Origin of the sequence: Actinoplanes sp. NPDC049681 (genome assembly GCF_044465265.1) — a bacterium.
In the GTDB taxonomy this organism is placed as follows: domain Bacteria; phylum Actinomycetota; class Actinomycetes; order Mycobacteriales; family Micromonosporaceae; genus Actinoplanes.
Genome location: NZ_JBITLP010000006.1, coordinates 520,810 through 578,480 on the forward strand (window position 1 = coordinate 520,810; position 57,671 = coordinate 578,480).

The following is a 57,671-nucleotide window of genomic DNA, read 5'->3' on the forward strand; positions in this document are numbered from 1 at the left end:
CCGTGTACGACGGGCTCGGGGACCCCCAACAAGCCCTCACCTACTACCAACAGGCCCTACCCATCCGACGGGAAGTCGGCGACCGCGCCGGCGAAGCAACCACCCTCAACAACATCGGTTCCGTGTACGACGGGCTCGGGGACCCCCAACAAGCCCTCACCTACTACCAACAGGCCCTACCCATCCGACGGGAAGTCGGCGACCGCGCCGGCGAAGCGACCACCCTCAACAACATCGGCGGGGTTCGGTTCCTCCAGGGCGATTTCGCTGGAGCGAAGGAGGCGTTGGATGAGGTGGTGGGGGTCTTTCGCGTGATAGGCGATCGCGCTTCACAGGCGATGGCGAGCTTCAACATGGCCGTTCTTCTCGTGCAGATGAAGCGGGTGGACGATGCCGCCGACTTTCAGCGCCAAGCCATCGCCCTGGCTGAGCTGACGGACCATCCTGCACTGGGGGAAATGCGAGCGTTCCTCGTCCAGCTCGAGCAAGCGACGAAAGGTGGGGCGATGGGTACTGCCACAGTGGAGGTGTCGGGGGCACAGGCCGAGCAGTGGGCTGTGGACCTGCAGGCCGTTCTAGCCGCGACTGCCCAGCCCGGTGACAGCGTGTCACCTGTGGAGGTGCAGCGTTCCGCTGAATTGGTGATCGCTGCCCTTGGACTGGTGTTCGCCGGGATCGACTCGGCCAAGACGATCTGGGACTGGTGGCACTCTCGCCGACCCGATGGAGCCACGGTCACGATCCTGCTCGGCGACGGCACGCAGATCGACTTGTCCAATGTCAGCCAGGACCAGCTGGAGGCCATTTTCCAGCGGGCCGTGTCGCACCGCTGAGGCGGAAACCCGCACATGAACCAGATGAACACCTTCGAGCTGGAAATCTTCGAGCAGAGTTCCAGCTACTGCGAACTGCGTTTGTCCGCGGGTGATGGAACACCGAAGACCCGTGGTCTGGACAAGGCGACTCTCGATCACCTGATCTCGGCTGTGGAGCATGACTACAGCCAGGACGCGATCGCCCAGAGAGTGTTCGGGTCATCGCAGTTAGGCGAACTCGGCAGGAAACTGTTCAGCTTCCTCGACGGCGATGAACGGTGGTTGGGTCCGATCCTGGACCATGCGGCCGGCACCACGCTGCGCATCACGGCGGCCGAACGGCTGCGGCACCTGCCCTGGGAACTGCTTGCCAGAGACGGCTCATTCCTGACCGTGGCCAGCATGGCTCCGGTGCTGCCGGTTCGAGCCATCGGCACCAACGCGGCCCTCGCAGCCACCGTGACGCCGGGAAACCGGCCGCTGCGGGTGCTGTTCATGGCAACCTCCCCGGAGGGCGTCGAGCCTGTCCTCAGTTACGAGGCTGAGGAGGCGGCCATCCTGTCGGCGACCTCCCGCACCGGTACCGACCTGGTGGTGGAAGAAAGCGGCACCCTCGAAGGACTGCGTTTCCTCAGCCGCGACTACGGTGAGGGGTACTTCGACGTCCTGCATCTGAGCGGCCACGCCACCATCGACAGCGGGCAGCCCACCTTTCTGGTGGAGAACGAATTCGGCGGGCTCGCCTACGCCACCGCCGACCAGATCGCCCAAGCCATGGCCGGGCACTGGCCAAGGCTGGTCTTCGTCTCCGGCTGCCTCACAGGCAACTCCCCCGACGGCGGCACGCTCCCCTCGATGAGCGAAAGCCTGGTCCGCGCCGGGGCACCCGCCGTGCTGGGGTGGGCATTGCCCGTCGGCGACGTCTCCGCGACCCAGTTCGCCGCCGAACTCTACCGGGCACTGGCCGACGGGGAACCCCTCGACCGGGCCATCGTGGAGGCCCGCCAACACCTGTACGCCCAGCAGAGCCGCAACTGGCACCTGCTGCGCGTCTACGCCGACCGCTCCCCTCTCGCCCCGATGGTGACGCCCCTGCACACCAAGGGGCGTAAACGGATCCAGGTCCGGGCCGCCGACCAGGAATTCCTGGACCCGAAAACCCAGCTGTCCCGGGTCGCCGCCCGCGCCGAGTTCGTCGGGCGACGGCGCGTCATCCAGCGCTGCCTGCGGACCCTCAAACAACCCCACGGTAGCGACGGTGCGGCCGAGGCCCTCGTCCTGCACGGCATGGGTGGGCTGGGCAAGAGCAGCCTCGCCTCACGATTACTGGAACGCATGCCCACCCACCAGCGCGCCGTCTGGTACGGCCGCGTCGACCTGATCAAATTCCGGGGACTCACCGACAAGATTCGGTTCCCCGCTCCGGAACACCAGATCGAGGCTGCCGAGTTGCTCGACAACGATCGACTCCCGCTCGCCGGGCGCCTGCGCTACCTGCTCGACGCCGATGGTCCTCTCGGGCAGACGCCGTGCCTGTTCGTGTTCGACGACTTCGAGGACGGTAACCTCGACGCCCGCGACGGCAGCCACGTGCTCTCCGTCGAAATGGCCGCTATCCTCCCGGCCCTGCTCACCGCCATCCGCGACACCGGCAGCCCCAGCCGGGTCATCATCACCAGCCGCTATCGGTTCCCGGCACCGGCCACCACCCGCGTTGTCGTCGAGTCGCTGGAAACCCTGACCGATACCGAGCAGACCAAGAAGATCGCCAACCTGCCGAAGTTACGCCCCGGCTCACCCCTCGATCCGGACATCCGCGGCCGCGCCATCAACGCCGCAGCCGGCAACCCCCGCCTGCTTGACTGGCTCGACCGGATCGTCGCCGACACCACGCTCGACGTCGACGGGCTCATCGCCGCGGTCGAGAACGAAGCCGACCGATTCCGGCGAGAAACCATCCTCGCCACCAACCTGCTCAGCTCCCAGGCCCCCGACCTGCAGAAGATGCTCGCCAAAGTCAACGTCGTCGAACTGCCGGTTCCCGCCGAAACCGTCCATGCCATCCACGACCACCCCGATACCGCCCGCCACGTCACCCGCGCCACGCAGCTCGGCCTGCTCGAAGAAGGCATCGACCCAGAGACCCGCCGACCCCGCTACTACGTCTCCAACGTCCTGCGCCCCCTCATCCGCCCCCTGCTCACCGACGACGAATACACCCAGGCCTGCGCCGCCGCCGCACGATCTCTGCACAAACTCTGGATCACCGACCCGGCGACGCCCGGCTCCGCGTCATGACCTCTCTCGCACCGGCGGTGGAGGTGCACCGGCCGGCGGTAGCCGGTCGCGAACCGGTCATCGCCCGAGAGGTCGGCCACCGGGTCTCCAGCGTTTTAACGCAAAGGTCATGGTTCGCCGACGTCGCGGCCCTGGAGAGTGCGACGCTGACTCTCGGCCCGGACGCCAGCGCGTTCTACGACCTGGGCTGGGCCCAATCCTCCACCGGGCAACCGCGCCAGGCCCTGACCAACCTCGAGCAGGCCCTGCGCCTATATCGCGCGGTCGGTGACCGCGGCGGCGAAGCGGCCACCCTCAACAACATCGGCCGCGTGTACCACGGGCTCGATGACCGCCAGCAAGCCCTGACCTACTTCCAGCAGGCCCTGCCCATCACCCGCGAGGTCGACGGCCGCGCCGGCGAAGCGACCACCCTCCACAACATCGGCCACGCGCACGACCGGCTCGGCGAACGCCAGCAGGCCCCGGCCTACTACCAGCAGGCCCTACCCATCCTTCGGCAGGTCGGCGACCGCGCCGGCGAAGCGGTCACCAGGTACAACATCGCGATGATTCATCGAGCGGAGGGCAACCTGGACGAGGCGATCCGCGAGCTCGAACACGTTGTTGACCTCGATTACCAAGTCGGCCACCCAGACCTAGCATCTGACAACGCCGTGCTCGATCAGGTACGCGAGGAATGCGCAAGGGCTAGAGAAACGACGTGATCGCCTCATGCCGTCGAGCGTCTCAGCGCCGGTAGCAGGAAGGTGGTCACCAGGACTTTCCGGCCGCTGACCTGCCAGACAGACACAGCGGCCTTACTCATGTGTCCGGCCGTCACCGGCGCCCTAGACTCGCCGACCATGGGACTTCTCACCTTCAGCCTCAACGTCACCCTGGACGGTTGCGTCGACCACCAGGAGGGGGTCGCCGACGATGAGACGCACGCCTACTTCACCCGGCTCATGGACGAGAGCGGCGCAATGCTGTGGGGTCGCGTCACCTACGAGATGATGGAGAGCTCTTGGCCGACCATCGCCCGCGGCGACGAAGAGGCGCCGCCGGCACTGCACGAGTGGGCGGTCAAGCTGGAGGCCAAACCTAAGTACGTGGTGTCGTCCACGCGCACGGATTTCCCGTGGAGCAACAGCCATCACATCGCCGGTGACCTGCGCGACGGCGTGCAGAAGCTCAAGGACGCGACCCCGGACGGGGTCCTGCTCGGAAGTGGCAAGCTCGCGACCGAGCTCGACCGGCTGGACCTGATCGACGAGTACAGGCTGCTCGTCCATCCCCGGATCGCCGGCCATGGCCCGACGCTGTACCAGGGCGGGCTGCCCGGCACGCGCCGGCTCGAGCTGCTCTCGGCGGCGCCGCTCCGCAACGGCGCGGTCGCCATGCACTACCGCCGCGCGCACTGAAGCCGTCAGCTCATAAGATGCGCGAGGTAGACCCCGCACGCCGTAGGTGGACGGTCAGGTCGTGACGGGGTGGTCGCCTACGAGCCTTTGGACATCCCTACGGCCTTCTGGGCGGCCAAGTGACTTCGGTCCCCCGAGAGGAAGCTCTACGGAGCTTGTACGGCAGCACTCCGCCCGCCGGAGGTCGTCGCTGGCGCTCGCCGTTCCGGGCTAAGAATCCGGGAACAGGACGATGATGTTCGCAGCCGGCGCGGATATCGTCGTCCCGCCGGTGCGGAATTGAAGGGTCGAGTTGTTTCGGCCGAGGTATTTCAGGTCGGGCCGGAGCAGCTCGCTCGGCGCAGTTCCCGAGCCCGTCCAGCGGATCTGCACGGGGATGGCGTTGATGTCGATGATGTTCAGGCCCAGTACCGACAGGGGCTTGACCGGCTTGCCCTGCACCGCATCGTCGGCCCGGTCGGAGACAGTCACCGTTGCCCACACCGTTCCGAGGACGAGGGTCATCGACGCGATGGTGACGAAGGTTCTCATCATCGCTTTTCGAGTGAAGGGAAACAGCAGGTCGGGTTGCACGGTGAGCACCACCAGGGCGGAGCCGATGGGAGTCCACCCGAGCCACTTAGCGACCTTGCGGAGCAGGGAATGCACTTGTGCATAGGCCTCCAGCGCCGAAGCGTGCTTCGGGTCGTCGCGGGCAAGGCGGCGCATCCGCGCGATAAGTTTCTGGTAGGCCAGGGCCAGCAGCCAGAAGAGTGACCCATACAGGACGCGGAACGCCGAGATGACGGCCGACAGGCCGAGCAGGATGACGATGCCGGCCGCCGCTCGGCCGAGCATGGTCACCCGGTCCAAGCCCACGTCACCGGTGTTCAGCCCCACTTTGCCGAGGTAGCGGTCATAGATGAGCGTAAGCACGAAGTAGAGGGCGGCGCCGGCGTAACTGGCCGCTTGGACGAACGGCGAATCGAGCACCCGGCGAAGGAGAGGCGCGGCGGCGGATGCCGTGGCCGCCGGCTCCTGCTTCTCGAGCAGGACCGCGCGGGGGTACGAGGCCGGGTGCATCCGGTCATGATGTCAGGGAGCCTCGGCCGGCTGCGGTGCACTCGCCGAGGTCGTCGCCGGCCGGAATGCCGGCTCAGCCGAGGCGCTCGGCCAGCGAGACGATGAGCCCCTCCGGCCCGCGGATGTACGCCATGCGCCAAGCGCCCTCGTACTCGCCGATGCCGCCGACCAATCCGTAGCCCTCGCTCGCCGCCCAGTCGACGGCGGCCTGCAGGTCGGTCACTTCGAAGGACACGTTGCGCAGGCCCAGCTCGTTGGCCATGGCGGCCGGCGAGCCCGGCACGGAGTCGGGGCAGACGAAGCGGGCGAGTTCCAGGCGGGCGCCGTTGTCCGGTGACTTCAGCATGACGATCTCGGTGCGGGAGTCGGGGATGCCACAGACGGTTTCCAGGAACTCGCCCTCGACGAACGTTCTGCCCTCGACCTCCAGGCCGAGCGCGACGAAGAAGGCGGTCACCGCATCGAGATCTGCGACCGTGATGCCGACGTGGTCGAAGCGTCGTACGTATGACATGGACCGTGCTCCCGTCGTCGTGCCGGACAAGCAGCTGCCAGGGCAGAGTATCCGGGCCGGCTGCCGAGCCTGCGTGTTCAGGGGTCCCGGCCCAGGTCACGCCGATAGGATCGGCGGGCGAGGGAGGCGGGATGGCAGTCGACGTGCTGACCGAGACGGTGATCGCCAGGCGGCCGGCCGAGGTGGCCGCCTACGCGGCGGATCCCGACAATGCGCCGCGCTGGTACGCCAACATCACCTCGGTGGAGTGGGTGACCGACCCGCCGCTGAGCGTGGGCAGCAAGGTGGCCTTCGAGGCGCAGTTCCTCGGCCGCCCCCTGTGCTACACCTACGAGATCGTGGAGTACGAGCCCGGGGCGCGGCTGGTGATGCGGACGGCGCAGGGGCCTTTCCCGATGGAGACCACCTACACCTGGCAACCGGCCGACGGCGGGGGCACGCGGATGACGCTGCGCAATCGCGGCGAACCGTCCGGGTTCTCCCGGGTGGCCGCGCCGGTCATGGTGGCGGCGATGCGCCGTGCCAACCGCGCCGACCTGGCCCGTATCAAGGCGTTGCTCGAGACCACCTGATCGCCGCACCGGGGACGGAGCCCACGATGGACACCTGGCAGATGATCCGCACCGAGCGGGCGGCGCTGGTCGAGGCGCTGGCCGCGCTCCCGCCACCGGCCTGGGAGCGGCCGTCGTTGTGCTCCGGATGGGCCGTCCGGGACGTCGTCGGCCACCTGATCGCCACGGCGTCCATGACGCCGCCTCGCTTCTTCGCCAAGCTGATCGGCAGCGGCTTCCGGTTCGATGCGATGGTGCGCAAGGAGATCGCCGCCGTCACCGCCGGTCGCACCGACGCTGAGCTTGTGGAGGCGCTGCGGGGGCGGGTCGATGCGCGTACGGGACCGCCCGGGCCGACGATGTCCTGGCTGGGCGAGACGATCGTGCACGGGGAGGACGTGTTCCGCGCCCTGGGCGGCTATCGGGAGCACCCGGTCGAGCATCTGGTCGCGGTTGCCGACTTCTACAAGGGCAGTGATCTCCTCATCGGCGCCAAGAGCCGCATCGCCGGGGTCACCCTCACCGCCACCGACAGCGCCTGGCGGCACGGTACGGGCCCGGAGGCCGCCGGGCCCATGGTCGCCCTGGTGATGGCGATGACCGGACGCCAGGCTGCCCTGGACGACCTCAGCGGTGAGGGCGTCGCCGTGCTGCGCGGCCGGTGAGTGGGGCCGGTCACAAGGCTGGGGGTCGTTGATCTGGTCGGATAGGCTCGCCGCCGTGCCGTTTCCCCGCCACCGGACGACGCGGCGGCGGGCCGTCGCAGGGTTGCTGGTCGCTGCGGTCGCCGCCACTACCCTGGGCTGCTCGCGTAGCGGCGGGGACGGCGACGATCAGCGGGACCTCGACGTCATGATCGCGACCCTGGTGGGGTCGCTCTCGCCCGACGGGGCCTATCGCGATCCGCGCAAGGCCGAGCGTCAGGCCGCCCGCGAGGCCATCGGCCAGCTCATCGACGGGGATACGGATCCGCCCGCCCGGTTGCTGGGCGGCATCGGTTACCGGGCCGTCAAGGGTGTCCAGACCGCCGACGGGCGGAAGTTCACGTTCTACCGGGCCGACGGGGACACCGGCTGGGGTGGGCTGCTCGTCGAGCCGTCCGTACCGATCAGGTCGGTGATCGAGGTGCCGCATCCGGCCTACGACCTGAACACCGAGAAGCTCGGCCTGGATCTGTTCCGCCGGCTTCCGGGCAGCGCGATGCTGATCGCCGGGGCGCACCGTCAGGCTTCGGGGGACGACGCGGACGTGGCGCACAACGACCGGTCGATGTTCCAGGTCTTCAGCGAGGAGCTCGCCGCACGCTCCGTGCCGCAGCTGCAGCTGCACGGGTTCGCCGACAAGAGCCTGCCGGGCGCCGACGCCGTGGTGTCCACCGGCTCGGGCCCGCAGAACGAGCTAGCGGCGCGGATCGCGCGGGAGCTCAAGGGCGAGGAGCTTCGGGTGTGCCGGGCCTGGGTGTCGCACTGCGTCGGTCTCGAGGGCACGACGAACGTCCAGGGTACGGCCGCCGCCGAGCACGGTGCGGAGTTCGTTCACCTGGAGCTCGGCTGGGGGCTGCGCCGCGATCAGAACGGCCGGCAGCTGGTCCAGGACGCCGTCGTCGCCGCCTGGAACGGGTGAGGTTCCAGGCGGCGACACGGCGTCAGAGGCGAACGGGTGAGGCCCGCCGGAGGCGACGCGGCGGCGCGTCAGAGGCGGCGGGCCGTCCGCAGGCGGATCGCCCAGAATCCGGAGCCGTCGAGGATGGATTCGCCGTGCAGGTCGCCCATCGTCGGGCCGTTCGCCTGGCTGCGGCTGGAGATGAAGCGGCGGTGGCCGCGGTCGTCGACGCCCAGGTAGAGGCCGGAGTGCTCGATGTGCTTGTTCTGCACCGGGCCCGCGTTGAACAGCAGCAGGTCACCGGGCAGGAGCCGGTCGATGTTCGCGGCTCGCTTGCCGGTGTTCGGCATCAGCTGGACGCCCGGCCCGAAGTCGGCGATCGCCCACGCCGAGCGCGGGAGGCCCGGCTGCTTGACGGTACGGGCGATCTCCTGCTGGCGCTTCTCCCCCGGCTCGATGCCGACGCCGACGCCGAGCAGCGGATACCCGCTGCGGTAGCCGTACACCATGCGGATGAAGCCGGAGCAGTCCAGGCTCAGCCGGTGCGTCTCCGACGGCTTCTCCTTGACGCCGTCCGGGAACTCCCACGGGACGCCCAGATAGTCGTAGAAGTCGGAGTTCTCGGCACGGCCGTCCGGGTCGATGTCGGAGAGCGGACCGAACGAGGCGTCGCCGCTGTACTGCTTGCCTTCGGCGTCCTTCTTCGGCGGTGCGCCGTACATGTATTGCATGGCGATGCCGAGAATGTCCGGCGACTTGTCGGCGAGCGCCTTGGTGAACCAGGTGGCGAACCACTCCTCGTTCGCGGCGGCTGCGGTCCATGGCTTCGGTGCCAGCCGTACCCATTCGGTCGTGGTGATTTTGGCTGCGGTGAACCGGGGTTCCGCGATGGTGCGCTGCGGGCCCTGCAGGTGCGCGGTGCGCGCGCCGTCGGTCATCACCGCGACGAGCTTGCCCTGCTTGGTGAGGATCTCCGTGCGGTCCGGGTCGGACTTCCTGCGCAGCACGTAGTCGGCGAGCAGGGCGGAGGTCGTCTCCTTCCCCGTCCCGGCGGAGGCCCCGATGCTGATCTCACGCTGGTGCGCGAGGGCGAGCCGGGAGCCGCCGAACACCACGGCGCCGGCGCCGAGCAGCAGGACGACGCCCGCCACGGCGAGCGGGGCGGAGGTGCGGTGCGAGATGCGCATACTCGGTCTGTCTCCAGGGTCAGGTCGCCGGGACGAAGCCCGCGATGATGCCGGTGATGGCGACCGCGTAGGTCAGGCCGGTCACCATCGTGGTCGCGAGGATCGTCGCTTTCGGCGGCTGGCGGACGAGCTGGTAGGCGATCAGGCCCGGGGCGACGAAGCCCAGGGTCTGGTGGGCGAACAGCAGCGGCAGGTCGCGCTGCACCAGGACGAAGAGGGTGAGCTGCAGGAAGACGCTGAGCAGCACGATGGCCGCGAACAGCCGCTTGCCGTAGAGGATCACGAAGCGCTGCATGACCCGGGTCAGGACGTACGTCACGACGGTCATCACGAGCATCACGGCGGCCTGCGGCGGGTCCTCGATGAGGGCCAGGGCGATCCACCCCGGGGTGATCATGCCGCCCGGTGACAGGTTGGTGGTGAGATAGCACAGCAGCGCGAACACGAGCCCGATGCCGAGGCTCGCGGTGGTGAGCTGCGCGCTGAGCTCGCCGCCCAAGATCATCGTAGGATTCCTGTCTGCCGTTGGGCGGGGATACGGGGTTCGTGCGCGTCGTGGGTCTCGCCGGAGGTCCAGCCGGGGAGCGAACCGAGCTCGTGCAGCAGCACCTCGCCCTGGCCGTGGATGTTGCCGACGGCCACGATCGAACCGAGGTCGGGCACCGCGTGCAGCACCTCCTCCAGCAGCCGCTCCGGCGGGAGCTTTCCGCCGAGGTCGACCACCCGGGACTGCAGCGCGTCGGGCACGGCGACCTTGGCGCTGCGCGTCGGCTCCCCGATGAGGATCACGCGGTCGGGGGCGACCTCGCCGGCGAGCGTGCCCATCTGGCCGTTGCGTTCCACCCGGTCGGGACGGCAGTTGATCAGCATGGCCAGCGGGCGCCCGATCAGCCGCTGGCTCTCCAGCTGCCGGATGTTCATCAGGGTGGACTCGGGGTCGTTCGCGGCGAAGACGTTCGCGAAGGCGACCCGCTTGGTGCCCTGACGCACCCGGGAGACCGACAGCACGCCCGGGTCGGGCGGCGCGTCCCACATGCCCTGCAGGGCGCTGGCCCGGTCGACGCCGAGCAGCTCGGCCACGGCCAGGGCGATCGCGACGTTCTCCTTGAAGGTGATCCAGCCGAACTGCCGCATCTCCTCGTCGTGCACCGACTCCGGGTCCACGGCAATCAGCCGGCAGCGCCGCTTGTCCGCCTCCTCCTGCAGGATGTGCAGACGTTCCTTCTCGGCCGTCACACAGATGCCGCCGACCGGCATGGACTTGCTCAGCGAGCGCGCCACGTCGTCGAGGGTCGGGCCCATCTCGGCCAGGTGGTCCTCGCGGACGTTGCAGAGCACGCCGATGTCCGACTTGATCAGTTTGCTCTGGTTGATCTCCTGCAGGGCGGGCATGACCGCCATGCACTCGATGACCAGCGCGTCCGGGTGGTAGACGGCCGCCCGGCGCACGATGCCGATCTGCTCCACCACGTTGGCGATGCCGAACTTGCGGTGCACCGGCTCCTCGGTGGCGTCCGGGAACACGAAGCGCGCCGCGGTGCCCGTGGTCTTGGCGATCACGCGGAGGTGACCGCCGCGCAGCGCGCCGGCGCAGAGGCGGGTGATCGAGCTCTTGCCGCGGATGCCGTTGACCAGCACCCGGTGCGGGATCGTCTTCAGGTTGCGCTCGTGGTTGCGCTGCTCGATCACGCCCGCGACGACCAGGGCGAGGCAGCACAGCGTGAAGACGGTGTAGAGGTACCACATGGCCGGCCCCTTCCTCAGCGCTCGCGCTGGTTCGGAATGCGGGGCCGGGGAAGCACCGCCGTGAAGTTGGCGGCGGAGCCGCGCAACCGGACCGCGCCGCCGAAGCGGGCCGAGCCCGTGTGCCGGACCTGCCGGCAGATCTCCAGGCACATCGCGATGGCCCCGACATCGTCGTGGCGTTGCGGCGTCACGGGCTCGTCGAAGTCGCCCTCGACGATCCGGGCCGAGGCGTTGGCGAGGCGGCGCAGCGGGCGCACGAAGATGAAGTACATCCAGATCAGGGAGACCACCAGGATGGCCACCACGGCGGCGGCCGTCAGCAACGCCCAGCGCCGCTCCAGCATGCTCGGCAGCTGCAGGGTGTTGGCGTTGCGGTCCAGCACCACCACCCACTCCAGGTGGGCCACGTCCGGGTTGGTGACCGCCGCGCCGGCCACCAGGGCGGGCCGGCCGTCCACGTCCTTCGAGCGGGAGATGGTGTCGCCGGAGAGGGCGGCGACCGCGGCCTCCCGCACGGTGGGGTCCCGCAACGGCTGGAAGGCGCGGTATCCCTCCGAGTCCAGGATCGTGCGCAGCTCGGGGTCGGCCACCACGGCGCGCCCGTCGGCGCTGCGCATCAGGCCGAGCAGGTAGTCGATGTCGAACTCGGCCACGAACGCCCGGCCGTCGCCGCGCACCCGGTAGGCGTACAGCACCGGCAGGCGGTTGACCACGGGGTCCAGCACCACCCCGCCCTGGCCGGGCAGCGGCTGGGCCGCGCGCAGCGACGGGCGCCCGGCCGACGACTCCGGCTTGCCGTCCGCGGCGACGAGGTAGATCCCGCGCAGCCGGTGGTTGTCGGCCAGCGCCTCCTTGAGCGCCGCCACGACCGGGTCGCCGGCCGTGGTGGCCTGGGTACGGCTGAGGTGCTCCACCGTCTGCAGCCCGCTGCTGAGCGCGTTGCCCAGGGTGCTGCTGATGGCCTCGACCCGACTCTCCTCGTCCCGGTTGAGCTGGACCGGCACGGTGGCGCGCGGCTGGGTCACGGCCACCGCCACCGCGAAGGCGGGCCCGAGCAGCGCCACGAGCGCGGCGACCAGCAGGCCCTGGAGGACTGTCGGCCGCCACTTGTTGGCACGCAGGCGGTTCCCGGACGAGACGGCCAGCGCCTGCGCCACCTGCGATCCCTCGCGGATCCGCAGCGCGCGACGGTCCTTGGTGATCGCCCCGCAGGCGTCCAGCTTTGCCTGGTGCAGGAGGTGTTGCAGCGGCTTGACCAGGGAGGCGCGCATGAGGACGTACGCCAGAAGCGTCGACAACGCCACGACGAGCGCGAGTACGAGCCCGTGGAACAGCGACGTGCCCGCGGTGACGTCGGCGACGATGACCGAGGCCACCACGAACCCGGTGTCCCCCACCGGCGCGCCCGACACCACGAGTGCCTGTCCGGACCACTCCTTGACCCGCACCACTTCGCTGCGGCTGTTGTTGATGTGCGGCAGGTCCTCGAAGAGCTGCTTCCGGAAGCCGGCCGGCACGGCGTCCACACCCTGCGTCAGGTACGCGTCGCCGGCGCGGGTCAGGACGTACACCCCGTGCTTGCCGTCGGGGTTGAGCCGGAGGCTGCGCAGCAGCAACGGTTGCAGGCCGATGAGCATGCGGTCCTGGCCGACCGTGACGGCGCGGATGACCGCCGGGCCGTCGGTGGTCATCACCGGCGAGTTGCCCTCGGGCAATCCCCCGCCGGGGATCAGGTTGAGCGGCACGGCCTGGGCGCTGGCCGCAACGATCTTGCGGGTGCTGGGCTGGATGACCGCCACGCCGGCCCAGGAGGCCTCGTCGCCGGCCAGCCGGCCGATGGTGGCGGTCGTGGCCGGCGCCCCGCCGCGCAGCGCGTCCGCGGTCTGGTCGAACGCGTCGTCGGCGGCGATCAGGCTGAGCGTCAGGCTGCGCGAGACCTTGACCATGAGGTCCTGCTGGGAGTCGAGCACGGCCGTCGGCACGTCGTCGCGGTCGAACACCGCGAAGCCGAGGACGGCGACCGCCACGACGAGCATGGTCGTCCACAGGTAGACCAGCGTCGGTGCCTGGGAGCCGGCCGGGAAGCCGGCCGTCGGCAGCTGCTGGGTGAGTGCCCGCCAGCGCCAGGTGACGAGCTGATCGGTGGAGAGGACGTGCGTCTCCGGCCCGTTCGGTGACGCCTCACGGATGTCAACCGCGGTCAAAGCAGGTCCCCGCCCCATCTCGGGGAGTGGAGGAATGCGGGGGCGATGGGCCGGCTTCACTCCCCGATTGGTGTTGCCGGCATCCGCGATGCGCACGGGACTATAACAACGCAGACCCTCGGCGTGGCACCTCGAAATGCGCAGCTCGTCGTGGTAAGGGACGGATTCGGAAGATTTTTGTTACCTCGAGGTAGCGCGGACCTTCAGCACGGTCCCCGCAGCTCCACGGTTCAGGACGTGACTTTCGATCCGGTCCACCGCCGCCTCGTAGATCCGCCGCCGACCTGCGGGAACGCCGGGATCGGCGAGGGCCTGCTCGAGATCGACGACGCGGATCCCGGGGTTGAGGTCGATGAAGGTGGGCAGCGCCTCGACGGCGCGAACCTTCCACCCGTCGCCCTGCTCGCCGGCCGAGAAAGTGACACGCATCATGGTCCCCTCCCGGTTTCCGTTGACCGGCTGCGGATGGCGCGAGAGGAAGTCACCGAGTCCGTAAAGAACCCATTTGTCGCCGATGCGCTCGGCCGGCTGGACCACGTGCGCCCCGAAGCCGAAGACGACGTCCACGTCGTCCATCGTGGCGATCGCACGGGCAAGCTCCTGCTGGTCGACGTCCGGCTCGTGCTCCGTCTCGGAGCCCCAGTCGATGCTCACCACGACGATCGAGGCGCCGGCTTGCCGGGCGTCCCGGGCGTCGTTGCGGACCTTCTCCTCCGTGGCGCGGGCGACCGACCAGTCGCGTTCCGCCGGCAGCTTCCCGCCGTTCAGGGTGAGGGTGTAGCTCAGGTGCGCGACCTTGACCCCGTTGGCGGTGTAGAGCCGGGGCTTCTGCGACTGCGCCTTGCTCTTGTACGTGCCGGAATGGCCCACCTTCGCCTGGTCCAGCGCGTCCAGGGTGCGGGCCAGCCCCGCCGGACCCCGGTCGAGCGCGTCCTCGGAGGCGGTCGCACAGCCGTCGAAGCCGGTGTCGGCGATGGCCTTGGCGACCCCCGCCGGCGCGACGTATCGAGGCGGCCCGGAGAACGGTCCCTCGGCGGCGAGCGGCGTGCCGAGGTGGCAGAGGGCCAGATCGGCGGCGGAGACGGTCTTCTTCGCGCCGGCCATCATCGGCGCGAAGTCGAAGATGCCGCCGCCGTCGCGGCGCGCCTGGTCCCAGACTTCCGGACCGGGCAGGATCGCGCCGGCTGCCAGGATCGTGACCGTTTTTCCGGTCGCGGCCACCGGCTCGGCCACCGGCCGTACCTTGGCCGGCGGGTCGGCCGGCCCGCTGGGCCGCCAGAGCCCGATCCGGTAGGTGACGACGCCGGCCGCCGCCGCGACGACGATCAGGCCGAGGGCGGCCCGGGCGACTTTGCCGCCGGGGCCCGGTCCGGAGGAGCGTTCAGTGCTGGACACGGCGGCAAGGATAGGCGACCCGGCAAGTCCCTCGATCGGCTGAGGGTGACGTCACACCGCGCCGAGTGCGGCCAGCTCCTTGATCTCGTCCGGCGTGTAACCGAGCCCGCACAGCACCTCCGCGGTGTGCTCCCCCAGCGCCGGCACGGGACCGGTCGGCAGTTCCACGCCGGCGAACGTGAACGGTGGCAGCAGTCCCCGCACCTCGCCGGACGGCGTCTGCACCGTCCGCCAGCGGTCCCGGGCGGCGAGCTGCGGGTGCGTCAGCAGCTCCGGTACGCCCTTGAGCAGAGCAGACGCGACGTCGACGGCGTCCAGCCGTTTGATGATCTCCTCGGCGCCCAGCGTGGCCGTACGCCCGGCGACGAGCGCGTCGACCACCCGCCGATGGCGCACCCGGGCGACGTTGGTGGCCCACTCGGGGTCGTCCGCCAGCTCGGGCCGTTCCAGGAAGCCGGAGGCGAACCGGGCCCACTCGCGGTCGTTCTGCACCCCGATGAGGACCTCGTGGTAGTCCGCGGTCGGATAGGCGTCGTACGGCGCCACGCTCGGGTGCGACAGGCCCGCCCGCTGCGGCGCCTGCCCGGCGCACTGCGTGTAATACAGCTGGTATCCCATCCACTCGGCGGTGGCCTCGAACATCGAGATCTCGATGGCGCTGCCCTCGCCGCTGCTCGCCCGCCTCACGAGCGCCGCCAGCGTGGCCGACAGCGCGTACATGCCCGCGGCGATGTCGGACGCCGGGATGCCCGCCTTCGCCGCCTGTTCCGGTGGCCCGGTGACCGACGCCAGCCCGGACTCGCACTGGACGAGCATGTCGTACGCGCGCTTGTTGCGGTACGGCCCGGTGGAGCCGTACCCGCTCATGTCCACGGTGACCAGGCGCGGGTGCCGGGCCCGCAGCACGTCGGCCGCGAGTCCGAGGCGGTCGGCGGCGCCGGGCGCGAGGTTCTGCACGAAGACGTCCGCGCCCGCCAGCAGATCGCGCAGGACCCGCCGCCCGTCGGCCTTCTTGAGGTCGAGGGTGAGCGACTCCTTGCCGCGGTTCAGCCAGACGAAGTGGCTCGACAGGCCGCCCACGACGTGGTCGTAGCGGCGGGCGAAGTCGCCGCCGTCGGGCCGCTCCACCTTGACGACCCGGGCGCCCAGGTCGGCCAGGTGCCGGGTGGCGATCGGCGCGGCGACCGCCTGCTCGAGCGCCACGACCGTGACACCCGCCAGCGGCAGCGCGGTCACCTGGCGGCGGGAGTCGGGGCGGTCACCGGACGCATGTCGGTCCAGGACCGCTCGATGAAGGCCAGGCAGGCGGGACGGCTGCCGGGTCCGGACACCACGCGCCAACCGGCGGGCACGTCGGCATATCCGGGCCAGAGGCAGTACTGTCCCTCGTCGTTGCGGAGCACGAGGTGGTCGGACGCATCGGCCATGTCGTTCACCGTAGGTCGGCCGTCCGCCGTGGACATCCCTTGGCCGAGTAGTCCGGCACCGGCCACTAAACTCAGGGGCGTGAACAAGGACGCTGTGGTGATCAACCGGATCGTCGAGGGCCTGCGCTGGCACGCGCTGGACGACGACGAGGTCGTGGGACGTGGCGATGCGCTGCGCCGCCCGGACGGGCGGGTGTTCCTCGGCGTCGACTCCTGGCGGGACGAGGTCTTCGACCAGCTGGTCGCCACGATGCTCGCCGACCTTCCGGGAACGGTCTACACGGTGGTGGACGAGGACGACCGCGACGCTCAGGAACGGTGGCGCGGCGCCGGCTTCGTGGTCTGCCGGCAGGAGCGGGTGTACGCCGTACCGACCGACCCCGCCCGCACGGGCCTCGGCGCCGTCTCGCCCCCGCCCGGCGTGACCATCCTGCCGCTGGGGCGGGCCGAGGAGGAGCCGCTCGCCGAGCTCGATCGCGTGGTGCGCGAAGAGGTGAACGCCACGGTCGGCTGGCAGGCCATGCCGGTGGAGATGCTGGCCCGGCCGGACGGGAAGCTCGGCGTGGTGGACCCGTCGGCGTACGTGGTCGCCGTGCAGGACGGGCAGTACATCGGGCAGACCCGGGTCGCCGCCGTGCCGCGCCGGCACCGGCTGGGGCTGGTCGCGGTCCGGGCCGCGTACCGGCGCCGGGGGGTGGCCCGGGCGATGCTGGCCGAGATGCTCGGCTCCTTGCACCGCTCCGGGGTCGGCTCGGTATCCATCGAGGTGGACGACCGCAACGCCGCGGCGAGGGCGTTGTTCGAGGGAATCGGTGCGCAACGGTTGGGCGGCGCCGTGGAGCTGCTGCACCGCTGAAACGACGAAACGGCCGGGCGATGCCGCCCGGCCGCGTCGTCGTCTTCGTCGTCGAGGGATCAGTCGACCCGTCGCGCCACCCACAGCCCGTCGCGCAGCGGCACGATCACGCTCTGGAAGGCCGGGTCGTTCGCCAGCGCCTCGTTCAGGTTGCGGACCCCGATCACCTGGTTGAGCGTGTGAGCGTCGTCGGTCTCGAAGACCTTGCCGCCGCAGAACGCATTGTCGATGATCATGATGCCGTTGCCGGCCAGGTGCGACGTGCTGAGCTTCAGCAGGTCCAGCGCCAGGAAGGCGTCGCTGCCGAAGTACCGGTGCTTCATCACGTCCTGGAAGATCAGGTCGAACGTGCCGAGCTGCGGGATGAGCTCGAACGCGTCACCGACCATCACCTGGATGCGGTCCGCGTAACCGGCGCGGGCGATGTAGTCCTCGGCGCGGGCGGCACGCTCGGGGTCGATCTCGATGCTCACGATCCGGCCGCCCGCCGGGAGTGCGTCGGCGAGCCACAGGGCCGAGTAGCCGATGGCCGTACCGATGTCGAGGATGCGGGCACCGGGCCGGCAGTGCAGCCCCGCCAGCATGCGCAGGACGGCGCCCTCCAAACGGCCGATGATCGGGATCTCCTCGACCCGCGCGACGCTCTCCATCTCCGTCAGCACCGCGGACAGCTTCGGCGCCAGCGCGGACAGTCGGGCGGTCTCGGTCGCGAAGATCTCGCGGGGATCGGTACTGTCCTGCGGGACGATGGTCAGGGACGTTTGCTCCATCGAGGTTCTCCGATCGGCGGATAAGTGGTGTCGTGCGGTCACGTGCCTCGGGGGCATCAGGATCGGCGGACCTCGACGGGGAGTTTGTTGACGCCGATCATGGCCCAGGGATTGCGCAGTTCGACGGGCGCGTCGTCGGCGATCCGGATGTCGCTGTAGCGCTCCATCAGGATGCGCAGTGCGACCTTCACCTCCAGCCGGGCCAGCGGTGCGCCGAGGCAGAAGTGGATGCCGTGCCCGAAGGTCAGGTGCGGGTTGGGCTTACGGGTGATGTCGAACAGGTTCGGGTCGGCGAAGACCTCCGGATCACGGTTGGCGGTGGTCAGCCACACCAGGACGGCGTCGCCGGCCTTGATCTTCTGGCCGCCGAGTTCGGTGTCGCAGGTCGCCGTCCGGCCCAGACGCGGGAAGGGCGGCCGGAAACGCATCGACTCCTCGATCGCCGACGGTACGAGCGACAGGTCGGACCGCAGCCGAGTCATCGCCTCGGGGTTCTCGTCGAGGGCGAGGACCGTGTTGCCCAGCGTGGACGTCGCCGTGACGTGGCCGGCGAGCAGCAGCAGGCCGATGAAGCCCACGATCTCCTCGTCGTCGAGCCGCTCCCCGTCGACCTCGACCGCCATCAGCTTGCTGGTGAGGTCGTCACCGCGGTTGGCGCGGATCCTGCGGACGTGCTCGAGGATGTGGGCGTTCAGCTCGCCGAGGATCGGAGCGACGGTCTGGACCGCCTTCTCGCCGAGCTTCTGCATCGACTCCTCGGGGTCGGTGTTGTGCCGCTCGAAGAACGTGTCGGACCACCGCCGGACCACCGCCTGGTCGGACGCGGGAAAGCCGAGCAGCTCGGCGATCACGATGAAGGGCAGCGGGTACGCGAGCTCCTCGATGAGGTCGAACCGGTCCCCGGCGGCGTCCGCCTTGTCGAGCATTTCCCGGGTCACCTCCTCGATGCGCGGTTCGAGGCTCGCGATGACCTTCGGGGTGAACGCCTGGCTGACCAGAGTCCGCAGCTTGCGGTGCTCCGGCTCGTCCATCCGGACGAAGTTGCCCTTTTTGAAGAGGTCGAAGTCCTTCTGCTTCGGAGCCAGCGCGGCGACGTCCGAGGAGAAGGTGGCCGGATCCCTCAGGACCTGGTCGACGTCGTGGTACCCGAGCACCTGCCAGGCCTGGATCTTGTCGTCGTAGTGCACCATTCCGCGCTCGCGCAGCCCGTCGAGGTAGGCGAGAAAGTTGGGCAATGACCGCTGGCTCTGGGTCAACGTCAAGAAGATCACTTCCCTCGTACGGCCATCGAATGGCGCTGTCTCGGCCGTCACGGTAGATCGGAGGGAGACGGGACCGGCATCCCTCACTCTGCTAGTGACGCCGATGCGGCCGGCGCACCGTCAACATGCGGGATGGCGCCCCCTCACGCGGGCGGCGACGATGACCCACCATGGACGGCTTCGAGCTATACGACCTGGGGCGCAAGCTGATGAAGATCGGCGAGGACGCCATTCCCGACCCGACGGGCATCAACCGGCTCCCCATCGGAGTGCGTCATGTCCTGACCGACGTCTTCTCCCACCCAGGGACGTCGATCACGGAGATCACCGAGCGCACCGGGTTCCCGGCCGGCCACATCGAGGCGTCCGTCGCCACCCTGCGAGCCGCCGGTGCTCTGGCGACCACCGTGGACCCGGCTGCCCCGGAACGTACGGTGGTGCGCCCTGTGCCTCGCCACGGCGCCGCGGACCGGGCCGCCGCGACGGTCGACGGCAAGCTGGCGGAGGCGGCCGGCATCCAGGAGGCCGATCAGCTCAAGGATCTGGTCACGACCCTGGAGATGCTGGCGCGCCGGCTCAGCCGCAGGCTCACCCCGGAGCACTTCAACGCCCAGTACGCCGGTACGCCGCCCTGGGACACCGGCCGCCCCCAGCCGGCGCTGCTCCGGATCGCCCGATCGGGGGCCCTGCGCGGCCGGGTCCTGGAGGCCGGATGCGGCACCGGTGAGCACGCGCTCATGGCGGCGGCCCTGGGCCTGCCGGCGGTCGGAGTGGACCCGGCGTCGGCGGCCATCGCCATCGCCCGGCGCAAGGCCGAGGAGCGCGGGCTGCCGGCCCGGTTCGTGGTCGGCAGCGCCTTCGAGCTGGGTGAGCTCGGCGAACAGTTCGACACCGCGCTCGACTCCGGGCTGTTCCATGTCTTCAGCGACGAGGAGCGGGCCCGCTATGTCGACAGCCTGTCCACCGTGATGGCGCCGGAGGGCCGCCTGTTCCTGCTCTGCTTCAGCGACCGCCAGCCGCCCGGCAACGGGCCGCGCAGGGTCAGCCAGGACGAGATCCGCACGAGCTTCGCGGACGGATGGCGCATCGACTCCATCGATCCGGCGACGATGGACAACAACAACAATCCCGAGGGCGTCCAGGCCTGGCTCGCGACCATCACCCGAATCTGACGCCGAGAGTTGAGGCCATGAAACAGCTCGACCCCCACGATTTCCTCGCCCTCGACGACGAACTCGACGACGCGGAAAGAAATGTACGGGACACCGTTCGCGCCCACGCCACGACGGAATTCCTGCCGCAGGTGAACGAGTGGTACGCGCGCGGAGAACTGCCCCGTGACATCGCCAAGGAACTCGGCGCGCTCGGCCTTTTCGGAATGCAGCTGACCGGCTACGGCTGCGCCGGTGCCTCCCCCGCCGCTTACGGGGTGGTCTGCCGTGAACTGGAGGCCGTGGACTCCGGCCTGCGCAGCCTCGTGTCGGTGCAGGGATCGCTGGCCATGTTCGCGATCCACCGCTGGGGCAGCGAGGAGCAGCGGCAGGAATGGCTGCCGAGGCTGGCGACCGGCGAGGCGCTCGGGTGTTTCGGGCTGACCGAGCCGGGTTCCGGTTCCGACCCCGCGTCGATGCGTACGGTCGCCCGCCGCGACGGCGCCGACTGGGTGCTGAACGGCGCGAAGACGTGGATCACCAACGGCACCACCGCCGACGTCGCCGTCATCTGGGCGGCGACCGAGGAGGAGGGCATCCGGGGCTTCCTGGTGCCTACGGAGACAGCCGGCTACTCGTCCACTGTCATCACCGACAAGCTTTCGCTGCGCGCCTCGCTCAGCACCGACATCTTCCTCGAGGACGTCCGCGTGCCGTCCTCGGCCGTGCTGGGCCGGGCGCCGGGACTGGGTCCGGCGCTGTCGTGCCTGAACGAGGCCCGCTTCGGCATCCTCTGGGGCGTGATCGGCGCGGCACGAACCTGCTACGCCTCGGCGCTGGACCACACCGGCAGGCGCGAGCAGTTCGGGCGGCCGCTCGCCGGTTTCCAGCTGTCGCAGCGCAAGCTCGCCCACATGGTCGTGGAGATCACCCACGCGAGTCTGACCGCGCTGCGGCTGGCCCGGCTCAAGAGGGCCGGCACCCTGACGCCGGAGCAGATCAGCCTCGGCAAGCTGGCGAACGCCCGCTCGGCGATCGAGGTGGCCCGCAGTGCCCGTACGATGCTCGGCGCCGGCGGATTGACCCTCGCGCACCCGGTGATGCGGCACATGACCAACCTCGAGGCCGTCCTCACGGTGGAGGGCACCGAGGAGGTTCACGAGCTGGTCCTCGGCCGGGCGGTGACCGGCATCCCGGCCTTCCGCTGACCGGCGGACAACCGATACCGCCGCCGACGGCGTGTGCACACGCGGCGGGATCGGTTATGGTTGCGCTTGCACTCGCCGGCATCTGGCGGCGACAGACCCGAGGAGGTGAGACCCATCAACGCTGTAACGGTCGGGACTCACTTCCGGAAGGTCCGTCTTGAGCGAAACCCTCGTGCACGCCGCCTGCGCGGCAACTGAAACCTCTTCCCGCACCTCTCTCGGCGGCGCCCTGTTCGGCTCTGTCGTCGCGACCCTGCACGCCGCCGGCTGCGTGTTCGCCGCCGAAGAGGCCGAGCTGATCCTGGACGCCGCGGAACGTGCGGGCGACCCCGCCCGCTGTGCGGAGCTCGTCCACGACATGGTGGCCCGGCGTTGCGCCGGCGAACCACTGGAGCACATCGTCGGCTGGGCCGCGTTCTGCGGGCTTCGGATCGCCGTCGCCCCGGGCGTGTTCGTGCCGCGGCGCCGCACCGAATTCCTTGCGGAACAGGCCGTCCAGGTCGGCGGGGACGCGGCGGTGATCGTGGAGCTGTGCTGCGGTGCCGCGCCGCTGGCCGCCACCCTCGCCGTGCGACTGCCGCGCGCCGAGATCCACGCCGTCGACATCGATCCCGTGCAGACCGCGTACGCGCGCCGCAACCTCGCCCTGTTCGCGAGCCGTGCGTACGTCCACGAGGGCGACCTCTACGCCGGGCTCCCGCAGGGGCTGCGCGGCCGCGTCGACCTGATCGTCGCCAACGCTCCGTACGTGCCGACGGCGGATATCGGCACCCTGCCGACCGAAGCTCGCGAGTACGAGTCGCACCGCAGTTTCGACGGCGGCTCCGACGGCCTCGCGGTGCAGCGCCGGGTCGCCGCGGGCGCCGCGGAATGGCTGAGCCCCGGCGGCCATGTACTGGTCGAGACCAGCGCCGATCAGGGCCCGCTGAGCCGGGGTGTGTTCGCCGCGGCGGGTCTCGACGCCTGGTCGGCCTCCTGCGCGGACCTCGAGGCCACGGTGGCGGTCGGGCGGCGACTTCACTCGGCGGCGAGCGCCCCGAAGCCCTGCCGCGTGGCTCGCCTCTGCTGCACGTGCCCGGACTAGAGGGTGATGCCGGCGACCAGGGACCGCGCCTGGTGGCTGTTCAGCCGCGGGTCGCACGCGGTCTCGTAGCGCGTGCCGAGATCGGGCTCGGCGACGTCGCCACCGACGCACTCGGTGACGTCGTCGCCCGTCATCTCCAGGTGCACGCCGCCCGGGAAGGTTCCCAGTCCCTTGTGGACGTCCAGGTAGCCGGCCAGCTCATTCATGACCTGCTCGACGTAGCGGGTCTTGTGCCCGGTCGCCGCGGTGATGGTGTTGCCGTGCATGGGATCGCACTGCCACACGACCTCGTGCCCGGAGGCGGATACCTTCTCCACGATGGGCGGCAGCACGTCGCGGACGTGCCGGGCACCCATCCGGCAGATCAACGTCAACCGGCCGGGCACGCGGTGCGGGTCGAGGCGCCGCACGTATTCGACGGCTTCCTCGGGCGTGGTGCGGGGGCCGAGTTTCACGCCGACCGGGTTCGCGACCAGCTCGGCGAAGGCGATGTGCGCCCCGTCCAGGTCGCGGGTCCGCTCACCGATCCACAGGAAATGGGCGGAGCCACTGTACGGGTGCCGCCAGGCGTTCGGTCCCCGGCGCAGCAACGCCCGTTCGTAGTCGAGAACCAGCGCCTCATGGGCGGTGAAGACGGGACCGCCACCCGCCGTGTGGAGGAAGTCGATCGCCGCCGACGACGCACCGTACGCGCGCAGCATCCGCTCCGGATCCGGCGCGCGCACGGCGGGATCGGCGGCGAAGCCGTTGATCATGTCCCCGCGGTAGACCGGCAGGCCGTCCGCGTCGACGATCGCCGAGCGCGGCTTGGCGAACTGGCCCGCCATCCGTGCCAGGCGCACGACCGGCAGCCCCGTCCGCCTACCCAGCTCGGCCGCCATCGCGGTGAGCAGGCCCAGATTGCCGCGCAGGTGCGCCTCGGTATTACCGGCGAACGTCTCGGCACAGTCGCCGCCCTGCAGCACGAACGCCTCGCCCCGGGCCACCGCGGCCAGGCGTGCGGACAGCGCGTCGACCTCGTGCGGGCGTACCAATGGCGGCATGCCGCGCAGCACCGCACGGACCCGCCGCACCTGGGCCGCATCCGACCATCCGGGCAGCTGCGCCGCCGGACGGGAGCCGGCGACGGCGACCCGCAGCGCACAACAGCGTGGGGAGTTGCCGGCCGGGGCGAGCGACCCCGAGGACATCACGTGTCGAGGCTAGGGTGACCCGGTATTCGCGGCCATCCTCAACGTTTGTAGGCCTTGCCGCGAAGGGTCGGCGGGGGCCTCCGGCGCCGTTAAACTCCGCCACCATGAGGACCGCCACTGCCATCGATCCGATCGAATCCGCTGGTGAGGTCGCCGATACCCCCGACACGCGCACCACCGCGGGCAAGCTGGCCGACCTCCTCCAGCGCATCGACAGCGCGCTGCACCAGGGCAGCGCGGCGGCGGTCGCACGCCAGCACGCGAGCGGCCGGCGGACGGCGCGTGAGCGGATCGACGCCCTGCTCGACCCGGGTTCCTTCATGGAGCTCGACGCGCTGGCCCGGCACCGATCCGCCGTTCCGGCGATGGCGGCGCGCCGCCCGTACGGCGACGGGGTGATCGCCGGCACCGGCACGATCGACGGCCGCGCGGTCGCCGTCTACAGCCAGGACGCCACCGTGTTCGGCGGCGCCCTCGGCGAGGTGCACGGGGAGAAGATCGCCAAGATCATGGACCTGGCCCTCAAGATCGGATGCCCACTCATCGGCATCAACGACGGTGGCGGTGCCCGGATCCAGGAGGGCGTCAGCACGATGGGGCAGTACGGCGGGATCTTCTACCGCAACGTGCGCTGCTCCGGGGTCATACCGCAGATCTCGCTGGTCATGGGGCCGTGCGCGGGTGGTGCGGTGTACTCGCCGGCGATGACCGACTTCATCGTGATGGTGGACCGGACCAGCCACATGTTCCTCACCGGGCCGGAGGTCATCAAGACCGTCACCGGCGAGCAGGTCGACCTCGAGGGGCTCGGCGGCGGAAACCTGCACAACTCGCGGTCCGGGGTGGCCCATTACCTGGCGTCCGATGAGGACGATGCGCTCGACTACGTCCGGCATCTGCTGGACTACCTGCCGAGCAACAACCTCTCGGAGCCGAAGGCCTACCCCGGGCCGGACACCGGCACGCTGACGCAGGCGGACCTGGAGCTCGACACGATCGTCCCGGACTCGCCGCACCAGGCGTACGACATGCACGAGGTGATCACCCGCGTCCTCGACGACGGCGAGTTCCTCGAGGTCCAGCAGATGTTCGCGCGCAACATCATCGTCGGGTTCGGCCGGGTGGACGGCCGCAGCGTGGGAGTCGTCGCCAACCAGCCCCTGCACCTCGCCGGCTGTCTGAACATCGACGCCTCCGCGAAGGCGGCGCGGTTCATCCGTACCTGCGACGCCTTCGGTATTCCGGTGCTGACCTTCGTGGACGTGCCCGGATTCCTGCCCGGCACCGACCAGGAGTGGGGCGGCATCATCCGGCACGGCGCCAAACTGATCTACGCGTACGCGGAGGCGGTCGTCCCGATGGTCACGGTGACGACGCGGAAGGCGTACGGCGGCTCGTACGGTGCCATGGGTTCCAAGCACCTCGGCGTCGACATCAACCTCGCCTGGCCCACCGCGCAGATCGCCGTGACCGGCGCCTCGGGGGCGGTCAGCATCCTCAACCGGCGTGAGCTGGCCGCGCTCCGGGGCGAGGAGCTGGCAGCGCGGCGTGCGCAGCTCATCCAGGAGTACGAGGACTCCGCGAGCCCCTACCTCGCGGCCGACCGCGGCTACGTCGACGCCGTCATCCGCCCCGCGCACACCCGCCGCCAGGTGGCGACCGCCCTGCGCCTGCTGGCGAGCAAGCGGGTCGACGGCCCGCCGCGCCGGCACGGAAACATTCCGCTCTGAGCCACCGCCGGTTCCCGCTGTCGCGCTGTCAACTCGAGGGATAGTGGCGCCTCTATCCGCTTCGTATCGTGAGGCGAAGCGCGATCACCTGACCGCCTGACGCCGACGGCGGATTGCTTTCCGTCGGGTCGTGGCGACCATGACGGCAGGTAAGAGGAATCCTCCCCGACGGTGGGTTGCCGAGCTGCTCGGAAATTGCTCATCGCTGTGGGCCGGAGGCAGACAGAAGGAGCAACAGCAGAGATGAGTCCCCGACCCGCACCGGTCTTTCCGGACTGGCCGCAATTCGACGACACGGAACGCCGAGCCCTCGATCGTGCGCTGACCCAGGGCCAGTGGTGGCGCATGGGCGGCAAAGAGGTGGAGACCTTCGAGCGGGAGTTCGCCGACCACCACGGTGCCCGGCACGCGCTGGCCGTGACGAACGGCACGCACGCCCTGGAGCTCGCCCTGCAGGCGATGGGCGCCGGACCGGGCACGGAGGTCATCGTCCCCGGGTTCACGTTCATCTCGTCGTCGCAGGCCGCTCAGCGCATCGGCGCGGTCGCCGTCCCGGTGGACGTCGATCCGGACACGTACAACATCGACGTGGCCGCCGCCGCGGCCGCGATCACCCCGCGGACGCGAGTGATCATGCCGGTCCACATGGCCGGGCTGATGGCCGACATGGACGCGCTGGACAAGGTCGCCGCCGACGCCGGAGTGCAGGTGCTGCAGGACGCGGCCCACGCCCACGGCGCCCGCTGGCAGGGCAAGCGGGTCGGTGAGCTGGGTTCCGTCGCGGCGTTCAGCTTCCAGAACGGCAAGCTGATGACCGCGGGCGAGGGCGGTGCGGTGCTCTTCCCCGACGAGGAGATGTACGAGCAGGCGTTCCTGCGGCACTCCTGCGGCCGTCCCCGCACCGACCGCCGCTACCACCACCAGGTGGCCGGGACCAACATGCGGATGAACGAGTTCTCGGCCGCCGTGCTGCGCGCCCAGCTGACCCGCCTCGACGCTCAGATCGAGATACGCGAGCAGCGCTGGCGGCACCTGTCCGGGCTGCTGGCCCGCATCCCGGGCGTACGGCCGCAGGGCGACGACCCGCGGGCCGACCGCAACCCGCACTACATGGCGATGTTCCGGCTTCCCGGCTGGTCCGAGGAGCGCCGCAACGTCCTGGTCGATCGGCTGGTCGACGTGGGCATCCCGGCGTTCGCCGCGTTCCGCGCGATCTACCGCACCGCCGCGTTCTGGGAGACGGGCGCGCCCGCGGAGCCGGTCGATGCGGTCGCCGAGCGCTGCCCCCACGTCGAGGCGATCAGCCAGGACTGCGTGTGGCTGCATCACCGGACGCTGCTCGCCTCCGAGCAGGCCCTCACCGACACCGCAGCCATCGTGGCCGAAGCGGTGGCCGCCGCATGACGATCCGCACGGTGCTGATCGGGCTGGGCTGGTCGGGCCGGGAGATCTGGCTCCCCCGGTTGCTGGCCCGCGACGACTACGAGGTGGTGGCCGCGGTCGATCCCGACCCCGCCAGGCGGGCGGCGTTCACCGCGGCGACCGGCCGTCCGGCCTTCGCCGGGGTCGACGGACCGTTGCTCGCGGACGCCGGTCTCGCGCTGGTGGCCGTGCCCAACCATCTGCACGCCCCGATCGCGCAGAGCCTCCTCGAGCGGGGCGTCGCCACCTTCGTCGAGAAGCCGGTCTGCCTCTCCACGGCCGAGGCGAACGCCTTGGCCGCCGCCGAGCAGGCGGGTGGCGGGCCGCTGCTGGCCGGCAGCGCCTCGCGCTATCGGGCCGACGTGGCGGAGCTGGTCAGGCTGGTGCCCGAGCTCGGCCGCCTGCGCAACGTCGACCTGGCGTGGGAGCGGGCTCGGGGCGTGCCGCAGGCGCGGGGCTGGTTCACCAACCGGGCGCAGTCCGGCGGCGGTGTGCTCGTCGACCTCGGCTGGCACCTGCTCGACGTCCTGGAGGAGGTCGTCGGCCCGGTCAGCTTCGACCAGGTCACCGCCACCGCCTCCGACGACCACGTCAACGATCCCCGCTGGTCGGCGGCCTGGCGCCACGACCTGCCGGCCACCGACATCCAGGTCGACGTCGAGGACACCGTACGCGGATTCCTGGTCGCCGACACCGGCCTGTCGGTGGGGCTGCGGGCCAGCTGGGCGACCCACTCGGCGACGCACGACGTGACCACGATCCGCGTCGAGGGCAGCGAGGGCACGGCGACGCTGCGCACCACGTTCGGCTTCAGCCCGAACCGCGAGCCCCGGCCCCGGATCGTCACCGTACGAAGGGGACAGGTGGGTGAGGTCCCCGTACCGGTCGAGCCGATCGGTACGGAGTACGACCGCCAGCTCGACGACATCCTGCGCCGCCTCTCCGATCCCTCGTCGCGGGGGCTCGCGATCGCGGGCGTACGCCGGATCGTCACCACCATCGAGGCCATGTACGCCTCCGCGGCCCGCCCACCGGTGCCGGCCGCCTCGATCGCGACCGCGGGGGTGACGTCGTGACGGACCAGCCGGTACGCAACGCGGTGGTCTTCGACCTCGACGGCGTCCTGGTCGACAGCCACGAGACGATGGGCCGCGCCTTCGCCGTGGCGTACGCGGAAGTGGTCGGCGACGGGCCCGCGCCGTTCGCCGAGTACCAGCGCTATCAGGGCCTGTACTTCCCGGAGATCATGCGCCGGATGGGCCTGCCCCTCGAGATGGAGGAGCCGTTCGTCCGGGAGAGCTACCGGCTCGCGGACCAGGTTCCGGTCGTCGACGGCGTGGTGGACCTGCTGGAGGAGCTCCGGATACGGGGCTTCGGGCTGGCCGTGGCCACCGGCAAGGCCGGTCCGCGGGCCCGGTCCCTGCTGACCACCCTGGGCCTGATCGACTTCTTCGACCACGTGGTCGGCTCCGACGAGGTCGCCCGCCCCAAACCCGCCCCGGACATCGTGCTGCGGGCGCTGAGCCTGCTCGGCGGGCAGCCGGCGGCGGCCGTCATGGTCGGCGACGCCCCGGCCGACATCCGCAGCGCCCGGGGCGCCGGCGTGACCGCTGTGGCGGCGACATGGGCGACCGTGGACGAGGAGGAACTGCTCGGGTGCGGCCCCGATCTCGTGATCCATTCACCCAAGGACCTGCTGCAGGTGTGCCCGCCGATTCCGGTACGAGGTCACGGGTGACTGCTCGGGTCGTGCCGCTCGGCCGGGCGCCCCAGCAGGGCGTGACCTGGCTCGGTATGGACCTGGGTGGCACCAAGGTGGCCCTGCGCGCGGAGACGGAGGACGGCCTGGTCCGCGAGCACCTGTTCCGGTGGCGCGGGCGCGGCCTGGAGTCGGATCTGGCGCAGCTGGCGGCCGAGGTCTCGCTCTTCCGGCGGCAGATTCCCGAGGGGTTCGCCGGCATCGGGGTCGCTCTGCCGGCCACCGTGGGCAGCGACGGGCTCATCACGTCCTGGCCGAACCGCCCCGAGTGGCTCGGCCTGGACGTGCCGCAGACCCTGCACGCCCTGTTCGGGGACACCCCCGTGCGGTGGGCCGACGACGGGGACCTCGGCGCGCTGGCCGAGGCCCGGGCCGCCAACTGTGACGACGTGCTCTACGTCGGGGTCGGTACGGGCGTCGGCGGCGGCCTGGTCGCCGGCGGCGCCCTGGTGCCGGGACTGTCTCGCGGTTCCTTCGAGATCGGCCACCTGGTGACCGACGCGGACGGCCCGATGTGCCGGTGCGGGCGCCGCGGGTGCCTGCAGGCCACCGCCTCCGGGCCGGCCACCCTGGCGCGCGCCGCCCGCCTGCGCGGTGCGGACGTCGATTACGACGACCTGCAGAAGGGCCTGATCGCGGACGAGGAGTGGGCCGTGCAGTCCGTGGACCGCTCCTGCCACCGGCTCGCCGTGGCGATCACCGGCGTCCGGGAGTTGCTGCATCCCAGCCTGGTCGTCGTGGGCGGGGGCTTCGCGGAGGGGCTGCCCAGCTTCACGGAGAACGTGGCGCGGCACATGGCCACCCTGGCCCGGTCGGGCGTGCCTGCTCCCCTGGTCAAGTCCTCACTCGTCGGCGGGCTCTCGACCCTGCACGGCGCGGTCGTCCTGGCCCGCCTGATGCACGTCTGACTTCTCGCCGAAAAGGGGGCCGGCGCCTGATGGCGCCGGCCCTTTTCGTGGTGCCCGCTCAGGCCGGGTCGGCCTCGAGCCGCCGGATGAGGTAACCGGTGAGAGCGGCCGGCGTCGGGTTGTTGAAGACCACCGCCGGGGTGAGGGCCGTACCGGTGTGGCTGCCGAGCCGCCGGGACAGTTCGAGCGCCATCAGCGAGTCCAGGCCGACCTCGAAGAGGCCGCGTTGCGGCTCGACCGGCTCGTCCGGGCTCAGGCCCAGGACGTCGGCGAGCTGCACCTGCACCAGATCCAGCATCGTCTTCTCGCGCTCGGCGCCGGTCTGGGTGCTCAGCAGCTCCGCCCACCGGCTGGTGGTCTCCGCGCCGGACGGTGCCGCGGCCGCGGAACGCCTGCGGCTGCGGACCAGACCGCGGAGGAGCGGCGGTACGGCCCGGCCGGGCGCGGGAGTCCCCCACCGTTCGGGACGGCCGGGTACGGCGAACCGCTCGCCGGAGAGCAGCGCCCCTTCCCCGTCGACCACCACGACGGGCGCGTGGCCGTGCTGACGGGAGGCCACCGCCCGCGCGTACCCGTCGGCCGCGCCGGTCGCCGCCTGATCGGCCGGACCGATCAGCCCGGCCGCCGAGGTGACCGCCGCGAAGAAGACTCCCTGTTCCGCGGCCAGCTCCGCGACGTGCCGCAGGGATGCGCCTCGCGCGTCGAGCACCTCACTGAGCCGCGAAGGATCCAGCTCGGCGATCGGCGTCTCGTCCCGCAGACCGGCAGCGTGCACGACACCGGTCAGCGGATGCTCGGGCGAGATCCCGCAGAGCAGGTGCCGCACCGCGTCCCGGTTGTCGCCGTCGCAGGCCACCACGGTCGCCGTCGCACCCAGCGCGTCGAGATCGTCGACCAGCGCGGTGGCGTCCTCCGCGCCACGCCGTGCGGCGAGGATCAGGTGGCGGACGCCGTGCTCGTCGACCAGCTGCCGGGCGACGCGGGCCCCGACCTTGCCGGTCCCGCCGACGATCAGCACGGTCCCGGCGGGATCGAGCGCCACCGGCGGTCGTACGGCGGGAACCAGCTGCGGGACGTGCAGGCGGCCCCCGCGCAGCGCGGCCTGGGTGACTCCCTCGGCGAGCACCACCTCGGCGTCCGTGTCGGCATCCACGAGGATGAACCGGTCCGGGTATTCGGCCTGGAGGGCGGCGATCATCCCCCACACGGCCGCGGTCGCCGGGTCGAGCATCTCGGAATCGTCGACCGGAACCGCATTGCGGGTCCGCACGATCAGCGGCCGGTCCGCCAGGTCGGGCTCGTCCAGCCAGGTCTGGGCGACGGCGAGCACGCGACAGCAGGCGGCCGTGGGCTCCTCGCCGGCGGCCACGTCGAGCAGCGCGGTCGCCGTGTCCAGGACTGACGGGTCCGCACCCAGGTCGAGAACGTCGTCCTCGCCATCGACCCGTACGACCTCCCGGCGATCGGAGGCGGATCCGACCCATTCGATCCGCAGCGCGTCCCCGCCGGATCGTTGCGTTCCCGTCGAGACGGGCCGGGGCGTGATCCGTTCCGCGGTGAGCACCGGCAGGCCGAGGTGGTCGGCCGCCGTGAGAGCGAAGCCCTCGCCGGACGGCCGCAGCCGCACCCGCAGCATCGCGGCACCGGTCGCGTGCAGCCCGACGTTCCGCCACACCGCCGGCGTCTCCGGCACCGCCGCGGCCAGCAGCACCGGGTGGATGCCGAAGCCGGCGGCCTCTTCGCGCAGCTCTTCCGGCAGGGCGAGCTCGAGGAAGGTCTCCTCACCGCGCCGCCATGCCGCGCGCACGCATTGCCCTCCAAGGCCCGCGGTGTCAACGGATGCGGCATCCACCGGGGGCCAGGCATCCAGGTCCGTCTCGGGAACGGCCACGGCAGTGGGCGCCAGCACGCCGGTCGCGTGCACGGTCCATACGGTACGGCCGGCGTCGGCCGAAGCCGGCGCGGACCGCACCACCACCGGCCGCCTCCCGGACGCGTCGGCGCCCCCGACGGAGACCTGCACGCGTACCGGCGTGCCGGCGTCGAGCCGCAGGGGCTCGGCGAGCTCGAACTCCTCCAGCGTGCCGCACTCCCGTTCGTCGCCGGCCCGGATGGCGAGCTCGACCCACACGGAACCGGGCACCTGGGCGATCCAGGGCCGGTCGTGCGCCGAGAGCCGCGCGATCGCCAGGACGCCGTCCGAGTCGGGCAGGTCCACCACGGTGGTGACCAGCGGGTGGTCGGTGGCCGCCAGCCCCAGCGCCGCGTGGTCGACCGCGGTGCTGCCGCGCAGCCAGTACCGCTGGTGGTCGAACGGCTGGGTGGGCAGGTCCCGGCACAGTGCGCGCCAGTGGGACGCGTCGATCGGCGCGGCCGCGGACCAGTCGACCGGCAGGCCGACCGCATACGCCTCGGCCAGCGCCGTCAGCACGCGCCGCCGCCCGCCCTGGTCGCGGCGCAGCGTACCGATGACCGCGGTCTGCCACCCGGCATCCTCGATCACGTCGAGGATGGACGGCACGAGCCCGGGATGCGGCGAGACCTCGACGACCGCGCGCACGTCGGCGGCGATCGCGCGGACGGCCGCGTCCAGCTCGACCGGCCGGCGCAGGTTCCGGAACCAGTAGCCGGCGTCCAGGATCTCGTCCGGGCCGATCCACCGCCTGTCGACCGTGGAGTAGAACCGGCACGGCCCGACCAGGCCGTGCGCCGGACGCTCCCCCACCCCGTCCAGCTGAGCCAGCATCGGCTTCTCGAGCTCGTCCATCAGGAACGAGTGGGACGCGTAGTCCGCCTTGAGCCGGCGGAACCAGATGCCCTGCTCGGTCGCCATGGCCGCGAACTGCTCGATGGCCTTGACCTCGCCGGAGACGCCCACCGTCGCGGGACCGTTGACGGCCGCGATCTCGAGCCGGCCCTCGTAGCCGGTGAGCAGTTCCTGCATCCGGGCCCGGCCGACGCCGACGACCAGCATCCCGCCTGTGGGCGGCAGCCCCGCGGCCAGCCGCGAGCGCACCACGCTGATCCGCAGCGCGTCGCTGACCGACAGCAGGCCGGCCACGCAGGCCGCGGCCACCTCGCCCTGCGATGAACCGACCACGACCTCGGGCGTCACCCCGGCGCGGGCCCAGAGCTGGGCCAGGCCGGTCATGACGACGAAACCGGCGGGCTGGATGACGTCGATGCGGGACAGGTCGTTGCCGCCGCCGAGCGCCTCCTCCAGGGTCCAGTCGCAGTCGTACTCGTCCAGCAGGTCCTGGCAGTGGCGTACCCAGGCCCGGAACTCCGGCGACTCGGCCATGAGCTCGCGGCCCATGCCGACCCAGCCGCCGCCCTGGCCGGGGAAGACGAACGCCGCACCGGTGCCCGGCCCCGAGCGTCCGGTGACCACGTCGTCCTGGATCTCGCCGGCCGCGAGAGCGCGCAGCCGGGCCGCCAGCTCCTCGCGGTCGGTGGCGAGCACGGTGGCGCGCACCTGCTGCGTCGTCCGGCCGTACGCGAGAGCAGCGGCCAGTCGCGGCAGCGGCGCCGTACTGTGCTCGACGGCGTCGGCCAGCCGGGTGGCGACCGCGGCGAGGCGGCCGGCGTCGGCGGCCGACAGGACGAACGGCAACAGGTGGTCGCCGTCGTCGCCGGCCACGATCTCGGCCTGGCGCGGCGGCTCCTCGAGGATCAGGTGCGCGTTCGTGCCGCTCGCGCCGAAGGCGGACACCCCGGCACGGCGTGGCCGGTCGGGGCGGGCCGGCCACGGGCGGGCCTCCGTCAGCAGCTGGATGGTGCCGCTGGACCAGTCGACCTCCGGGGTGGGCGCATCCACGTGCAGGGTGGCCGGCAACGTCCGGTGCCGCAGGGCGAGGACCATCTTGATCACGCTGGTGACGCCCGCCGCCGCCTGGGTGTGGCCGACGTTGGTCTTCACCGAGCCGAGCCACAGCGGCTGCTGCGGATCGCGCTGCCCGTACGTCGCCAGCAGCGCCTGGGCCTCGATCGGGTCGCCCAGCCGGGTACCCGTACCGTGCGCCTCGACGGCGTCCACGTCCGTCGGAGCCAGCCCGGCAACCGTGAGGGCACGCCGGATCACCCGTTGCTGAGCGAGCCCGTTCGGGGCGGTGAGCCCGTTCGAGGCGCCGTCCTGGTTGACCGCGGAGCCGCGTACCACCGCATCCACGTGATGGTCCTGCGCCTCGGCGTCGGCCAGCCGCTCGAGCAGCACCACGCCGACGCCCTCGGCGTTGCCGGTCCCGTCCGCGGACGCCGCGAAGGCCTTGCACCGGCCGTCGGTCGCCAGGCCGCCGTTCTTGGCGAACTCGACGTACGCGCCCGGCGTCGCCATCACCGTCACGCCGCCGACCACCGCGAGCGAGCACTCCCCGTTGCGCAGGGCCTGGATGGCGAGGTGCATGGCGACCAGCGACGAGGAACACGCCGTGTCCACCGAGACCGCCGGGCCGGTGAATCCGTACGCGTAGGACACCCGCCCGGACGCCACGGAGACCGCGCCGCCGGTGCCGCGCAGGCCGTCGGTCTGCGCGTCGCCGCCGAACATGCCGTAGCCCTGGCCCATGACGCCGACGAACACGCCGACGTCCGTACCGCGCAGGGCCGCGGGGTCCAGGCCCGCGTCCTCGAACGCCTCCCACACGACCTCGAGCAGCAGCCGCTGCTGCGGGTCCATGGCCATCGCCTCGCGCGGCGAGATGCCGAAGAAGCCGGCGTCGAACTCGGCCGCGTCGGTCAGGAAACCGCCGGCGCTCACCGGAACCGTGGACAGGTCCCAGCCGCGGTCGGTGGGCAGCGGCGAGAGGCCCTCGCCACCGCGGGCCAGCAGATCCCAGAACTCGTCGGGACCGTGCACGTCGCCCGGCAGCCGGCAGCCGACTCCGACGACGGCGATCGGCGTGGTGGGGTTCGCCGCCGCCGGAGCCGCGGACTCCGGGGCAGCCTCGCCGCCGGTGAGCCGCTCGCGCAGGAAGCGTGCCAGCTCGCGCGGGGTCGGGTAGTCGTACACCAGGGTCGCCGGCATGGCGAAGCCCGCCGCGGCGCTGAGCCGGTTGCGCAGCTCGACCGCGCCGAGGGAGTCCATCCCCGCGGACTGGAACGCCGAGTCCGGCGCGATGTCGTCGCCCGAGGCGTGGCCGAGGATCACGGCCACCCGGGAGCGGATGAGGGCCAGCAGGTTCTTCTCCTGCTCCGCCTCGGACAGGCCGGCGAGCGAGCGGGCCAGATCGCCGGTGGCCTCCCCGCCGGCCCGCCGCCGCACCCGCACCAGGTCACGCAGCAGCGGCTGAACCGATCCGCCGGCGGCCGCGTCGGCCCGCGCCGCGGCGAGGTCCAGCTTCATCGGTACGAGCAGCGCCTCGCCCGCGTCCACCGCGGCGTCGAAGAGCGCCAGACCCTCCTCGGGCAGCAGCGGCGACACGCCGGCACGACTCATCCGGGCCCGGTCGGTGGCACCGAGGTTGCCCGTGATGCCGCCGTCCTGGTCCCACAGGCCCCAGGCGAGCGAGACACCCGGCCGGCCGCTCGCGCGCCGGGCCGCCATGAGCCCGTCCAGATAGGCGTTCGCCGCGGCGTAGTTGCCCTGTCCCGCGGAGCCGAGCAGCCCGGCCGCCGAGGAGAACGCGACGAACGCGGCGAGGTCCCGGTCGCGGGTCAGCTCGTCGAGGTGCCGGGCGGCGTCCGCCTTCGGGCCGAGAACCGCGGCGAACCGCTCCGGTGTCATCGCGGCGAGGAGGCCGTCGTCGAGGACGCCGGCGGTGTGCACGACGGCGGTCAGCGGGTGGTCGTCCGGGATCGCGGCGAGCACTCCGGCCACCGCGTCCCGGTCCGCGACGTCGCACGCGGCCAGGGACACGGCTGCGCCGAGCTCGGTCAGGTCGGCCACGAGCGCGTCGGCGCCCTCGGCCGCCGGTCCGCGCCGGCTGACCAGCAGGAGATGCCGGGCACCGCGGGTACGCACGAGGTGCCGCGCCACGAGGGCGCCGAGTGAGCCCGTACCGCCGGTGATGAGGACCGTGCCCTCGGAGTCCCATGCGACGGGCTCTGACGCCGGGGTGGTCGCGGGCGCGAGGCGCGGCGTCAGGAAGCCCGTGGTCCGCGCGGCGACCTGTGGCTCGTCGAGAGCCAGCGCCGTCGCGACCGCCGGCTCGGTGTCCACATCGGCTGCCACGTCGAGCAGCAGGATCCGGCCCGGCATCTCGGCCTGGACCGCACGGACCAGGCCCCACACGGCGGCCGAGGACACGTCGGTGACGGTGTCCGCCGCGCCCCGGGTCAGGACGACGAGCCGGGTCTCGGCCGGGCCGACGAGCTGCCATGCCTGCAGCACCGCGAGGACGTCGGCCAGCAGCGGTTGCGGAAGGCGGCCGGTCGGCACTTCGTACACGGCGGCGTCGGGTGTGCCGGTGAGGGCGGCCACGGCGGCGGCGTCCTCCACGCCGACCGTCGTCGGTGGCTCCGGGGGCAGGTCGGGCGTGACCGCCGGGTGCCAGGCGAGCTGGTACATGGCGTCCGCGACGGGGTTCGCGCCCAGTTCCTCGGGACGGACCGGCGCCGCGGCGAACGACCGTACGGACAGCACCGGCAGGCCTGCATCGTCGGTCGCTGCGATGCTCCACCGGCCGTCGCCGAGCGGGGTGAGGCGGGCACGCAGCCGGGTGGCTCCCGTGGCGTGCAGGGCTATGTCGTCCCAGTGGGCTGCGACCGTACCCGTGGGCGTCACCGCCCGGGTGATTGCTTCCAGCAGGATCGGGTCGAGCCCGAAAGCCCCGGCGTCGCCGGGAAGTGCCGCCTCGACGTAGGTGTCGTCGCCGCGGCGCCAGAGTTCCCGCAGCCCGGCGATCTCCGGATCCGCTTCGGCCCGCTCGGCGCCGGCGGGCGGCCACGCCTCGTCCGGCCGTGGCTGCGCGGTGGTGCCCGCGGCCCACAACGTGCCCTCGGCGTGCCGGATCCAGGCCTCGCTCCCGTCGCGCACACCGTAGATCGCGAACGGACGGCTGCCATCGGTGGCGGCCGCACCGACCACGACCTCCACGCGCACCGCGGCGTCGGAGGGTACGGCGAGCGGCGTCCCGTATGCGAGCTCTCGGACCGCGCCGCAGCCCACCTCGTCGCCGACCCGGATCGCCAGGTCCACGAGCGCCGCCGCGGGCACCACGACCACATCGTGGATCCGGTGCTCGGCCAGCCACGGATGGGTGGTGAGCGCCAGGCGCGCCGTACCGATGAGACCGCCGGTGTCGGGGGCCGGAACGATGGCGGACAGCAGCGGATGGTCGACGTCCACCTGTCCGAGAGCGGCCGCATCGACCGCGCCGGTGCCGGACTTGAGCCAGTAGTGCTTGCGGTCGAAGGCGTACGTCGGCAGCGCCACGACCGGAGCGCCGGAGGGCACGAGGGCCTGCCAGTCCATCGGCACGCCCCGCACGAAGAGCGAGCCGAGCGCGGTGATCAGGGTCTGGGTCTCGGCCTGCTGGTCGCGCAGCGCGGGTACGCACATCGTCTCGTGCTCGGCGGCCGCCGCCGTCTCCAGCACCGCGGCCGACAAGCCGGCGCCGGGCCCGAGCTCGACGAAGAGCCGCCCGCCCTGCTCGATCGCGGCGCTGACGCCGGCGGCGAAGCGCACCGTGCGCCGCACGTGCTCGACCCAGTAGCCGGGATCGGTCAGGTCGCCGTCCTCGTGGGTGACGATCCGGATCCTGGCCGGATGCCACGTGACGCCGGCGATCGCCGCCCGGAAGTCGTCGAGCATCGGGTCCATCCGGGCCGAGTGGAACGCGTGCGAAACCTTCAGCCGGTGCACCTTGCGGCCCTGTCCCCGCAGCGTCTCGACGGCGGCGAGGACGCCCTCCTCGTCGCCGGAGAGCACGACGGACGAGGGCTGATTGACCGCCGCCAGGCAGACACCCGCGCCGAGGTACGGGCGGACCTCGTCCTCGGTGGCGGCCACCGCGGCCATCGCGCCGCCGGCGGGCAGCGCCTGCATGAGCCGGCCGCGGGCGGCCACCACGGTCGCCGCGTCCTCCAGCGACAGCATGCCGGCGACGTGGGCCGCGGCGAGCTCGCCGATCGAGTGGCCGAGCAGCAGGCGGGGCCGTACGCCCCACGACTCGACGAGCCGGAACAGCGCGACCTCCACCGCGAACAATGCCGCCTGGGTGTAGACCGTCTGGTTCAGCGAGGCGTTGCCGGGCGCGAACACGACGTCCCGGACGGGTGTGTCCACGGCGCCATGGAGACGCTCGTCGAGCAGTGCGCACGCTTCGTCGAACGCGGCGGCGTACACGGGGAATCGTTCGTAGAGGGCGCGTCCCATGCCGGCCCGCTGGGCACCCTGGCCGGGGAAGACGAACACCACGGATGCCGCGGCGCCCGGCGAGAGGGCGCCGATGGCCGTACCCGTCGCGGTTTCGCCTGCGGCGAGCGCGTCCAGCCCGGCGAGCAGGGCGTCCCGGTCCCCCGCGGCGACGACCGCGCGGTGGGCCAGGAGGGCGCGGTTGGCGATGAGCGTGCGCGCCGTACCGATGAGGGAACTGCCGTCCGCCACCGCGGCCCGCAGCCGTTGCAACTGGCCGGTGAGGGCGGCCTCGCTCTGCGCCGAGACCACGAACGGCAGGACGTCGCCGGGCTCCTCCGGCGCCTCGGCCGGGGTCTCCGCCGGGACCTGCTCGAGGATGAGGTGGGCGTTGGTGCCGCTGATGCCGAAGGAGGAGATGCCCACCCGGCGCGGCCGGTCCACCTCGGGCCACGGCCGGCCCTCGGTCAGCAGCGCCACGGCGCCCTCGGACCAGTCGACGTGCGGCGTGGGCTCGTCGACGAAGAGCGTGGGCGGAAGCTCGCCGTGGCGGATCGCCTCCGCCATCTTGATGACCGCGGTGACGCCGGCGGCCGCCTGGGTGTGGCCCAGGTTGGACTTCACCGAGCCGAGCCACAGCGGCCGGTCCTCGGGACGGCCCTGCCCGTACGTGGCGATGATCGCCTGGGCCTCGCTCGGGTCGCCGAGGGTGGTGCCCGTGCCGTGCGCCTCCACGGCGTCGACGTCGCCCGGGGCGATGCCGGACGCGGCGAGGGCGGCGCGGATGACCCGCTGCTGGGCGAGGCTGTTCGGTGCGGTGAGGCCGTTGGAGGCACCGTCCTGGTTGATGGCGGAGCCGCGGATGACCGCCAGCGGCCGGCGCCCGTTGCGGCGCGCGGCGGACAGCCGCTCCAGCACGACGATGCCGACGCCCTCGGACAGCACGGTGCCGTCGGCCGCTGCCGCGAAAGCCTTGCACCGGCCGTCGGCGGCGAGCCCGCGGGCCCGCGAGAAGCCGGTCAGGCCGACCGGGGAGCCCATGACGGCGACGCCGCCGGCGAGAGCCATCTCGCACTCGCCCTGGCGCAGCGCCTGGGCGGCGAGGTGGATCGCCACGAGGGACGAGGAGCACGCGGTGTCCACGGTCATCGCCGGGCCCTCGAGGCCGAAGACGTACGACACCCGGCCGGAGGCGACACTGCCGGCCGTCGCGGTGGTGGTGAAGCCCTCGAACTCGGCCGGCACGTCCGCCAGGTCGCCGAGGTAGTCGTGGATGGACATGCCCGTGTACACGCCGACGGGATTGCCGCGCAGCGAGGTCGGGTCGATGCCCGCCGTCTCGAGCGCCTGCCACGTGGTCTCCAGCAGCAGCCGCTGCTGGGGGTCCATGGCCGTCGCCTCCTTGGGCGAGATGCCGAACAGGCCCGCGTCGAAGTAGCCGGCGTCGTGCAGGAAGCCGCCCTGGCGGGCGTAGGTCGTGCCGGCGTGGTCGGGGTCGTTGTCGAAGAGGCCGTCGACGTCCCAGCCGCGGTCGCCGGGCAGCCCGGACATGCCGTCGCGGCCCGCGGCGACGAGGTCCCAGAGTTCGGCGGCCGTGGTGACCCCGCCGGGCAGGCGGCAGGCCATGCCCACGATCACCACTGGGTCGTCCCCGGCCGGTGCCGGCCCGGCGACCGGGAGGGCGGGGGCGGCGGTGCTGTCGGCCGATCCCCGTACCTTGTCGAGCAGGAATTCGGCGAGCTGCCGCGGCGTCGGATAGTCGAAGATCAGCGTCGCCGGCAGCTTGACCGCGGTCGCCGCGGTCAGCCGGTTGCGCAGCTCCACCGCGGTCAGCGAGTCGAAGCCGATGTCGCCGAAGCGGCTGCCGTCGGCGGAGGGGTCGAGCTCGGCGAGGCCCAGGACGGTTGACACCTCGGCGCGCACGACCTCGAGCACCAGTTCCGTCTGGGCCTCGGGGGCGAGCCCGGCGAGGCGGCGGCCCAGCGCGCCCTTCGCCCCTTCGGCGCCGGCCTGCGCCGCGCGTCGCGGCGGGCGGACCAGCGATCGGAACAGCGGGGGGATCGTGCCGTCGTTGCCGGCCTCGGACCGGACCGCGCCCAGGTCCAGGGCGATCGGTACGAGCAGCGGGTCGGCGGCGGCGATGGCCGCGTCGAAGTCGGCCAGCGCCTCGGTCGTCGGCATCGGCCGTACGCCGCCGCGGCTCATCCGGGTGCGGTCGACCTCGGCCAGCCCGCCGGTCATGCCGGTGGCCGGGCTCCACAGCCCCCACGCCAGCGAGACGGCGGGCAGGCCGGCGGCGGCGCGGGCGGACACGAGCGCGTCGGCGTACGCGTTGGCCGCCGCGTAGTTGCCCTGCCCGGCGGAGCCGAAGACGCTCGCGGCCGAGGAGAACACGGCGAAGACCTCGGGCGCGCGTTCCCGGGTCAGGGCGTCGAGCAGGCGCAGAGCCTCGGCCTTCGGCGCGAAGACGCGGGCCATGCGCTGCGGGTCGAGGCCGGCGATGACGCTGTCGTCGAGCACCCCGGCGGCGTGGATGACGCCGGTCAGCGGATGGTCGGCCGGAATGGCGCCGAGCAGCGCGGCCAGCGCCTCGCGATCGGTGACGTCACACGCGGCGACCTCGACCGACGCGCCCAGCTCGGTCAGCTCGTCGACGAGCGGGCCCACGCCCTCGGCCGCGGCGCCGCGGCGGCCGGCCAGGATCAGCCGGCGTACCCCGTGCTCGCGGACGAGGTGCCGGGCCAGCAGGGCACCCAGCACGCCGGTGCCCCCGGTGATGAGCACGGTGCCCGCCTCGGCGAACCCCCGCGCGGCGGCCGGCTCGGTCAGCCGCGCACGGCCCAGCCGCGGGGCCAGCACGGCGTCCGCCCGGACGGCGACCTGCGGCTCCCCGGCGGCGAGGGCCACCGCGAGCGAACGGTCGCGGTCGGCTCCCGGCTCGACGTCGACGAGGGTGAACCGGCCCGGGTGCTCGGCCTGCGCCGAGCGCAGCAGCCCCCAGACGGCGGCGCCGACCGGGTCGAGCACCTCGCCGGAGGCGGGCACCGCGCCCCGGGTCACCACGACCAACGGCACCGAGGCGAGCACCGGCTCCTCCAGCCAGGCCTGGAGAACGCCGAGGACCCGGTTGAGCACCGGCAGCGGCTCGGCGCCGGTCCCGCCGGCGAGGTCCAGGATCGCGAGGTCCGGCAGCGGATCGCCGAGGTCCTCGGCCAGCGCCAGCCGGACGACGTCGCCCGAGGCCGCGACGACCACCGGGTTGACCGGCGGCGTCGCGACGCCCGAGGGCAGCCGGGTCCAGTCGACCTGCCACAGCGACTCCGGAACCCGCCGGCCCGACCGTGCGGGCAGGTCGGCGATGGGGAGCGAGACCAGGGACTCCATGGTCAGCACCAGGGCGCCGGTCTCGTCGGCGGCGTCGAAGGACAACGCATCGGGCCCGCACGGCGCGACCCGGACCCGGAGCGAGCCGGCACCGGCCGCGTGCAGCCGGACGCCGTTCCAGGCGAACGGGAGGACGTTGCTGTCGTCCGCGCGCCGGTGGAAGGCGTTGGCGTGCAGGGCGGCGTCGAACAGCGCGGGGTGGATCCCGAACTGGTCGACGTCGTCCAGGTAGTCGGCGGGCAGCGCGGCTTCGGCGAAGATCTCCTCGCCGCGCCGCCACACCGCGGTCAGGCCGGCGAAGGCCAGCGTGTACTCGTATCCGCGGTCGGCGAGGTCGGCGTAGAAGTCGTCGATGGTCTCGCGTACGGCGCCCGGCGGCGGCCACTGTCCGAAGTCGAAGCCGCTGCCGGAGGTCTCGGCGTACGAGTCGGAGAGCAGGCCCGCGGCGTGCCGCGTCCAGCCCCCGTCGCCGCGGGAGCTGTGCACCTCGACCGGCCGGCGCCCCGATGCGTCCCTGCCGCCGACCGCGACCTGCAGCCGGATGGCCTCGTCCGGGGCGAGGACCAGCGGCGCCTCGATCACCAGCTCGTCGAGCACCCCGTAGCCGAACTCGTCGCCGACCCGGATCGCCAGGTCGACGTACGCCGTGCCGGGCACGAGCACGCTGTCCTGGATCCGGTGGCCGGCCAGCCAGGGGTGGGTCGCCAGGGAGAGCCGCGACGTGCACACCAGGCCGTCCGTCTGCGGCAGCTCCACCACCGCGCCGAGCAGCGGGTGGTCGCTGGTCGTCTGGCCGAGCGACTCGGCGCCCGCGGCGGTGCCCGGCATGGTGATCCAGTACCGCTGGTGGTCGAACGGGTACGTCGGCAGCTCCACCCGCGCGGACGCCGCCCCGGACGGCACGAGGGCCGGCCAGTCCACCGCCACACCCCGGACGAAGGCCTCGGCCGCCGACGTGGCGAGCCGGGCGGGCCCGTCCTCGTCCCGGCGGATCGAGCCGACGGCGAGGACGTCCGCGTCCAGGTCCACGCCGATCTCGGTGATCGACGGCACCAGGACGGGGTGCGCGCCGAGTTCGATGAAGACCCGGTGGTCCTGGCCGATGAGGTCGCGGACCGCGGGCTCGAAGCGGACCGTCTGGCGCAGGTTGCGGTACCAGTAGCCGGCGTCGAGCGCGTCGTCGTCCAGCCACCTCGCCTCGACCGTCGAGTAGAACGGGATCTGCGGTGCCGGCCGCGCCAGCCCGGCCAGGTCGGCGTGCAGGGCGGTCTTCAGGTTCTCGACGTAGTGGCTGTGCGAGGCGTAGTCGACGGGGATCCTGCGGAAGCGGATCTCGCCGTCCTTGACCTGCGCGGCCAGCTCGTCGAGCGCTGCGCCCTCGCCGGCCACCACCACGGCCGACGGTCCGTTGAGCGCGGCCACCTGCAGCCGCTCACCCCAGGGTTCGATCAACGCGCGTACGGCGTCCTCCGGCAGCCCGATCGACGCCATGCCGCCGCCGGGAGGCAGCAGCTTGGCGATCGCCTGGCTGCGCAAGGTCACCACGCGGGCCGCGTCGGCCAGGGAAAGCGCGCCCGCCACGCAGGCCGCCGCGATCTCGCCCTGCGAGTGGCCGACGACCGCGTCCGGCACCACGCCCAGCGACTCCCAGACCGCCGCGAGGCCCACCATCATCGCGAAACAGGCCGGCTGCACGACGTCGACGCGTTCCAGGTCGGCGCCCTCGCCGCGGAGGACGTCCACCAGCGACCAGTCCACCCACGGTTCGAAGGCCTCCTGGCACTCCGCGATGCGGGCGGCGAAGACGGGTGAGGTGTCGAGCAGCTGGCGGCCCATGCCGGCCCACTGCGTACCCTGCCCGGGGAAGACGAAGACGGTTTTGCCGGGCCCGCCCGCCTCGGTGGCGCCGGCGACCGTGCCGGGCCCCGTGCGGCCGTCGGCCAGCAGCTCGAGCCCCGCCCGCAGCTCGTCCCGCGTCCGGGCGACGACCACGGCGCGGCGGTTCATGACCGCTCGCTCGGTCGCCAGGGCGCGGGCCAGATCACCGAGCGGGGTGTCCTCGTCCACGGTCTCGCCGAGTCGCCGGCCGAGGGCGGCCAGCGCGGTGGCGGTCTTGGCGGACACGACGAACGGCAGCGCCGTCTCCGGGTCGGAGGCGGGCGCCGGGCTCTCGCCCTCGGCCGCCGGTGCCTCCTCCAGGATCATGTGGACGTTGGTGCCGCTGGCACCGAACGAGGAGACGCCGCAACGGCCCGGCTGACCGGTCTCGGGCCAGGCGCGTCCCTCGGTCAGCAGCTCGACCGTTCCGGGTGACCAGTCGACCTGCGGGTTCGGGGCGTCGACGTGCAGCGTGGCGGGCAGATACCGGTGCTGCAGCGCGAGCACCGTCTTGATCACGGCGGCCACGCCCGAGGCGCCCTGGGTGTGGCCGAGGATCGACTTGACGGAGCCGAGCAGCAGCGGGCGCTTCGGGTCGCGGCCACGCCCGTACGTGGCGAACAGCGCCTGCGCCTCGATCGGGTCGCCGAGGGTGGTGCCGGTGCCGTGCGCCTCGACGGCGTCGACCTCGTCCGCGGACAGGCCGGCGGCGTTGAGGGCGCTGCGGATGACCCGCTGCTGCGCGGGCCCGTTGGGGGCGGTGAGTCCGTTGGACGCGCCGTCCTGGTTGACGGCGGAGCCGCGGATCACGGCGAGCACGCGGTGCCCGTTGCGCCGGGCGTCGGAGAGCCGCTCGAGCAGCACCACGCCCACACCCTCGGCCCAGCTGCTGCCGTCCGCGGCGGCCGCGAACGACTTGCACCGGCCGTCGAAGGCGAGGCCGCGCTGGCGCGCGAAGCCGACGAAGCCGCCGGGGGTGGCCATCACGGTGGCTCCGCCGGCGAGCGCCATCGTGCACTCGCCCCGGCGCAGCGCCTGGGTGGCCAGGTGGATCGCGACGAGCGACGACGAGCACATCGTGTCGACCGTGACCGCGGCGCCCTCCAGCCCCAGGCAGTACGCCACCCGCCCGGACGCGATACCGCCGGCGCTGCCGAGCGCCCGTTCCAGGCTGAGGAAGTCCTCCGCCCCCGCGAGGTCGGGTGCGTAGTCCTGGTGCACGATGCCCGCGTACACGCTGGTGTTCGTGCCGCGCAGGCTGTCCGGGTCGATGCCGGCGCGCTCGATGGTCTCCCAGCAGACCTCGAGCAGCTGCCGCTGCTGCGGGTCCATCGCCGTGGCCTCGGTCGGGGAGATGCCGAAGAAGCGCGCGTCGAAGTCGGCGGCGTCGTGCAGGAACGCGCCCTGGTTCACGTACGTCGTCCCGGGCGTGTCCGGGTCCGGGTCGTAGAGCCGCTCGAGGTCCCAGCCACGGTCGTCGGGGAACGGCGTGTACACGTCGGTGCCCTCGGACACGACCTTCCAGAAGTCCTCGGGTCCCGCGATCCCGCCGGCGAAGCGACAACCCACGGAGACGATGGCGATCGGCTCCGAGGCGGCGGCGAGCAGCTGGCTGTTCTTCTTCTTCAGCCGCGCGGTCTCCTTGACCGACTCCCGCAGGGCCCTGATGAGATCCTGTTCCGACGTACTCATGGCGCCGACGTTAGATTTCCGGGATCGCCGGCCGGATCCCTCAGCCTGACGGCGATGGGGAAATCAGTACGCGTAGAGCCGCCCGCGCAGCCCGTCGACGAGCCCGTCGAGGCCACCAATGCCGGCCGTCCCGTATACGTGGAAGTCGGGTCGCACGAGAACCGAGGAGGCGCCCCGGTCGCGCAGATACGCGTGGTACACCCCGTCCACGTCGCGCGCGCCTCCCGGCCCGAAGTGGACGATCTTCGCGTCGATCCCGGCCAGGAAGTCCCGCTGCTTCTCCCCCAGCGCGTCCGGTTCCTCGGTGGTCATCAGCACGAACCCGCGCCCGATCAGATCGTCGAACCGGCCGGTGGCACCGCCGGCCTCGATCCGCCCGGCGACCATCACCTCGCCGCCGCCCCGGCCCTCGCCGGCGGGCTGGACCAGGCCGGCGGTCAGCGGCGTGGCCTCGGGCGGTGCGGTCGTGCGGCCGCCGCCGTTGGCGCGCATCGCGGCGTCGCGGTCGGCGGCGCCGGACGGGTCCGTCACACAGATGACCCTGCCCAGCTTGACCGAGGCGAGGATGGCGGCCTTCGTGTGGGCGCGCCGCTCCACCGTGTACGTGTCCAGCAGCCGCTCGTCGGCACGGCCGGCCAGCACGAGTTCCAGCTTCCACGCGAGGTTGCTGACGTCCCGGATGCCCGAGCACATGCCCTGCCCGGCGAACGGCGGCATGAGGTGCGCCGCGTCGCCGGCGAGGAAGATCCGGCCGACCCGCCACTGATCCGCCCACCGCGCCTGCGACCTGTAGGTGCCACTGCGCAACAGCGTCGCCGTGGCGGGCGTGACGCCGTGCGGCGCGAGCAGCCGCCATGCCGTCTCCTCGCGGCCGAGCTCGGCCGAGGACTCGCCCGGCAGCCGCATGAACTCCCAGCGGCGCCGGCCCGGTCCGCTGCCCACCAGCGTGGTGGGCCGGGCCGGGTCGCACAGCTGCACGTTGGTGGGCACGAAGTCGCGCTGCTGGTGCAGGCGTACGTCGCACAGCAGCCACTCGTACGAGAAACCCAGGTCCGTCTCGGACACGCCGGCCAGCGACCGCACCACGCTGTTGGCGCCGTCGCACCCGACCAGCCACCCGGCCTCGAAGGTGTGGGTGGCGCCGCTCTCGTCCCGCGCGATCGCGGTGACGCCGGTGTCGGTCTGGCTGATGTCCACCACCGACATGCCGCGGCGGACATCCACGGTCGGCTCGGTCACCAACGCGGCGCCGAGCAACTCCTCCAGCGAGGGCTGGTGCATGGTGTTGGCGTCCGGCCACCCGTAGCGGCCGTTGTCGCTGAAGGCGATGTCCAGCAGGACGTGCCCCCCGGCGCCGCGCCACTGATAGCCGGTCGCGGGCTCCGATATCCCCGGCAGGCCCGCGCCGACGCCCGCCGCCGCGAGCAGCCGGGCGGTCTCGCCGTCGAAGCTGGTGGCACGCGGCAGCGCGAACACCTCACGATGCCGTTCGAGCACCGTGACCCGCCGCCCCTTGCGCGCCAGCAGGTTCGCGAGCACGGCACCGCTCGGACCGCAGCCGACCACGATGACGTCCATGGCCGCGACCCTACAAATCCGGCTCCGGGCCTCACTATCCCTCGACCTGACAGTAGGCACGGCGGCCGCCGGCGCCACTACCAACGTGAGGGATCCCGGGCCGGCGCGTACGGAATCTACCGTTGCCGCCAAGGCTCGCGGCCACCCGGCGGTCGCGCCCGACGAGTGCATGGGAGACGACCGTTGCAGGGGCCCGATCACTACGTCCGCCAGATCCTCAGCCGTCTCGACGCCGACCCCGACGCGATTCCCGTCCTGCTGCGCGACGAGCCCTTCTCGGCCGCGCGCGTCGCCGACGCCGTCCGCGCCACGGCCGCGTCGATGCGCAGGGCCGGCGTCGGTCCCGGCGACGCGGTGGCCGTGCTGACGAGTCCCAACACGCCCGCCACCCTGATCTACCGGTACGCGGCGAACCTCGTCGGCGCGACGGCGATCCACATCCGGGGGGTCAACGCCGCCGACCCGAGGGACGAGCTGCGGCTGCGTACCCAGGCGGACATCCTGGCCGACGTCCGGCCCGTGCTGCTGGCCGTGGACCGCGACAACGTCGACCGTGGGCGCACCCTGCGCTCCGCGTCGGGGCGGCCGATGAAGCTTGCCTCGATCGGCCGGCACGGTGGCGACGTCCTGGACGTGCTGGAGTGCGCGTCGTCCGAGTTCGACGACGCCACCGCCGAGCAGGCGGAGATCGCCGTGGTGACGTTCACCAGTGGCTCGTCCGGGCGGCCCAAGGGAGTCTGCTGGACGTTCGCCATGAAGCAGGACATGGTGGCGACCGCGGCCGGCGGCGAGCGGGCGGTCTGCCTCATCACCGCGCCCCTGACCCACTCGAGCGGCTTCTCGGCGGACGACACCATCGTCGCGGGCGGCACCGTCGTGCTGCATCACGGGTTCGACCCCGAGGCGGTGCTGCAGGCCGTCGGCCGCCACCGCGTCACCCGGCTGGTGCTGGGCTCCCCGCAGGTGAACGCCCTCACCGAGCACCCGGCGTTCGACCGCAGCGACGTGTCGAGCCTGCGCGAGGTCTTCTACACCGGCAGCCCGGCGGCGCCCGAACGGCTGGCCGCCGCCGCCAAGGCTCTCGGCCCGGTGCTGTACCAGGTCTACGGCACCAGCGAGACGGGCATGATCAGCCTGCTCACCCCGCAGGACCACCTGGACCCGGACCGGCGGCGTACGGTCGGCCGGGCGCCCGGCAACGTGCGGATCACCATCCGCGATCCGCAGGACCCGGACCGGATCCTGCCGCCGGGGACTCCGGGCGAGGTCTGCGCGATCAGCGCCTGGGCGATGGCCCACTACTGGAACGATCCGGACCAGACCGCGCGGACGGTCCGCGACGGTTGGGTCCACACCGGCGACGTCGGCCGGCTCGACGAGTCGGGATACCTCACCCTCGAGGGCCGGCTGGGTGGCGTCCTCAAGGGCGACGGGGTCAAGATCTACCCGGAGGCCGTGGAGCGCGTGCTGCTCGAGCACGCGGACGTGGCCCAGGCCGCGGTGTTCGGGCTCGAGGACGCGGACCGCATCGAGCGGGTCCACGCGGTGGTGACGCCCGCCGCCGGTTGCACGCCGAGGCCGGCCGACCTTCGCGCCCATGTGGCGGAGACGCTGGGTGACCGCCACGCGCCCGCCGAGATCGAGGTGCGCGCCGAGCTGCCGCTGCTGGGAGCGGCGAAGCCGGATCGCGGTTCGCTGCGCCGGCAGGCCGTGGCGGCCCGCTTCTGGCGGTCCACGCTGGCCGGCGTCGACGACGCCTCGCGTCTGCAGGACATGCTGTCCGCGCCGGTCGGTACAGGCTCGGGCACGGCTGCGGTCCAGGTCCGGCGCCACCTTGCCGAGGAGCACGTGCTGCGCGGGCTCTGGGCGGTTCTGCTGCGGCTGCTGGGTGCGGGCTCCCCGGTCGTCTTCGGTACGCGCTCCGGACAGGACCAGGACGTGCGGCCGCTCGTGGTGACCGCCGAACCCGGCGACACGCTCCTGTCGGTGCTCGAGCGGACCCGCCGGGCCACGGAAGCGTCGGCGGACCATGCCGAGCTCGGACCGCAGGGCCGCGCGCTGATCGACGGCGCCGCCGACACTCTCTACGACACCGCGGTCACGTTCGGGCCCGCCGCTCAGCCGACGCCGCTCGCGGCGGAGCTCAGGATCGACCGGGACGGTCTCACGGTCGCGCTGCACACCGACCCGAACGTGATCGGCGCAGACACGGCGCGACGCCTGCTCGACATGTACGTCCGGCTCCTCGACACGCCCGTCGACCGCCGTCTCGCGCAGATCGATCTCGTCGACCCGCAATCCGAGGAGGCCGCGGCCGCGGTCCACCCGGCCGCCACGCTGGGCGAGCTGTGGCAGCGCGCAGTGGACAGCCGTGGCAGCCACCCGGCCGTGGACGAGGCGGGCGCCACCATCTCGTACGCCGATCTCGACCGGCGTGCCGGACGCCTCGCGGCGATGCTGGCCGCGGCGGGCGCGAGGCCGGGAACGCTGGTGGCCCTCGCGCTGCCCCGATCGCTGGACATGATCACCGCCGTCCTGGCGGCGGCACGGACCGGTGCCGCGTTCGTACCGGTGGACCCGGCCTATCCACAAGACCGGGTCGCGTCCATGCTGGACGACAGCGATCCGCAGGTGGTGTGCAGCCTGGCGGCCCTGGAGCTGCCCACGGCGGGTGACCGGCCGCGCATTCTGCTGGATGACGAGGCGGTTCGCGCACGGCTCGGCGAGCACGTCGACGGGGATCCGCGCGTCCGCCCGGCGCTGGAGGATCTGGCGTACGTCATCTACACCTCCGGCACGACCGGCCGGCCCAAGGGCGTCGCCGTGACCCACGCCGGGCTGGCCAACCTCGCCGCGACGAAGCGGGAGGGTCTGGGCCTCGACGGGGACGCGCGGCTGCTGCAGTTCGCGTCGCCGAGTTTCGATGCGTTCGTGGCCGAGCTGGTGGGGGCGTTCACCGCCGGGGCCACCGTGGTCGTGCCGCCGCCCGGACCGCTCGCCGGCGAGCCGCTGACCGCGGTGCTGCGCGACGGGCGGATCACCCACGCGATTCTTCCGCCCGTGGCGCTGGGCAGCATGGATCCCCGGGACGTGCCCGGCCTTCGCGGCCTGATCACCGCCGGCGAGGAGTGCCCGGCCGAGCTTGCCGCGCGCTGGTCCGCCGGGCGCCGGATGGTCAACGCGTACGGACCCACCGAGGTCACCGTGTGCGCGACGCAGAGCACGCCGCTCGACGGCCGCGACCGTCCCGCCATCGGGGTGCCGATCGTCGGCGCCCGCGCGTACGTGCTCGGTCCCGGGCTGCGACCCCTGCCGCCGGGCGTGCGCGGCGAGCTCTACGTGGCAGGCTCGGGCATCGCTCGCGGCTACCTGAACCGGCCCGCCCTCACCGCCGAACGCTTCCTGGCGGACCCGTACGGCCCGCCCGGCAGCCGGATGTACCGCACCGGCGACATCGCCTCCTGGCGGGCCGACGGCAGCCTGGACTTCCACGGCCGGGCCGACGACCAGGTCAAACTCCGGGGCTTCCGGATCGAGCCGGGCGAGGTGGCGGCCGTGCTGGAGGAGCTGCCGGCGGTCGCCCGGGCCGTGGTGCGGGTCCGCGAGGACGACGGCGGACGCTCGCGGCTGGTCGCCTGGATCGTGCCGGGCGACGCGGCCGTGCCCACTCGCGACGAGCTTCGCGAGCACGCCGCCCGCCGGTTGCCGGAGCACATGGTGCCCACCGGGTTCGTGCTCGTCGAGGCCCTGCCCGTGACGCCGAACGGGAAGCTGGACGCGGCCGCGCTGCCGGACGTGCCGGACCAGGAGGGCCCGGCCGACCGGGCGACGACGACGCGGGCCCCGCAGACCCCGGCCGAACGCGCGCTGTGCGCCATCTACCAGGCCCTGCTCCGCACCCCCGAGATCGGCCTCGACAGCAACTTCTTCGCCCTCGGCGGCGACAGCATGATGGCGATCTCCCTGATCCGCCGCGCCCGCGAGGCCGGCTTCGCCATCACGCCCAAGGAGATCGTCGACAACCCCACGGTCGGCGCCCTGGCCGCGATCGCGACACCGCTCTAGTCCCGTCCGTACCGACACCTCGCGGAAGGCCGCAGCTCATGATCCGTCCGATCGTCAGCCCCGACGACCTCGACTCGCTGGACCTCGCCGACCCGGTGCTGCACTGCGAGAACGACCTCTCGGAAGTATGGCGCCGCCTTCGCGAGGAGCGGCCGTACTACTGGCATCCCCCGCGCGGCGACCAACCCGGCTTCTGGGTCTTCACGCGCTACGCCGACGCGATGTCGGTCTACCGCAACAAGGAGATATTCACGACCGAGGGCGGCAACGCGCTGCCGACGCTGCTCACCGGCGGCGACTCGGCGTCCGGGTCCATGCTGGCGGTCACCGACGGCGCCAAGCACACCCAGCTGCGCAACGTGCTGAACGCGGCGTTCTCCCCCCGGCGGCTCAAGCGCATCCGCGACGCCATCCGGCTCACCATCGACGACCTGATCCTGGCCGCGATCGAGAAGGGCGAGTGCGACTTCGTCCGCGACGTGTCGGCGAACATCCCGCTGGGCGCGATCTGCGGCCTGATGGACGTGCCGGAGGCCGACCGCCGCTACCTGCTCGGGCTCACCTCGCACACGTGGAGCTCCGACTACAAGGACGCCCCGCCCGAGGAGAGCTGGCAGGCCAAGACCGAGATCCTGCTGTACTTCGCCGACCTCGCGCACACCCGGCGCGGCAACAACGACTCCGACGACGTCGTCAGCCTGCTCGCGAACTGCCACATCGGCGGCGAGCCGCTGAGCGACGCCGACCTGATGTCCAACTGCTACGGGCTCATGATCGGCGGGGACGAGACCGGGCGGCACGCGATCTCCGGCGGTCTCCAGGCGCTGATCGAGTGGCCGGATCAGTGGCGGGCACTCAAGGAGGGCACCGTCGGCCTGGACACCGCGGCGAACGAGGTGCTGCGCTGGACCGTGCCCTCGCTGCACGGCGGACGCATGGCCACCGCTGACACCCTGGTGAACGGCCATCCGGTGAAGAAGGGCGACATCGTCAGCGTCTGGATCTCGTCGGCCAACCGCGACCCGGAGGTCTTCGCCGACCCGGACCGCTTCGCCCTCGACCGTACGCCGAACAAGCACCTGACGTTCGCCTTCGGCTCGCACATCTGCCTGGGGCACACGCTGGCCCGCATCGAGGTGGAGGAGGTCCTCGACTCGCTGCGGACGCTCGTGTCCTCGGCGGAGCAGTCCGGGCCGGAGAGCTGGATCTACTCCAGCATCCTGCACGGGATGAGCACGTTGCCGGCCGTGCTGAAGCCCGAGCCGAACGCGCGGGTCAGGCCCGCATGACGCGCGTCGCGATGGTGACCGGGTCGGCGCGGGGCATCGGGGCGGTCGTCGCCGAGCAGCTCGCCCGCGACGGCGTCGGCGTCGCCGTCATCGACATCGACGTGGCCACCGCGGAGGCCACCGCCGCCGGGATCGAGCGGGCCGGCGGCCGGGCCATCGCGGTCGGGGCGGACGTGAGCGACGCCGACGCGGTGCAGGAGGCGGTCGCCGAGGTCGCGGACCGCCTGGGATCGCCCGGCATCCTGGTCAACAACGCCGGCACCACCCGCGACAACCTGCTGTTCAACCTGTCGCCGCAGGACTGGGACGTGGTGGTGGGCGTCAACCTGCGCGGGACGTTCCTGATGACGCAGGCGGTCGTCGACCACATGATCAAGCTGGGTGGCGGCCGCGTCATCAACGTGTCGAGCATCGCGGCGGTCGGCAACGTCGGTCAGGCCAACTACTCGGCCGCCAAGGCCGGCATCGAGGGGCTCACCAAGACGCTGGCCATGGAGCTCGGCCCGCTGAACATCACCGTGAACGCCGTGGCCCCCGGCTACGTCGCCACCGAGATGACGGCGGCCCTCGCGGCGCGCGCCGGCCGCGGAGTCGCCGAGCACCAGGCCGAGGCGGCGGCACGGATTCCGCTGCGCCGGGTCGGTCAGCCGGTCGACGTCGCCAACGTGGTGAGCTTCCTGGCCGGTGACCACGCGTCGTACGTGTCCGGCCAGGTGATCCACGTGGCCGGTGGACCCGTCTGCTGACCGTGGCCGAGCCGTCCCTGTACGCCGTCAGCGATCTCCACGTCAATCACGAGGAGAACCGGGCCTTCGTCGCCGACCGGCTGTATCCGCAGTCCCCGGGTGACTGGCTGCTGGTGGCCGGCGACGTCGGCGACCTCATGGCGGACGTCGAGTGGGCGCTGTCCCTGCTCGCCCGCCGCTTCGCCCGGGTGGTGTGGGCGCCGGGGAACCACGAGTTGTGGACCCCGCCCACGGATCCCGAGCAGTCGCGGGGCCAGCAGCGCTACGAGCGCCTGGTCGCGATGTGCCGGGGGCAGGGCATCCTGACGCCCGAGGACCCGTACGCCACCTGGCACGGTCGCGGGGGTCCGATCGTCATCGCTCCCCTGTTCCTTCTCTACGACTATTCGTTCCGCGCGCCGGGCACGCGTACGAAAGAAGAATCGCTGGCCCGTGCCGACGAGGCCGGCATCATGTGCAGCGACGAATATCTGCTGGATCCCCAGCCGTTCGCGAGCGTCGACGCGTGGTGTGCGTTCCGTCTGCGGCACACGCTCGCGCGGTTGAAAGAGCATCAGGACGGGCCGCGAATGGTGCTGGTCAACCACTTTCCCTTGAACCGCCGGCCCACCGAGATGTTGCGGCACCCGGAGTTCGCCCAGTGGTGCGGCACGGAGGCGACCTCCGACTGGCACCTCCGGTTCCCGGTCGAGGCGGCGGTCTACGGCCACCTCCACATTCCGCGGACCACCTGGTACGACGGCGTCCGGTTCGAGGAGGTCTCCTTCGGATATCCGGTGGAACGCCGCGGCCGGCCCGCGGGACGGCCGGTGCTGCGCCGGATCCTCCCGCACGAATCCTAGAACCGGAAGTAGGCGCGGTAGAGCTCCATCTGGTGGCGCAGCATCGGTTCCCCGGCAAGGACGGGATGACCCAGCTGGGCCGCCCTCCGGAGCAGTTCGGTCTCGCGCGGCTTCATGATGATGTCCGCGACGAGCGTGCCCGGCCGCAGCTCCGCCGGGTCGAACGGCAGCGGATCCTCGGGGTGCATGCCCAGCGGCGTGGCGTTGACCACGACGTCGGCCGCGCCCAGCTCCGTGCCCACAGTGATCCTTCCGGGCCAGTACGCGCCCAGGCGTTCGGCGACCTTCTTGGCGCGCGCTTCTTCGGCGTCGTGCACGGTCAGATGGCGGGCCCCGGCAGTCAGCAGAGCCGGGGCGATCGCGGACCCCGCGCCGCCGGCTCCGACGAGAGCCACGTGCCTGCCCTCCGGGGAGTGACCCGCCTGGACGAGCCCGGCGACGAACCCGGCGCCGTCGAAGTTGTCCGCGTGCCAGGAGCCGTCGTCCAGGCGTCGCAGGGCGTTGGCGGCACGGGCGAGCTGCGCCGCATCGCTGAGGACATCCGCGTAACGCAGCACCTCGGCCTTGTGCGGCACGGTCACGAGCAGTCCGGCCAGGTTCGCCGTCGCCTGCAGGCCGCGTACGACCGCGCCGAGGTCGTCGCGGCGGACGTGCACCGGCACCACCACGACGTCGACGCCGTCCGCGGCGAGCAGCTCGTTCAGCAGGGCGGGCGCGCGTACCTGAACGACCGGATCGCCGAGCACCGCCACCAGCCGGGTCCGTCCCGTGATCCTCATGGACTCAGTAGACGCCACGACCCGCACCGCCGAACACTGTCAGGCCGGGTAGTTGTCCCGGTGCCGGCGTCAGGACGAGCATGGTGGGCCATGACCTCAGTGCTTCTGCTCAACGGGCCGAATCTGGGGATCCTCGGCGAGCGCGAGCCGGAGATCTACGGCCACGACACCCTGGAGGACATCGCGGGGTTCGTCGCCGACGAGGTGGCCGGCGCCGGCTGGAAGGTGGTCTCGGTCCAGGACGACTGCGAGGGCGAACTCGTCCGGGCGATACACGCCCACCGCTCGTCCACCGTCGGCGCGATCGTGAATCCCGGCGCGCTGATGATGGCGGGATGGAGCCTGCGCGATGCTCTCGCGGCCTATCCGGCGCCGTGGATCGAGGTGCACCTCAGCAACGTGTGGGCCCGGGAACAGTTCCGGCACGAGTCGGTCATCGCTCCCCTGGCGAGCGGGGTGGTCGTGGGCCTCGGCGCCTTCGGCTACCGGCTGGCCGCCCGGGCATTGCTGCACCTATCCGGGTGAGGGATGTGGCGCGGATGGGCCGCTCTTAGCCTGCTCTGATGGCGCCTCCACCCTCCACGACCTGGCTCCGCCGCTTCACACCGGCATCGGACGAGGCGATGTCCCTCATCTGCCTGCCGCATGCCGGCGGATCGGCCAGCTTCTACTTCCCCGTGTCCCGAGCGCTCGCCCCGGCGATCGACGTGGTCGCCGTCCAGTATCCCGGCCGGCAGGACCGCCGGCACGAGCCGAACATCGACAGCCTCACCGAGCTGGCCGATCGGATCGTGGACGCGCTGACCCCGTCGGACAGCCGGCCCTTCGCCCTGTTCGGGCACAGCATGGGGGCGGTGCTGGCGTACGAGGTCGCGCTGCGCCTGAGCGACGCCGGGCTGCCCGGGCCGTCACGGCTCTTCCTCTCCGGGCGGCGGGCGCCGTCGCGCCATCGGGACGACCGGGTCCACCTCATGTCGGACCGCGACATCCTGGCCCAGATCCGCCGGCTGAACGGCACGGAGGCGGCCGCGCTCGACGACCCGGACATCCGCGACATGATTCTTCCGGTGATGCGCAGCGACTACCGGGCGGTGGAGACCTACCGGCACGATTCGTCCCGCGTCCTGGCCTGTCCCGTCACGGTCCTCACGGGAGACCGCGATCCGCTGGTGACCATTGAGGAGGCCCGCGCCTGGGAAGAACACACGAGCGGCCCGGCCGAGCTGGTGGTGCTTCCCGGTGGCCATTTCTATCTGATCGAGCAGAGCGAACGGGTATTGGACCTCATCCGCCGGCGGCTCGCCGCCCCGGTTGCACTCTGAGTCGATACCCGTCTAGTCTGCTCGCCGTCAATAGTCCTATCGACTGGTGTCCGGAAATAGAATGAATGGCCGGTCCACTGTCCACTCCGTGACACCCGCGCGGGGCGTCGGCGTGCCCGATCCAGTGGTGAAACACCTGGTCGGGGACGCCGGACGGAGTCGCACACAGAGAACGTTCAGAATGCATTCCAGTGACCGTTCCAGTGGTCGTTCCAGGGGCGTGACACACCCTCGAGCTTCGTTACGGATTGGCATTGACACCGATACATCGCCCTGTCAACGTGAGTGATGCGTGCCCCTTGGTGATCCTTGGTAGCTTGGCTCCTGGACCCGCACGCCCCACGAAGAACTACGTAGTCGGCAGTCTGCGTTCTGGTGTTCCACGATTCAGGAATTACTGTCAAACGGGGGTTTGATCTTGATCGAGCGACGGCGTGACCAGCTCGTCCGCGACAATACCGGTGCCTACTTACCGACCAATTGCATCACCACCGGAATTCTGGCGCAGGCGCGTGCGAGTTGGCGGTCGGGAGATCTCGGGGCCGGGATCTCCTACGCGAAAGCGGCGGCCCTTGCACACTGCGATCGATGCGGCCGGCCCTGCGCCCTCTATGCCCGCCTGCAACAGGCACTGCTCTTCGCCTCCATCCGGCACGTGGACGCGGCGCGGCAGATCGTCGACGACGTGATCGCCGACCCGGCGGTCCGCGACGACCCCAGGTTCGCCGCCATCACCACCCTGGTCCGCGCGAAGATCACGTTCGCGGGCGGGGACCTCGTCGAGGCGGCCGCCCAGGCGGAGGCCGGCCTGCAGCTGGCGAACGAGGTCGGGCTGACCGCCTGGACGCCGCTGGGCAATCTCATCCTGGCCACCACAGCCTTGCGGCGGGGCGAGCTCTCGACGAGCCTGCACTACGCGAACAAGCTCAAGGAAGACGCGATCTTCGGACGCGAGATGCTGCACGCCAGCCAGTCCGCCTGGATCGTCATCCAGGTGGCCGAGGCGGAGAAGGGCCGCGAACAGGCCGCGATGCTCGCCGGCGAGCTGCTCGAGTCGGAAGCGGCCACCCGGTCGCTGCTCACCGACGAGCCCGCGGCGATTCCGTGGCTGGTGCGGCTCATGCTCAGTGAGAACCGGCGCGATCTGGCGGCGTACGGGGTCCAGCTCTGCGACAAGGTCGCCACCGAGAACCCGGACGTGCCGGAGATCGGTGCCACCGCACTGCACGCGGCGGGGCTGCTGCACGGCGACATCGAGCTGCTGCGCCGGGCCACGGAGCTCCACATCGACCCGTGGGCGCGGGCGCTGGCGGTGGAAGACATCGGCCTGCTCCTCATCGAGGGCGGCGAGGCAGGGGCCGAAGCGGTGGACAATCTCGAGCTGGCCATGCGCTCGTACGCGGAGATGGGTTCCCTGCGCGACTCCTCCCGCGTCCGCAGCAAGTTGCGCTGCATCAACGCCAACTCCCAGTCGCAGGCGCGATTCTGGCCGTCCAGCCGCATCCCCGGCCTGACCGACACCGAGTACGCCGTGGCCAAGCTCGTCTCGAACGGCCTCACCAACGGGCAGGCGGCGGATCAGATGTTCCTGTCCCGGCACACCGTGGCGTTCCACCTGCGCAAGATCTTCCAGAAGATCGGCGTCAAGTCCCGTCTCGAGCTGGCCGTGCTCTGGAACGAGCTGGGCGCGGACACGGGCGAGTCCGACGTGCCGGCGACCCGGGACAACGACCTGACGAGACTCCGCCCCCGGCAGCTGCGCGCGGGATAGCCCACCGTCAGCCGGCCACCAGCTCGGCCAGGGGCCGGCGAGGCATCCCCTCCAGAACCGACGTGACGACGTGCTCGGGAACGCCGCGAACCAGCTCGGCGCCCCCGGGCCCGTCCAGTGTGAACGCCAGGCCGTCCACCGCCTTCTTGTCCCGCCGCATGTGTCCGACGAGGTCGGCGGTCGCGATGCCGTCGGGTACGGCGGTGGGCAGCCCGTAATGTGCCACGACCTCGCGATGCTCCTCGACCCGCCGCTCCTCGATCCGCCCCAGTGCGCCGGCGAGCCGGCCGGCGAAGACGGTGCCGATCGCCACCGCCTCGCCGTGCCGTAACGAGAATCCGGTCGCGATCTCCAGCGCGTGCCCCAGCGTGTGCCCGTAGTTGAGCACGTGCCGAAGGCCGGCGTCGCGTTCGTCCGCCGCGACGACCCGCGCCTTCAACGCCACGCTCGCCTCGATCTGCTCGAGCAGCGGACGGTCCCGCAGC

The 57,671-nt window shown here is 71.9% G+C and carries 39 protein-coding genes (1 of these 39 running past the window's edge); 23 read left to right on the forward strand and 16 right to left on the reverse strand.

Annotated features, from left to right (window positions below; translation table 11 throughout):
- The 4 genes from ACIBO8_RS24295 to ACIBO8_RS24310 all read left to right on the forward strand — a co-directional run.
- The coding region (locus tag ACIBO8_RS24295; protein WP_396117552.1) for a tetratricopeptide repeat protein at positions 1–833 on the forward strand (833 nt) is incomplete at its 5' end.
- A gap of 15 nt (positions 834–848) precedes the next feature.
- A complete protein-coding gene (locus ACIBO8_RS24300; RefSeq protein ID WP_396117553.1) occupies positions 849–3,113 on the forward strand; it encodes a CHAT domain-containing protein in 2,265 nt (754 codons plus the stop codon).
- Positions 3,110–3,820: a tetratricopeptide repeat protein gene (locus ACIBO8_RS24305; protein ID WP_396117554.1), complete on the forward strand. Its 711-nt coding sequence runs from the start codon at positions 3,110–3,112 to the stop codon at positions 3,818–3,820. The genes ACIBO8_RS24300 and ACIBO8_RS24305 overlap by 4 nt, the downstream gene beginning before the upstream one ends.
- 138 nt (positions 3,821–3,958) lie before the next feature.
- Entirely contained in the window at positions 3,959–4,516 is a 558-nt protein-coding gene (locus ACIBO8_RS24310) for a dihydrofolate reductase family protein (protein ID WP_396117555.1), read from the forward strand.
- Between the two features lie 210 nt (positions 4,517–4,726).
- Here ACIBO8_RS24310 and ACIBO8_RS24315 read toward each other — a convergent pair whose 3' ends face one another.
- Together ACIBO8_RS24315 and ACIBO8_RS24320 are read right to left on the reverse strand one after the other, a co-directional pair.
- A complete protein-coding gene (locus tag ACIBO8_RS24315; protein ID WP_396117556.1) occupies positions 4,727–5,578 on the reverse strand; it encodes a hypothetical protein in 852 nt (283 codons plus the stop codon).
- 73 nt (positions 5,579–5,651) lie between these two features.
- Positions 5,652–6,092 (reverse strand): VOC family protein, encoded by a 441-nt coding sequence (locus ACIBO8_RS24320; RefSeq protein ID WP_396117557.1) that lies wholly within the window; start codon positions 6,090–6,092, stop codon positions 5,652–5,654.
- Positions 6,093–6,223: 131 nt separating this feature from the next.
- Here ACIBO8_RS24320 and ACIBO8_RS24325 point away from each other — a divergent pair, with 131 nt between their 5' ends.
- From ACIBO8_RS24325 to ACIBO8_RS24335, 3 genes are read left to right on the forward strand one after another with little or no spacing between them, the layout of a single operon-like run.
- On the forward strand, positions 6,224–6,664 hold the full coding sequence (locus ACIBO8_RS24325) for an SRPBCC family protein (RefSeq protein WP_396117558.1): 441 nt from the start codon (positions 6,224–6,226) through the stop codon (positions 6,662–6,664).
- Between the two features lie 26 nt (positions 6,665–6,690).
- Positions 6,691–7,308 carry a maleylpyruvate isomerase family mycothiol-dependent enzyme gene (locus ACIBO8_RS24330; protein WP_396117559.1) on the forward strand — a complete coding sequence of 206 codons (618 nt, stop codon included), beginning with the start codon at positions 6,691–6,693 and terminating at the stop codon, positions 7,306–7,308.
- 55 nt (positions 7,309–7,363) lie between these two features.
- The gene (locus ACIBO8_RS24335; protein ID WP_396117560.1) at positions 7,364–8,266 is read left to right on the forward strand and encodes a hypothetical protein; all 903 of its coding nucleotides are present in this window, start codon (positions 7,364–7,366) and stop codon (positions 8,264–8,266) included.
- 68 nt (positions 8,267–8,334) lie between these two features.
- On the opposite strand, the gene ACIBO8_RS24340 is transcribed toward ACIBO8_RS24335, so the two are convergent.
- The 7 genes from ACIBO8_RS24340 to ACIBO8_RS24370 form a co-directional block, all read right to left on the reverse strand.
- Positions 8,335–9,432 carry an NlpC/P60 family protein gene (locus ACIBO8_RS24340; RefSeq protein ID WP_396117561.1) on the reverse strand — a complete coding sequence of 366 codons (1,098 nt, stop codon included), beginning with the start codon at positions 9,430–9,432 and terminating at the stop codon, positions 8,335–8,337.
- Positions 9,433–9,451: 19 nt separating this feature from the next.
- Positions 9,452–9,937, reverse strand: a complete 486-nt coding sequence (locus ACIBO8_RS24345) for a poly-gamma-glutamate biosynthesis protein PgsC/CapC (protein ID WP_396117562.1) — start codon at positions 9,935–9,937, stop codon at positions 9,452–9,454.
- Entirely contained in the window at positions 9,934–11,178 is a 1,245-nt protein-coding gene (gene pgsB, locus ACIBO8_RS24350; RefSeq protein WP_396117563.1) for a poly-gamma-glutamate synthase PgsB, read from the reverse strand. Before pgsB ends, ACIBO8_RS24345 begins: the two co-directional genes overlap by 4 nt.
- 14 nt (positions 11,179–11,192) lie before the next feature.
- On the reverse strand, positions 11,193–13,382 hold the full coding sequence (locus ACIBO8_RS24355; protein ID WP_396117564.1) for a HAMP domain-containing protein: 2,190 nt from the start codon (positions 13,380–13,382) through the stop codon (positions 11,193–11,195).
- A gap of 180 nt (positions 13,383–13,562) precedes the next feature.
- Positions 13,563–14,777, reverse strand: coding sequence for a CapA family protein (locus ACIBO8_RS24360; RefSeq protein WP_396117565.1), 1,215 nt, complete (start codon positions 14,775–14,777; stop codon positions 13,563–13,565).
- A 51-nt stretch (positions 14,778–14,828) separates the two neighbouring features.
- On the reverse strand, positions 14,829–16,013 hold the full coding sequence (locus ACIBO8_RS24365; protein WP_396117566.1) for a CaiB/BaiF CoA transferase family protein: 1,185 nt from the start codon (positions 16,011–16,013) through the stop codon (positions 14,829–14,831).
- Complete coding sequence (locus tag ACIBO8_RS24370; RefSeq protein ID WP_396117567.1) at positions 16,010–16,204, reverse strand: MbtH family protein; 195 nt, start codon at positions 16,202–16,204, stop codon at positions 16,010–16,012. The genes ACIBO8_RS24365 and ACIBO8_RS24370 overlap by 4 nt, the downstream gene beginning before the upstream one ends.
- A 79-nt stretch (positions 16,205–16,283) precedes the next feature.
- Here ACIBO8_RS24370 and ACIBO8_RS24375 point away from each other — a divergent pair, with 79 nt between their 5' ends.
- Positions 16,284–17,060: a GNAT family N-acetyltransferase gene (locus ACIBO8_RS24375; protein ID WP_396117568.1), complete on the forward strand. Its 777-nt coding sequence runs from the start codon at positions 16,284–16,286 to the stop codon at positions 17,058–17,060.
- Between the two features lie 59 nt (positions 17,061–17,119).
- Here ACIBO8_RS24375 and ACIBO8_RS24380 read toward each other — a convergent pair whose 3' ends face one another.
- Positions 17,120–17,830 carry an O-methyltransferase gene (locus tag ACIBO8_RS24380; RefSeq protein WP_396117569.1) on the reverse strand — a complete coding sequence of 237 codons (711 nt, stop codon included), beginning with the start codon at positions 17,828–17,830 and terminating at the stop codon, positions 17,120–17,122.
- Positions 17,831–17,886: 56 nt separating this feature from the next.
- Positions 17,887–19,092: a cytochrome P450 gene (locus tag ACIBO8_RS24385; protein WP_396117570.1), complete on the reverse strand. Its 1,206-nt coding sequence runs from the start codon at positions 19,090–19,092 to the stop codon at positions 17,887–17,889.
- 170 nt (positions 19,093–19,262) lie between these two features.
- On the opposite strand from ACIBO8_RS24385, the gene ACIBO8_RS24390 reads away from it, so the two are divergent.
- From ACIBO8_RS24390 to ACIBO8_RS24400, 3 genes are all read left to right on the forward strand, one after another.
- The gene (locus tag ACIBO8_RS24390) at positions 19,263–20,264 is read left to right on the forward strand and encodes a methyltransferase domain-containing protein (RefSeq protein ID WP_396117571.1); all 1,002 of its coding nucleotides are present in this window, start codon (positions 19,263–19,265) and stop codon (positions 20,262–20,264) included.
- A 17-nt stretch (positions 20,265–20,281) separates the two neighbouring features.
- Positions 20,282–21,451: an acyl-CoA dehydrogenase family protein gene (locus ACIBO8_RS24395; RefSeq protein ID WP_396117572.1), complete on the forward strand. Its 1,170-nt coding sequence runs from the start codon at positions 20,282–20,284 to the stop codon at positions 21,449–21,451.
- 157 nt (positions 21,452–21,608) lie between these two features.
- Positions 21,609–22,535, forward strand: a complete 927-nt coding sequence (locus ACIBO8_RS24400; protein ID WP_396117573.1) for a putative protein N(5)-glutamine methyltransferase — start codon at positions 21,609–21,611, stop codon at positions 22,533–22,535.
- Here ACIBO8_RS24400 and ACIBO8_RS24405 read toward each other — a convergent pair.
- Complete coding sequence (locus ACIBO8_RS24405) at positions 22,532–23,725, reverse strand: 3-deoxy-7-phosphoheptulonate synthase (protein ID WP_396117753.1); 1,194 nt, start codon at positions 23,723–23,725, stop codon at positions 22,532–22,534. The two genes, ACIBO8_RS24400 and ACIBO8_RS24405, sit on opposite strands and share 4 nt — an antisense overlap.
- A 107-nt stretch (positions 23,726–23,832) precedes the next feature.
- Between ACIBO8_RS24405 and ACIBO8_RS24410 the strand changes: the two genes are divergently transcribed.
- From ACIBO8_RS24410 to ACIBO8_RS24430, 5 genes are all read left to right on the forward strand, one after another.
- A complete protein-coding gene (locus ACIBO8_RS24410) occupies positions 23,833–25,458 on the forward strand; it encodes an acyl-CoA carboxylase subunit beta (protein ID WP_396117574.1) in 1,626 nt (541 codons plus the stop codon).
- A 243-nt stretch (positions 25,459–25,701) separates the two neighbouring features.
- Complete coding sequence (locus ACIBO8_RS24415; protein WP_396117575.1) at positions 25,702–26,862, forward strand: DegT/DnrJ/EryC1/StrS family aminotransferase; 1,161 nt, start codon at positions 25,702–25,704, stop codon at positions 26,860–26,862.
- Positions 26,859–27,956 carry a Gfo/Idh/MocA family protein gene (locus ACIBO8_RS24420; RefSeq protein ID WP_396117576.1) on the forward strand — a complete coding sequence of 366 codons (1,098 nt, stop codon included), beginning with the start codon at positions 26,859–26,861 and terminating at the stop codon, positions 27,954–27,956. The genes ACIBO8_RS24415 and ACIBO8_RS24420 overlap by 4 nt, the downstream gene beginning before the upstream one ends.
- The gene (locus tag ACIBO8_RS24425; RefSeq protein ID WP_396117577.1) at positions 27,953–28,618 is read left to right on the forward strand and encodes an HAD-IA family hydrolase; all 666 of its coding nucleotides are present in this window, start codon (positions 27,953–27,955) and stop codon (positions 28,616–28,618) included. Before ACIBO8_RS24420 ends, ACIBO8_RS24425 begins: the two co-directional genes overlap by 4 nt.
- Positions 28,619–28,674: 56 nt before the next feature.
- Positions 28,675–29,547 carry an ROK family protein gene (locus ACIBO8_RS24430; RefSeq protein ID WP_396117754.1) on the forward strand — a complete coding sequence of 291 codons (873 nt, stop codon included), beginning with the start codon at positions 28,675–28,677 and terminating at the stop codon, positions 29,545–29,547.
- 58 nt (positions 29,548–29,605) lie between these two features.
- Here ACIBO8_RS24430 and ACIBO8_RS24435 read toward each other — a convergent pair whose 3' ends face one another.
- The gene (locus tag ACIBO8_RS24435; RefSeq protein ID WP_396117578.1) at positions 29,606–44,794 is read right to left on the reverse strand and encodes an SDR family NAD(P)-dependent oxidoreductase; all 15,189 of its coding nucleotides are present in this window, start codon (positions 44,792–44,794) and stop codon (positions 29,606–29,608) included.
- Between the two features lie 63 nt (positions 44,795–44,857).
- Positions 44,858–46,372: a bifunctional 3-(3-hydroxy-phenyl)propionate/3-hydroxycinnamic acid hydroxylase gene (locus ACIBO8_RS24440; RefSeq protein ID WP_396117579.1), complete on the reverse strand. Its 1,515-nt coding sequence runs from the start codon at positions 46,370–46,372 to the stop codon at positions 44,858–44,860.
- 183 nt (positions 46,373–46,555) lie between these two features.
- Here ACIBO8_RS24440 and ACIBO8_RS24445 point away from each other — a divergent pair, with 183 nt between their 5' ends.
- Genes ACIBO8_RS24445 through ACIBO8_RS24460 form a run of 4 tightly spaced genes read left to right on the forward strand, consistent with a single transcriptional unit; the run spans position 46,556 to position 53,314 of the window.
- Positions 46,556–50,437: an amino acid adenylation domain-containing protein gene (locus ACIBO8_RS24445; RefSeq protein ID WP_396117580.1), complete on the forward strand. Its 3,882-nt coding sequence runs from the start codon at positions 46,556–46,558 to the stop codon at positions 50,435–50,437.
- A 38-nt stretch (positions 50,438–50,475) separates the two neighbouring features.
- A complete protein-coding gene (locus tag ACIBO8_RS24450) occupies positions 50,476–51,726 on the forward strand; it encodes a cytochrome P450 (protein ID WP_396117581.1) in 1,251 nt (416 codons plus the stop codon).
- Complete coding sequence (fabG, locus tag ACIBO8_RS24455; RefSeq protein WP_396117582.1) at positions 51,723–52,472, forward strand: 3-oxoacyl-ACP reductase FabG; 750 nt, start codon at positions 51,723–51,725, stop codon at positions 52,470–52,472. The genes ACIBO8_RS24450 and fabG overlap by 4 nt, the downstream gene beginning before the upstream one ends.
- Before the next feature lie 2 nt (positions 52,473–52,474).
- Positions 52,475–53,314 (forward strand): metallophosphoesterase family protein, encoded by an 840-nt coding sequence (locus tag ACIBO8_RS24460; protein WP_396117583.1) that lies wholly within the window; start codon positions 52,475–52,477, stop codon positions 53,312–53,314.
- Here ACIBO8_RS24460 and ACIBO8_RS24465 read toward each other — a convergent pair.
- The gene (locus ACIBO8_RS24465; protein ID WP_396117584.1) at positions 53,311–54,093 is read right to left on the reverse strand and encodes a shikimate dehydrogenase family protein; all 783 of its coding nucleotides are present in this window, start codon (positions 54,091–54,093) and stop codon (positions 53,311–53,313) included. The genes ACIBO8_RS24460 and ACIBO8_RS24465 overlap by 4 nt on opposite strands.
- Positions 54,094–54,183: 90 nt before the next feature.
- Between ACIBO8_RS24465 and ACIBO8_RS24470 the strand changes: the two genes are divergently transcribed.
- From ACIBO8_RS24470 to ACIBO8_RS24480, 3 genes are all read left to right on the forward strand, one after another.
- Positions 54,184–54,618 carry a type II 3-dehydroquinate dehydratase gene (locus ACIBO8_RS24470; protein ID WP_396117585.1) on the forward strand — a complete coding sequence of 145 codons (435 nt, stop codon included), beginning with the start codon at positions 54,184–54,186 and terminating at the stop codon, positions 54,616–54,618.
- Between the two features lie 38 nt (positions 54,619–54,656).
- Entirely contained in the window at positions 54,657–55,415 is a 759-nt protein-coding gene (locus ACIBO8_RS24475; RefSeq protein WP_396117586.1) for a thioesterase II family protein, read from the forward strand.
- Between the two features lie 655 nt (positions 55,416–56,070).
- Positions 56,071–57,186 (forward strand): LuxR C-terminal-related transcriptional regulator, encoded by a 1,116-nt coding sequence (locus ACIBO8_RS24480; protein ID WP_396117587.1) that lies wholly within the window; start codon positions 56,071–56,073, stop codon positions 57,184–57,186.
- Between the two features lie 7 nt (positions 57,187–57,193).
- On the opposite strand, the gene ACIBO8_RS24485 is transcribed toward ACIBO8_RS24480, so the two are convergent.
- Positions 57,194–57,671 carry the 3' end of a 3-dehydroquinate synthase family protein gene (locus ACIBO8_RS24485; protein WP_396117588.1) on the reverse strand. The gene runs 560 nt beyond the window's last position, so 478 of the gene's 1,038 nt are visible here — the last part of the coding sequence; its start codon lies beyond the right edge, outside the window; the stop codon is at positions 57,194–57,196.

Bases quoted from the DNA above. Each gene is read 5' to 3' on its own strand.
- ACIBO8_RS24405 (WP_396117753.1), bottom strand. From the start codon at position 23,725: ATGTCCTCGGGGTCGCTCGCCCCGGCCGGCAACTCCCCACGCTGTTGT.
- ACIBO8_RS24430 (WP_396117754.1), top strand. From the start codon at position 28,675: ATGGACCTGGGTGGCACCAAGGTGGCCCTGCGCGCGGAGACGGAGGAC.
- ACIBO8_RS24325 (WP_396117558.1), top strand. From the start codon at position 6,224: ATGGCAGTCGACGTGCTGACCGAGACGGTGATCGCCAGGCGGCCGGCC.
- ACIBO8_RS24305 (WP_396117554.1), top strand. From the start codon at position 3,110: ATGACCTCTCTCGCACCGGCGGTGGAGGTGCACCGGCCGGCGGTAGCC.
- ACIBO8_RS24450 (WP_396117581.1), top strand. From the start codon at position 50,476: ATGATCCGTCCGATCGTCAGCCCCGACGACCTCGACTCGCTGGACCTC.
- ACIBO8_RS24320 (WP_396117557.1), bottom strand. From the start codon at position 6,092: ATGTCATACGTACGACGCTTCGACCACGTCGGCATCACGGTCGCAGAT.
- ACIBO8_RS24440 (WP_396117579.1), bottom strand. From the start codon at position 46,372: ATGGACGTCATCGTGGTCGGCTGCGGTCCGAGCGGTGCCGTGCTCGCG.
- ACIBO8_RS24470 (WP_396117585.1), top strand. From the start codon at position 54,184: ATGACCTCAGTGCTTCTGCTCAACGGGCCGAATCTGGGGATCCTCGGC.
- ACIBO8_RS24415 (WP_396117575.1), top strand. From the start codon at position 25,702: ATGAGTCCCCGACCCGCACCGGTCTTTCCGGACTGGCCGCAATTCGAC.
- ACIBO8_RS24340 (WP_396117561.1), bottom strand. From the start codon at position 9,432: ATGCGCATCTCGCACCGCACCTCCGCCCCGCTCGCCGTGGCGGGCGTC.
- ACIBO8_RS24315 (WP_396117556.1), bottom strand. From the start codon at position 5,578: ATGCACCCGGCCTCGTACCCCCGCGCGGTCCTGCTCGAGAAGCAGGAG.
- ACIBO8_RS24410 (WP_396117574.1), top strand. From the start codon at position 23,833: ATGAGGACCGCCACTGCCATCGATCCGATCGAATCCGCTGGTGAGGTC.
- ACIBO8_RS24435 (WP_396117578.1), bottom strand. From the start codon at position 44,794: ATGAGTACGTCGGAACAGGATCTCATCAGGGCCCTGCGGGAGTCGGTC.
- ACIBO8_RS24380 (WP_396117569.1), bottom strand. From the start codon at position 17,830: ATGGAGCAAACGTCCCTGACCATCGTCCCGCAGGACAGTACCGATCCC.
- ACIBO8_RS24300 (WP_396117553.1), top strand. From the start codon at position 849: ATGAACCAGATGAACACCTTCGAGCTGGAAATCTTCGAGCAGAGTTCC.
- ACIBO8_RS24370 (WP_396117567.1), bottom strand. From the start codon at position 16,204: ATGGCCGATGCGTCCGACCACCTCGTGCTCCGCAACGACGAGGGACAG.
- pgsB (WP_396117563.1), bottom strand. From the start codon at position 11,178: ATGTGGTACCTCTACACCGTCTTCACGCTGTGCTGCCTCGCCCTGGTC.
- ACIBO8_RS24345 (WP_396117562.1), bottom strand. From the start codon at position 9,937: ATGATCTTGGGCGGCGAGCTCAGCGCGCAGCTCACCACCGCGAGCCTC.
- ACIBO8_RS24465 (WP_396117584.1), bottom strand. From the start codon at position 54,093: ATGAGGATCACGGGACGGACCCGGCTGGTGGCGGTGCTCGGCGATCCG.
- fabG (WP_396117582.1), top strand. From the start codon at position 51,723: ATGACGCGCGTCGCGATGGTGACCGGGTCGGCGCGGGGCATCGGGGCG.
- ACIBO8_RS24475 (WP_396117586.1), top strand. From the start codon at position 54,657: ATGGCGCCTCCACCCTCCACGACCTGGCTCCGCCGCTTCACACCGGCA.
- ACIBO8_RS24310 (WP_396117555.1), top strand. From the start codon at position 3,959: ATGGGACTTCTCACCTTCAGCCTCAACGTCACCCTGGACGGTTGCGTC.
- ACIBO8_RS24395 (WP_396117572.1), top strand. From the start codon at position 20,282: ATGAAACAGCTCGACCCCCACGATTTCCTCGCCCTCGACGACGAACTC.
- ACIBO8_RS24420 (WP_396117576.1), top strand. From the start codon at position 26,859: ATGACGATCCGCACGGTGCTGATCGGGCTGGGCTGGTCGGGCCGGGAG.
- ACIBO8_RS24330 (WP_396117559.1), top strand. From the start codon at position 6,691: ATGGACACCTGGCAGATGATCCGCACCGAGCGGGCGGCGCTGGTCGAG.
- ACIBO8_RS24390 (WP_396117571.1), top strand. From the start codon at position 19,263: ATGGACGGCTTCGAGCTATACGACCTGGGGCGCAAGCTGATGAAGATC.